This window comes from Sodalis sp. dw_96 (genome assembly GCF_018449575.1).
Classification (GTDB): domain Bacteria; phylum Pseudomonadota; class Gammaproteobacteria; order Enterobacterales; family Enterobacteriaceae; genus Acerihabitans.
Map to the genome: position 1 here is coordinate 576,716 of NZ_JAAVUT010000001.1, position 57,671 is coordinate 634,386.

Below are 57,671 nucleotides of genomic sequence, written 5' to 3' on the forward strand. Positions count from 1 at the left end.
CGGCCGCCATCCGGGATCGCTCAAGATCCTGCCGGCCGCCTTTGTGGTGGTGGGGGATACGGTGGCCGATGCCCGAGCGAAACGCGCTCACCTGGACAGCCTGGTGCACTATGACAGCGGCATAGGTTCGCTGAACGGCATGTTGGACTTTGACGTCTCCGGTTTTGATCCGGACGGGCCGCTACCGGCAATTCCCCCCACCAATAGCGGCAAAAGCCAGCAGCAGCGTATGCTCGATCTCGCCCGTTCCGAGCATCTGACCATCCGTCAACTGGCGCAAAAAGCCGGCAGCTACGCCGGGCTGGCGTTTGTCGGCACGCCACAGACCATAGCCGATGAAATGGAGCAGTGGCTGACTGAGCAGGGGTCAGATGGGTTTAACGTGATGTTTCCCTGGCTGCCGGGCGGGCTGGAGGAGATGGTGGAGCAGGTGGTGCCGGAATTGCAGCGGCGCGGCATCTTCCGCCGGGATTATACCGGCACCACCCTACGGGATCATCTCGGCTTGGCGCGTCCGGCGAATGCGTTTTTCCGTCAGGAATGAAAATATTATCGTTCGTTAATAAAAAGAAGTTGACTATCAATACGACCGGTCATATTGTTAGTACATCATTATCTTTTGCGGAGAAAATCGCGATGAATCAGGAAGTCATAATTCGAGACTTACAGGACTGGCTGGAAAATAATCTGGACAAGTCCTTATCGTTAGATGAGGTCGCCGCAAGATCGGGTTACTCAAAATGGCATCTGCAGCGCATGTTCCGTAGCGTCACCGGCAATGCGTTGGGCTCTTATATTCGTACCCGCCGGCTGTCCCGTGCGGCGACGGAGCTTTGCCGGCATGATCAGAGTATCCTTGATATCGCGCTGCAAAGCGGCTTTGATTCCCAGCAATCCTTTAGCCGGGCGTTCAAGCGTCAGTTCAGCCAAACCCCGGGCGCCTACCGGTCGCAAATGGCTTACAACGGCTATCCCTATGGGGAATATGCCGACAGAAGGTATGCGGACAAGAAGGCCAAGAACAAGATTGGAAGTCAGGAACCTCAGCCGGCGTGGTAGCGCCAGGCATGTAAATAGCATAGAGACAATAGGCTGATTTATAATATGGAAGGGGTGACGTGTGCGTCGCCCCTTTTTGATCTTTTTTTGAATATAATTCCCTTTATAAGACGTGCCTCAGTATTTTTCAGATTTATGAACTGACCCGGTATCGTCTTTTTCCAAAAAAAAAAGTCTGTTGATCCGGCGTCCAGCGGACTAACAGACCATCCCATCCAGGATCCGGGCCAGTTGGGCCTGCTGTTCGGCGGTTAATTCGCCGTCGGCGGAAAATCCCTCGTTTTGGATAATCATCTCCCTTAACCCCACCAGCCAGTCGTAAATATAAAAAGCGGCGGTATTGGCCGGGGTGGGGGCCAGTTTGGTCAGGCGGCGGGAGGCATCCCAGCTGACCGCCTGTTTTTCCGGACCGGCGAAGATTTTATGGCCGCGATTAACGCGGCTTTCGGGGCGCAGCGTCGGGTCAATGTGTAAAAATCCCAGCCAGGCGACAAAATCTCCCAGCACGGTGAGAGCCTTGGTCACCTGGCGGTCGGCCCGGCTTTCCGGCGGCAGGTCCGGTGATTCGGCCTCTTTTAACCGAGCGGATAACAGGCCCGGAATATCCAGCCGGACGCTGGCGATGATGAATTCCTCCGCCAGCAGCATCAGGATGGTTTTATCCACCCCCAGCAGGGTAAGCAACCGTTGGTTTTCCGCCAGCGCGCGCAGGTGATTGACCCAATAACGATAGACACTCAAGGCATATTCCGTTGCATAACCGCCAGTGGCGTCCGTATCGCCCGGCTGGGGGTTGTCGGCAAAAAGACCCGTCGCGTCGTCCGCCGCCGGCCTATCGTTGAACAAATCGATATCAAAACCAATACCGTAAGGCGCGTCGCCGTCAGACGAGGCGATAATGTCCGCGGAGGTGAATGCGCCGCCACCGACTGATACAGTGACGCTGTCACGTAATCGGGATTGTTGCAGATAGAGACGCTGCAGCTCCGACCGGGGGGGCAGCAGCTGCTCCAGCAGTTCGCCGTGCACGCCGGCGCGGGTTTGCAACGTTTTCAGCAGCATGACCGCCACCTGCTCTTTGACCGCCGGATTTTCGGCCCCCTCGGGGCGATACCAGCCGGCCAGCAGAGTATGCCGCAACTCGCGCTGTAGCGCAGCAAGGTCTTCGGCGATCCGGTCTTGCCTGTTATGGCTGTTTAACTCCGCCGCCAGATGGGCCGCCATCCGTTTTATGCCGCGCTCATCCATCGCCAGCACCGTGCCCCAGCTGTCTCCGGGGTTGCCGACATAACGCTGCACCGCTTCGTCAAAATTATGTCCTTGGGTCACGCGCTGATCGAAGGCGTTTAATGCCCAGATAAGCCCCGGCTTATGGCGGCCGCGCAGTCGGGCATTTTCTCCCTGGGTCTGTTTAACCCAATACTCCAAGGTCTGGCCGACGATTTTTGCCTCTTGCCGGGCACCCGCCGCGGTACACACCAGCAACAGGTGATTTTGCCGGCGATCGGCATAACGCCCCAGCAAAAAAAGGCTTTTGGCGCGCCCGATGGCATCGGCAAAGGGCGCAAGCGGGGAACCGGGCGCCGGCAGGAGGTCCTGCGGCGCGCCGGCCTCCAGGCTGCCGCCATAGCCGGGGAAATCCACGATGTCCGTTCCAAGAAAATCCGTTCCAATCAACTCCACCCCATGACTGCCCATGATAGGGTTGACCACGACAGGAGACGTCGCGTCAATAGTGGAAGACTGAAGCGGGATCAGCACCTCGGCGGTTAAAAAGCTCAGCTCCGCCAGGGATAATTCCACCGGCTTGGCCGCGCCGGTTTCGCTAACCGGGCGCACCGTGATAGGGGGATCATTCGGTGTGCCCAGACCGGCGAAGGCCATGGCATCAAGGATCGCGTCCGCCGGCAGGCGGGTATCGTCCACCAGCACCGAACGGGGCGCCAATACTTTTTCGGCGCCGGACAGGGAGGACAGGGCATAAGCGAAGCGACGATAAGCCTCGGTCAGTTCGGGAATGTCGTCCCATAACAGCGAAAACAACCGGGCGCGATCGTCAATGGACAGGTAAGAACACAATTCCGCCGCCGCCGGCCAGAAGCGGGGGGTTAATGTCTGCAGGTAATGTCTATCATGTCGGGCCAGAAAATCCCACAGTCCGATGACTCCGTCGCCGTTAATGCCCGCCACAGGTTCGGCCTGGCGCTGCATGGAGAGAACACGCAAACGGTCGGTTATCTCACCCTCCTCCGGCATGGGCCGGGAGACGCCGGGGCCTGCGCCAGGCAAGAAGGCCAGTGCAATGATTTTGAGGAGCTCAGACTCATTCAACAGCGAAAGCTGTACCGGAAAAGCCGGATCCTGCGTTACCGGGCGGCGGCTAAAGCGGATAGCCGAGCCGGCGGACTGGCTGTCCGGGTTAATATTAATGGAGAAATCCAGAATTTCCCCTACCAGTGACGTTTCCAGCCGGCCGTTGTCGCCGGCGGCCAGGGCCGAAATCAACGCGGTTTTCCCCGCCTGGGATCGGCCGAAAAAGCCGATGGCGGGCATCTCGGCATAGCCGTGCCGCCATCCTTGGGCCTGATTGTGGGCGCGGCGCAGTTGAATCAACAGACGATCAGCCTCCATATCCAGCCTGGGCGCGTTCCCGCGGGTTCGTTTCAGCCAATCGCACAGCTCGTCGATGCCTTGCAGTGTGGACGCGATGGCGTCAGGCAGTGCTTGGGAAGATAAGGGTTTCATAGCGTGAATACGCTCCCGCTGTCGATCCAATAAGAGGTGGTGCCTGAGCCATTGCCGGCCAGGGTATTGAGCGTAAGCCGCAGATGATGGGCGGGAACGCGACTGCCGTCTTCCAGCACCGCTTCATCGATGGCGAAACGCTCCGGCCCGGACGGCGTCCCGCCTCCGGTGACCTTAAGCTTGACATGCAGCGCGCCGCCGCCGGCCACCCGCCGCGCCAGGTCATGGTCGGCGATGGATAAGGTATACAGCGGCGATGCCGGCCAGCGGTCGTTATCGAGCTGGCGAAAGCCCAGGCATAGAGTGCCCCGCAGGGTAAATCCGGCTTTAGGATCCAGGGTAAAGTCCGGCGCATCAAGATCGATATCACGGTAATGCACATTCTCCTCCGCCAGGGTGCTGTTGCCCTCCAGCGTGCCCAGGTAGCGCAGCGTGGAGTAGGGCTGGAAATCTCCGGCGTTAAAATAAAACCCCGGCAGGCGCAGATTGAGCGCCAGCAGACAGAGCATTGCACCCACCGCGGCGGTGGATTTGGGATTGTCTATATGACCGTGGGTATTGAATGGATACCAGTCGCTGGTGTGATAGCCGTCCAGCGGCAAAATGCGGTTGACCGGCAGCGGCTGCAGGTGCCTGAACAGGGCCTGGATGCCTGGAAAGCGGGACGGGCGTCCGGTGAGCAGCAGGATGTCGCAGGAATAAAGGGAAACCACTTCCGTCAATGAACGCAAATGCCGGTTGATGGACAGGCGGTTTGATAAAAAGTCGCCGTGCAGCTTTTGCAGACTCACCACCAGCGGGACTCGTAAAACGTCGAACGGGGGGGTCCCGTCGCGGGGCTCGCCGTTGACTTCCTTATTGATGTAGTCCAGTACGCCGGCGGTGGGCGGCTGTGTCAACCGTTCGCCGAAGGTTGTCTCGATCTCGGCGCTGCCGTCCAGCGGGTCGAAACCCTCATAGGTTTCCAGAATCGACCGACCAACCGGCATGAAAATCTGTAATGTCGCCTGCTGGCGCAGCGTGGCGTGACCGTCGTTTCGCCCCTGGTCGCCGAACAGCCGGGTCATCAGGGCCTCCGGGCCGGCAACCCCGGCCTGCTTCAACGCGGTTTGCAGAGCGGGCAGGACATAAAGCTGAATTACTTCCAGCAAGATGTCGTCGCCGGCCACTTTAAAACCTTCCCGAAACAACAGCTGCGGACTGATTTTTGCATTGCCGCGGCCTTCGTCCAGCAGACGATAATCGGTGATGGCTAAATCGGTGGTGCCGCCGCCGATGTCTATTGACGCGATACGCAGGTTTTTATCCGCCGGGTCGCCGCCGGACGCCGCTTTATCCGGCCGCGCCATGCTGTCGAAAAACGCCGCGGTACGGCCGGCGAAGTTTACCCGTGCCTCGTTATAGAGATAGACCATTTGTCCGCAGGTGGCCTCGTCCCACTCCATCTGGACATCCGGCACCGGTATCAGGCTTTGTTGCCGCTGACCGGCGGTGGTGAAATCCTCGTCCGCCGGATGCCAGCCCATGGCTTTCCAAACCAGGCCGATAGCCTCATTCATCCGCCGATGGAAAATTTCCCGCTCCGGCTTCGGCAGCGCCGAGGGCAAGGTCAGGATAATGGTGCGCAGTCGGCGCGGCGCGGCTGAATGCAGCATTTTCAGCCGCTGGGCCGCGCTGTTGATTTGCATCAGCGCCTGCGCCAGCAGTTCGGTAAGCATAAAAGTCATTAATGAACTGCGGCTGTAATGAGGGGTAAAAACCGGCAGACGATCATCCGGCGGCAGGCCGTATAACGGCTGACCCTCGTCATTAAGCAGCACCGTCAACGGCATGGCGGTGGCGGGGGGCTCAAGATGCGCGTTAAGCGGTCCGCCGCCAAACCGCCATCCGGGAGCATAACCCTCTTCGTCCCATAAATAGCGGCGCGGGCTGGATATGCCGCTGGCGCCGTCGGTGCCCCGGCGCATTGTCGCCATACGGGCGGCTTCACTGCCTACCCGGGTGATGGAAGGCCAAACGAAGGCGTCGTCACGCCCGCTCTCGACGGAAAAGTTTTGTTTGCCGAAGGCGGCCTGGGCGAATTCCACCCGGCTTTCAAATAATTCATTATAGAGATAGTGCGGCCGGCTTAAATCGCGAATATGCAGTTCGTAGGCGTGTTTTAAACCGTCCACTTCCTCGGGGTGATCCTCCACCAGTATGCCGCAGGTGTGAGAATTGCCCACGTCCAGGATCAGATCCACGCTGATGGCCGGTTCCTGCTGCGTTTCAGCTCTGATTTTTATTTCCGGAACGCTTAATTGATTGCCCAACATATGCAATATATTCAGATAATGCGCCTGGTACTCGAAGGTCCGCAGGGCCAGGCCGATTTCGCCGCTGCTGCGCTGCTCTTGACCGCCGGCCCGCTGGCTGAAAACTTCCCGTAGCCAGCCGTCGACCCAGGTCTGATCGAGAAATTCACCCAATTCATTATTGCGGTAGGCAAGGGCGAAACCGAGTCCGGTCTTGCAGTCGTTTTCATTGGGGGCCAATCCCTCGCTGCCATGGTCCTCGGGATACACTTTGGTATCAAAGGCCATGCTGACCCGATGGGTATTGCCGTGCTGATCCGGAGTATCCAGCGTGAGGATTTGCACTCGCGCCCAGTTATCCGGGCCACCCATAAAGGTGCGCGGCGGGTTGAAACGTAAAAAAGGCAGCGGCAGCCAGATCTTATCCAGCAGCGTTAACGACTGCTGCAAAGAAAAGCTGAATTCGGGTTTGACCACCTCCGGCGTCGTGCCCGCCGCTCCGGGCAGCAGATATTTGCCGGTCTCTTCGTCATAGGTCAGACGCAGCAGCGGGCCGTTAACGCTTTGCCGCACGAACTTGGCGGGCCTGCCGTCCGCCATGGCCGGTTTCAGGGCAAAATCCAGAAATTGAATACCGCTGTCCTGAATTAGCGCGATCTTCCGTTTATAGTCGATGATGGAAGCCAACATATTATTTTTCATTTTCACGCTTTATCTGGGTGGGGAAGATCTGGTCGTTGTCATAACGACTCTGGCAATCCGCTATTCCGGTCAAGGTTTGTTTGCAGACAATTTGCGGCATGCGATAGGTGGACCCGTCGCTGCACCGTGCCTTGTCCTGGCTTCTGATCACCAAATTACCCGATTTCATCAGGCCGGCGTGCACATCGGCCCGGCAGCTGATACCGCCGCCATAATGTATCTTCGCCACGCCGCCGCCGTTTTTAACCAGATAGTCAAAACTCACCGCCTTGCCGCCGGTCACGGGATTTTTGCTGTCGACATTCACCCGCCAGCGGCCGTTGAAGAAGGCCGTGGAACCCGCTTTCACCGCCAAGGCGGGCAGCCGTAGGGCGTTTTTCATCTGTAAGGGGGTTAAGGGAAAGCTGTTTGATGACGTTGTAACTTGAGCCTTCGAAACCAAGGCGGGATGTATTCCACCGTCGGCGGCGCCAGTTGCATCATTTGCCGTTGCGCGGCGGTTGTCCGGATTTGAGGGGCTATTCCCCGCGCCGGCGACGGTTTTGTCATCGGCTGAAGCACTCGCTCCCTTAGCGGTAGCGTAGGCCGGGGAGGCATTCCCCTTAACATCTCCGGCGGCCGAGGCAGTAACCGCCCCTGATAAAATATCGGTATTGCCTGCGGAAGGTCCGCCCGCCACGGCACCGCTGCCGTCGGCAGCCGGGGCCGGATTAATCGCCGTGGTGGGTCGATTCTTGCCGGGCAGCGCCGGCGCATCGGCGGAGGCCGGCCGATCGTTGACCTGACCGGCGGGCGGCGCGGTCATGGGGGAAGAAGGCGCCAAGACATGAGGCTCTGTTACCGGTGCCGATACCGGGGGCCATACCGGACTGTTGGATAGATAGCCGTATACCTTAAAGACCAGGATCGCCGCCAGCGCCAGGGCGGGCAGGATCCACCGCAGGCGACGCCGGCCCTTGGCTTTTGACAACGCGGCGGCGGTTTCCGGTTTCACCCGTTGGACTGGGTTGGGATTGGCAGATTCCGTATTAGACGGAAGAGCGGAGTCGGCGTTGGAAATGGCGGATTCGGTTTTAGACGAAAGAGAGGAATCGGCGTTGGAAATGGCAGATTCTGTTTTAGACGAAAAAGCGGAGTCGGTGTTGGAAATGGCGGATTCCGCTTTCGACAAACCGGCGGATTCGGCAATGTCGGGAAGTGGAATTAGCCTTTGGGACGCTTGCGGGGCAATGGCCGGGGCAGTATCCATAGGTTCGTGGCGGGCCGGGATGATCACCGGCTCGGAGTCCGGCGCTACCTGACGCAGGCAGTCAAGGGGATCGGCGCGTGATTTTTCATCGAGTTTAACGAAACCCCAGAACGTCAGTACCGGTTTATTGCCAACCAGGTAAACATGGTTCTGATCGGGAAACTGGAGAGCTTTGGCCAGCAGCATACCGAAAAGCTTCTGAGCGGCTTTTTCCGCTCTTTGCGCCCGGCGGCTGATGTCGGCCACCGTGGCCTGGCACAATTCCAGCTGGTGAAGGGCCGATGCCCGTTGTCTGTCGCTGGCGGCGGCCCAAGACGTGACCTTGCCTTCAATGGGAGAATACCAGTCGAGCCTTTCTCCTTGCTCATGGGGTTGGGGGATGGCCAGGCAATCAAGCAGCTGCCGCTGTCCGCGCAGGCGCAAGGTTTCCCGCAACTGGAGCGCCGAAGCGTAAACCGGTTGCCCATCTTCCCCCAGCGCGAGGATACCGTCCAAACTGCCACTGCGTAAGAATGCACTGCGTAAGAATGATTTTGACACGCAAAAGAGACCCATTGTGAGTAATTTCTAAAGCAGAAAAAAATGCGCTATCTGCAACAATGGGTACTTTAGTGCGATTAAGGGTCAATCAAACGCCGGAATAAGCGGTAAAACTCGCAAATATTTGAGCAATCATCTTTGGGACAAGGCTGGGTAATCGGTATAACCGATACCGCCCGCGGCGTAAATCGTCTCTTTGTTCAGGGGATTAAGAGGCGCGTTTTGCTTAAACCGCTGCACCAGATCGGGATTGGCCATGTAGAGATTACCGAATGCCGCCGCGTCGGCCTGCCCCTGGTCGATCAACGCTTCGGCGGTGTCTTGGGTTAAGCCTTGGTTGGCAATCCAGGCGCCGGAAAAGGTTTTTCTTACCTGCGGTCCGATACGATCCGGAAAATCCAGCGATTCGCGGGCAAAGATAAAGGCCAGCTTGCGTTTATTCAGTTCTTCCACCACATAGCCGAACATGGCGCGGGGATTGGAATCATGCATGGAATAAGAGCTGGACATCAAATTAAGATGCACGCCGAACCGGTCCGCTGGCCAGACGGCTAGCAGGGCATCCACGGTTTCCAACAGAAAACGCGCCCGGTTGGCGATGGAGCCGCCGTATTGATCGGTGCGTTTGTTGGAACCGTCATGCAAGAACTGATCGAACAAATAGCCGTTTGCCGAGTGGATTTCTATACCGTCAAAACCGGCACGCTTGGCGTTCTCGGCCCCACGGCGAAAATCCTCCACGATACCGGGTATCTCTTCCGTTGCCAGGGCGCGAGGCACCTCATAGGGTTTCAACGGCCGCAGCATGTTGACATGGCCTGCCGGCGCGATGGCGCTAGGTGCCACCGGCAGCTCTCCGTTTAAATACACCGGATCGGAGATGCGTCCCACATGCCATAGCTGAATCACTATTTTCCCCCCGGCTTGATGCACTCCATCGGTGACATCTCGCCAGGCGGCAACCTGCGCTTCCGACCAGATTCCCGGCGTATTGGGATAACCCACCCCCTGCGGCGATACCGAGGTGGCCTCGGTGATGATGAGGCCGGCGCCGGCACGCTGTATATAATACTCTTTGGTCAACGGGCCGGGGCTGCGGCCATCCACCGCCCGCATGCGGGTAAGGGGCGCCATGACAATGCGATTGCTCAGTTCGAGGGCGCCGATTTTTACCGGCTCATACAAGGTTGGCATATATTCTCTCCAGGGAAAAGGGTTGCGCCGGGGATGGTGACAACCGGCCGCTGATGATAAAACCATTATATTTCTGATGTCGGATCCATTTAAGCCTCTTTTGTCGCGGCCGGTGTTACTGCATGTGCGTTACGATGCAATACAACAGTCCGAGCAAATGAACAAAGAGACAGAGGTGGAATGAGGAGGGTTATTGCGATTCCAGCGAACGCATGACCCGCTCGAGATGTATCTGGGAGCAGCGTCTGGCTTCGTCGGCGTTGCCGGCAATAATGGCATCGGCCATGTGCTGGTGGTCTTCGTTGAAGATACGCAGTTTGGTATGATCGGCGTAGCGATCGTCCAGGTGCAGATAAGGCAGGTTGATGCGGCGATTCCAAACCGTGGTACCGACCTCGTTGAGAATCGGGTTACCGGCCATGCTGCCGATCAATAAATGAAATTCACGGTCCAGGCGGTAAAATTCACTGATATTGTTATTGCTGATGTTTAACTCCATATTCACAACCAGGGCGCGTAATTTTATATGCAAGGCAGCGTTGCCGACCTTGGCCGCCAAATAGGCCAATTCGCTTTCAACAATGCTGCGGGCCTGGATAACATCATATTGATTATATGCATAGGATGGACCGGACAGGCTTTCCGCGCCAGGAGTTTCACAGACAAACACCCCGTTGCCGGAACGGATCTCTATCCAACCCGATAATTCCAACACGATCAGCGCCTCCCGGAGGGATGCGCGGCTAACACCCAGCTGTTTCGACAGGTCCCGCTCGGCGGGTAAGGCTTGTCCAGGGTGATAGACGCCTTTATTGACCATGGAAATCACCACGTTGGCGATTTTTTGGTAAAGCCTTTCCGACTTTATCGTGGGTAGATCCATATTTCTTCATCCCTTAACAGATATAGATATAAAAATTGCCGGCGGGTAGAGCCAATACCGACGAGAGACTTTACCATATTGCATATATGGGTATGGGGTAATTTTTTTGCATTGGCCAACCACGATCCGCAAACATTCACCTGTTTGGCCAGAGAGTCCGGGTCACCGAGCATGGACGTCGCGCATCCCGCCGTTCAAGGCTGAGTAACCCGGCTATCCCGGATGGTTTCAAACCGCCGCACCCCGTTACCGGCTAACACCCATGACGAGGCAAAAACAGCCTATCTTGAAGATTGGCGAATCGGATAAGCGGACAAAAAGCGTCTTCACCATGCCGGCGAAACGTTATTTGACGGAATGCCGTGACTGATTTTTATTTATCAGATCTTATTTTATTGGACTACTGCGTTTATTTTAAGGTAACGGCCGGGATTTTCCGACAGATCCTTTATTGCCAACGGGATTTCTTCTAACAAAATTGTTTTACTGATTATGGTATCTGCCGCAATAATACCTTTCTCGATAAGATCCAATGCCTCAGGAAACTCCCCGGCGCTGGTTCTTGACCCTCTGATATCAATCTCCTTTAAGGTAATGATATTGGTGGGTAAAGATGTTTCGGCTTTAGGCCAGCCGGTGAGGGCTATTCTGCCGGCAAAAGAGACATAAGCCAGCGCTTCTTTAATGGCGATATTGGCACCGGACGCCTCAATCACCACCTCCGCCATTCTCCCCAAGGTGATTTGATCGATAATTTCTTTCCCATTCTGTGACGATGGATTGATGGTATGTTTAATACCTATTGAAGCCGCATAGTCCAGACGCTGCTGCACGATATCAATGAGAATCGGGATTGCCTTGTAATGTAATGCGGCCTGCGCCGCCAATAAACCAATGGCGCCGGCGCCCATAATGACGACATGTTCCCCGGCGCTGAGCCTGGTCCGATGCAGTGCATGCAGGGCGATGGTCAAGGGTTCCGCCAGCGGAATGGCGGCCAGCGGGATGCCCGTGGGAACTTTGTGTAATAATTTTGCCGGGTGGGCGAAAATCTCTCGCATCCCGCCGTTGATATGCACCCCGATCACTTGCAAATGCTCGCAGCAATTGGTGCGGCCAATACTGCATGGGTAGCAATTGCCGCAGTAGATATAGGGATCGACAATGACCCGGTCACCCGGACGTATGGTATCGGGCAACCCTTCGCCGCCCTCAATAATGGTACCCACCACTTCATGACCGATAATTCGCGGATAAGAAACCAGCGGATTAACACCGCGATAGGCGCCGATATCTGAACCACAAATTCCCAGTGACTCGACTTTGATTAACGCCTCATTGGTTTTTTTTTCGGGATAATCAACTTCTTTAACACGAATGTTCCCGGCTGATTCCAGATAAATACTTTTGACCTTTAACATGATGTTATATTCCTTGATCCACTTTAAACGACTTTACCGAGGTTTTATCCTTTATACAGAAAATAACCAACACCGCTCCTACAAGGGCAACAGCGCCCGCCAGGAAAAAGGCCATTGAGAAATCCCCTGTTGCTTGAACAATAAATCCTGTTACCAACGGTCCGATAATGCCGGAGGTATTGGCAATACCGTGCATTGCGCCGCCAACGCTGCCGACTTTATCTTTATGTACCACGTCCTGGATAATTGCCCAGTAAATCGCACCGGTGAGATATAATAAAAACAGCGAGCACGACATTAATATTATGGCGCTTTGCACCGTGGTGACATTGCCGGAAATCGCGACACATATCGCCGTGCCCGCCAAACAGCTACCCAACACCAGTTTTCTGGAGAACAGGGCGCGACCGGTGAGACGGTAGATATAATCGGAAAATGCGCCGCCGATCACCATACCCACCGCGCCAACCAGCCATGGAATAACGGTGGCAATGCTCAATTGTTTAATATCGAGGTGCATGGCCTGGTTAAGATAACTGGGAAACCAGGTCAGGAAGAAATACAGCACATAGTTATAGCTGAAGAACGCCACGGCGGTTGCCAGCACGATAGGCTGTTTCATGTAATAGCCTAACCCGGGACTGTTTTTGTCGACGCGGGCTGCGCCCTTAATGAGAATGTCATTCTTGTTCTCAAGTTCCTTTTGCTCTTCTTTATCGACAAAACGATTATTTTTGGCGGTATCCGTGGCGATTGCATACCATACCAAGGTCCAAACCAGGCCAATACAACAGATAATAATAAAGGCCCAGCGCCAGCCCACCGCAATGGCTAAAAAACCGACGACAGGCCCGGCGATAGCACCACCCAACGGAGAGCCGGCGCTGAAAAATCCCACTGCCACTGCCGTTTCATTGCGAGATATCCAGTTATTCACCATTTTATTACCGGCGGAACTGATGGGGCCTTCCGCCATGCCGAATAATACGCGTATGATCAATATGGAAGTTAATCCCACCGCCAGGGCGGTCATCCCGCAGAATAACGACCATAGCGTTACGGCAAAAACAAACACCAGTTTGGGTCCGGATTTATCGCTTGCCATCCCGCCGACAAAATTGAATATGACATAACCGACAAAAAAAGCGCTGAACACCATGCCTAATTCAGCGGCATTAAATCCCAGCTCCTTTTCGATTAACGGCGCGGTAATCGACAGTGCCGCACGATCCATATAATTGAGCATATAGACAATGAATAACATAAAAACAGTCACCCATCCCATCGAACGTCTTTTCATAGTAGTCCCGTCTTATTTATTGATTTTATGGTTAATATCTGGCAATCGCCATGCGGGCACATTGCTTGCCGCAGCAGTATCGCTGTGGTCAACGTCTGGCCTACTGGCAGGGTGGCCTACTGGCCTAACCAATGAAAATATAGCGCCGCCGTAAAAACCAGGTCAACGGGATTAAAATTAATTAAGGTAAAATGGGATAGGACATAAATTAGTCATGCAATGGATGAATGATTGCAAAAAAATGCGTGAAGTAGATCGCTTTGAAGGCATATTTTTTATCGCCAACATCTTTATAGGCCGTTTAAGCGGCCTATTCCATCACATTCAGAATCCGGCCATCGGCCAGTTTGGCTCGCAGGCTGTGGGCAGTCATATCACCAAAAGACCGGTCGCCAAAATTGGCTATTAGCACCGATCCGTCGCTAAACGTTGTTTGCTGTACCCAGCCGGTCTGGTCCAGCCAGGAGAAGCCGGTCAGCGCTTTATCCCACAGCGCTTGATGCAGGGGACGGAAGGCCGCATCCGCCTTTTTGATTTCAGGCAACCGCGCCCGCAGGGTGCCGCGGCTGAGATTGAACAACGGCGGGGTGTTGTATAGCTGGCTGAGCAGTGTACGGGTGGTTTTGACATCGATGAATTTGAGGTTGTCATAGGTCCAGTGGTGGCTGCTTATCACCGCATCGTGAAATACCGCTTGGTACAACGGCAAACGATAGCGCGGGTCGAACCGGACGGTGAGATAGGGCTGCTTCACCTTGGCCGGGTTAAAGAAAAGGGCCGGCTGGGCGTAGGGCCACCAGATGCCGAGGTAAAACGGCGATGCTTTATTCTGGTGCATATCCTTATCGCCCCAGCCGAAACCCCAGGTTTCCGTGCCATGGGCAAACATGATGTGACGCGCGGTCACCGCATTACCGTCTTCAGAACCCAACGGCAATCTTAAGGTTGTGCTGAACCAGGCCATCCGAGAATTGAACGCTTGCGCCATCTCCGCCGCGCCTGTCGGGTGCGCCGGATGATAATCGTCAGACACCATGCAGGAACCGTCAACATCCAGGAACAGGCTGTTCGGCGTCGCCAGTTTAATCAACTCCGCCATGCGCTGCTGAGAATAGGGCAGGATGCATTGGGGATTGAGATAATTTCCCTTACCGCCGAATCCAGGTTTTTTGCTGCCGTCGGCCCGTATAATGGCGCACTGTTCACGCAAGGCGGCGGGTACTTGGGCGGTGAGCCAGCTATCGTTAACGCCGCGAGGAACAGCGGTATCATAGGAGTCGTAGCTGGCGATCAGGTAACCTGATTTTTTGGCGCTGTCCACCGCCTGCGGGTGCAGAAATCCGGCGGTCCAGCTATCTGTGCCCAGCCATAGCCTGGTCAAGCCGGCCTGATGCAATGATTGGATAAGCGGTGTGGCCAACCCCTGACCCCAGCTTTCGGCGGGTGAGAGATACGCCCCCAGCCGTTGTTGTGCAAGCCGACGTACTCTGGCGGCCTGCTGTTGCTGCGCCGCCAGGGAAATATCCTGATCCGGCGAACGGTGCTGCGCCGCTTCCGCCGCCAGGGCCTGGTTGAGGGCTTCAATCAGGGATGGTTGCCGCCATTCCTCGGGGGAGCTATCTTTCAGCTGTTTTAGCGTGCTTTGAGCGTCAGCATCCAGCTTTTCCCACAGCCCGGCGCCGGCGGATGATTGCAGATAACCGGCCAGTCCCGGCCAGTTTTTTACATCTGCCTGGTCCAGTAACAGACCGCCCCACAGATAGAGGTGCGTCGCGCCGATCAGTTTTTCTCCTTCCGGCGCAATCATGATTTTGTCGCTTAGCGAACTGAATTGTCCGCTTTGCCGAAGATATTCCCGATAACGTATGGCGCCTGAAAGCGGCGAATCGCCCACATGCAGCAATACCTCGAAGGCCTGCCGCTGGTTAAACCGGTTGAACCGGTGGTTGCTTTGCATATGCAAACGGGCGTCGGCAGAAGTGAAGGCTATTTCATTATGAAAGGGGGTGAGCAGCAGCCAACTGAAAAATTTACCCTGCTGTTCCTGGCTCCATAACGGCAGTTTCAGGTCCCAGTTGGTATCTATCGGCGTCTGTTCGCTGACCAGATACTCCTGCCAAGTGAGGTTATCCAAAGGGATTCGGCTGCCTTCGCCCATCGGCAGAAGCAGCGTGGCGGCTTGTGCCGGCAGGGTGAACCAATCCAATACCTGCGGCCGTTCGCTGCTGAAGCTCAGGCGCAGATCGTTGCCTGACAGTTCCGCGGTAATATGCATGTCGCAGTCCGGCCATTGCCAACTGGCCAATAGCGGGGAATGCCGTAACGCGCTGACTTGCCGGGATGGTTGCGGCATATTCACCAGGGTATCGCCGGCGCTGATTTGCAGCGTGGCCGGATCAATATCAAATAGCGCGGTTCCCTGCTGCAATCTCAAGGCATGGGTGGGGGAAGCCAGGAACAGGCCGGCAATTAAAGCGATTTTTACCAGGGATTTTTTCATCAGATTAAGGATTCATGGATAAAGCAGGCGAGAAGCATTCGGCCATAATACGGTATGAATTATAAATGGGACCTAAAAACGCCTGGAATAATCGGCAATGCAGATAAACAAACCAGATAAACCAATTCATATAGGTTAGTTTAGTTACAACATACATATAAATTTAAACAATACCGATACTTTAACAACAGTACATAAACCACATATTCAAACAGGGACCTCAGGGCGTTATCTGATCTGATTGGATTGATGTATACGCGTAAGCGATACGCGGAAAAATAAAACCCCCGTCCCGGTTGGTGCCCGAGTGGGGGTAATACTGGCACTACTCTGGAGCGGAAAAAAGGCCGGCCGCTATTTCAGATTGGGAAAGCACAGGCGGCGTACCGCCAGTTCCACGCCCCTGATCTCCGCCAGGCCCTTTAACCGACCGATGGCGGAATAGCCGGGATTGGTTTTCTTATGCAAATCATCCAGCATTTGATGTCCGTGGTCCGGCCGCATGGGAATAGGGCGCTGGTCGCCCAAATCCTGACGGCGCTGCTCCTCCCGCAAAATCGCGGTTACTACGCTGACCATATCCACGTCGCCCTGCAAATGCGCCGCTTCATGGAAGCTTTTAGGGTTTTTTTCACGAACGGTGGCGCGCAAATGGGTAAACCAGATGCGATCGCTGAAAGTCTCCGCCATTTTAACCAGGTCGTTATCCGCCCGCACGCCATAGGAACCGGTGCAAAAGGTGAAACCGTTGGTGGGAGCGGGAACGGCATCCTTCAGCCACTGCATATCCTCAATGGTGGAGACGATGCGCGGCAAACCCAGGATTGGACGCGGCGGATCGTCCGGATGCACCGCCAGGCGAATGCCCGACGCTTCCGCCACCGGCACGATTTCCCGCAGGAAATAAGCCATATGCTCGCGCAGGGCCGCTTTATCGATATGGGCATATTCCGCCAGGCGCGCCCGGAACTGGTCGAGGGTGTAACCCTCTTCGGCGCCCGGCAGGCCGGCGATAATATTGTTGGTCAGCTGGGTAATTTCCTGCTGGCTCATATGCTCGAAATAGGCTTTTGCCTGCCGTTTTTCATCGTCGGTATAATCCGCCTCAACGTTGGGCCGCTGCAGGATATGCAGATCGAATGCCGCAAAAGCGATATGATCGAAACGCAGCGCCTTGGAACCTTCCGGCAGCTCGTAGCCCAGGTCGGTACGCGTCCAGTCCAGCACCGGCATAAAGTTATAACAGACGGTATCGATTCCGCACTGTCCGAGATTACGCAAGGTTTGCCGGTAGTTGGCGATGTGCTGACGGTAGTTGCCGGTTTGGGTTTTGATTTCTTCGTGCACCGGCACGCTTTCCACCACCGACCACACCAGATTTTTGGCCGCCAGTTCCGCTTTGCGTTTTTCTATTTCCTCAACCGACCAGACTTCGCCGTTGGGAATATGGTGCAGGGCGGTTACCACACCGGTTGCCCCGGCCTGGCGGATATCGTCCAGAGAAACCGGATCCCCCGGGCCGTACCAACGCCATGTTTGTTCCATAGTTCAATCCTCGTCAAAATGTCATTTCGCCGCAAATATCGGCAAGTCATCAAGTTGTTTCAGGTAAAACAGCCGGTAAATCGGTAATAACAGCGTGATTTGTCAATTTTTACTCTGATATTTGCCACTGTTTGGCAAGTTTGGTTTTCGATTCGCCGGCCAACCATTTATTTACCGCATCAAGCAACTGCCGGTTATCTTTATCCATCATATAAACTTTATAACTCGCTGTCCCGGGCAATATGTTCTGAGTAGCAACGCAAAGGATCCCCGGCTCTTTACTCTGGTAATAGTCGCCTTCAATCAAATCGGTAAACATGATATCCGCGCTCCGGTCCCGGATCCCTTGAAGGTTGGCGACATTATCTTGAGTACGGACAATTTGGGCATACTTAATGTGCTTATCAACGTAAGATTGGTTTGTACCGCCTGGATTCACGATGACCCGTACCTTCGTACGATCAATAGCCACAAGGGATTTGAATTCCTCAACTTTGTCACACTGTGTCAGGGCGATTTTACCATTTTTAACCACCGGAGCGGAAAGCGCAAACCGGGCGTTTCTTTCAGGTGTTTCCGTCACGCCTCCCATTGCGATATCGAACTTGTCTGCCGCCAGATCGGCAGACAGCGTTGGCCAACTGCTCAGCACAAAGCGAACATTGAGCCGCAGCGCATTGCTTAATGAACGTGCCATATCAATATCAAAGCCAGTCAATTTTCCTTGCTTATCGTGGAATGCCAGCGGCGCATAATCACCAGGAATGCCTATGCGCAATTCTCCGCTTTGTTTGATTTCCTGCCAACTTTTCGCCACCGCGGGCTGAATGCCTAAAAGCGACGACAAAACTACAAATCCAACGTATATTTTATTCATTATTCATCACTTAAATCATCTGGGGAATGACAAAAACACGCAGGGGCTTCGCCGGCGCACCCACACCTCAAATAATCCGCCGAGGCAGGCCCTATGCGAGTTGATAAGTTTATCCGCATTTTCTATGTACTGCGTTATCCGCGCAATCCCCGTTGGCCCGATACAGCCACTTTTTACCATGCCGTGCCGGTTTGCTGAGTATTATCGCCAACAGCGTACAGCGATTGCCCGGGTCGATGAAATGTAGTCTGATTTTTTAGGGGAAAGGCGCCATGGAAAAAAAATATTCACCGCTGCAGATGGGTTTCCACTGGGTTATTTTCATACTGATCGCCATTGCCTATGCCGCCATGGAGCTCAGAGGCTACGCCCCGTATGACAGTGCCTTGCGAAGGGGGATAACGTTACTGCATTACACCGCCGGCGTGAGCGTGCTGATCCTGACGCTACTGCGCATTATGATACGCATTGCCGGCAAGACGCCGGCTATAGCACCTCCGCCGCCGCGCTGGCAGATGATCCTGGCACACTTGGTTCACGGCGTGCTGTACCTGATGTTTATCTGCCTGCCGCTATTGGGCCTGCTGACACTCTATTTCGGCGGCAGAGAATGGGCTTTCTTAGGATATACCATGCCCGTGCGGGATATCCCGGACGCCGATATGCAGTCTCGATTGCGTGATATTCATGAGCTGATTGCCAACACCGGCTATTTTATTATCGGCCTGCACACCGCTGCGGCGCTGTTTCATCATTATATTCTGCGGGATAACACCCTGATAAGAATGCTGCCCGGCAAGCGACACTAATAGAACCCCACCTTCGGCGAAACTATTTCTTAACCTGACAGATTTCGAGTTGCCTTGGTTATTGTTCATCGACGTTATTTCGGTGATACAATAAATCACTTGGATTGAACATAGAGTAACGAAATGAAAGTGTTAACTTTTGGTGAAATGATGCTCCGATTGAAACCGCTCGGCAACAATCGCATCATTCAGTCGGATGTTTTGGAAGCAACTTATGGCGGTGCGGAAGCCAATGTCGCCGTATCTTTAGCCCTCTTGGGCAATGACGCTGCTTATTTGACCAAGTTGCCGGGTAATCTGCTGGGTGAAACCGCGCTGTCCGCTTTACGTAAATACGGCGTGAACACCACAAAAATTCTACGCGGCGGCAACCGTCTGGGTATTTATTTCTTTGAAAAAGGCGCCAGCGTACGCTCCAGCAATGTGGTATACGATCGGGCCGGAAGCTCCTTCGCGGAAGCTAAACGTGATGAGTTCCAGTGGGAAGAGCTGCTTAAGGGTGTTGATTATTTCTATTTTTCGGGCATTACCCCGGCAATTTCAACGGAATTAGAGCAGGTTGTTACCGACGCCTGCGTCTATTGCAAGGCGCATAATATTCCCGTTGTGTGCGATATGAATTATCGCGGCAAAATGTGGCCACCTGAAAAAGCCCAGGTCGTCATGTCCAAGCTGATGAACTATGTGACCATCTGTATCGCCAATGATGAAGATTTCGAAGCGACGCTGGGCATAAAAGCCTTCGACGGTGATAATTCCCGCGGCATCGAGCAAAAAGATTCATTTAAAGCCGGCATGCTTGCCGTCACCAAAAAGTATCCGGGCTGTAAAATGGTGGCGAGCGTCCTGAGAAACATCCACTCCGTTGAAGAAAGCCAATGGATGGGACTGTTGCTGAAAGACGGCGAGTTTTACGAAACCACCCGCTACAAGATGCACGTCATGGAAGGGGTTGCCGCCGGTGACGCCTTTGGCGCTGGTTTGATGCACGGTTTACTGCATGGTTTTGGCGCTCAGGAAGACATTGATTTTGCCATTGCCGCCAGCGTATTAAAATTGACCGTCAGCGGCGATTTAAATCTGGTGCAGGAATCTGAAATACGTTCAGTGATGAAAAAAGGCGGCGGCGCCAGCATGAGCCGCTGAGTTATTTCAAGGGTTGAACGCTTAAACGCGCCATTCACATCGCTTAATGTCATCAAAAGAAGGGGATACAGCTCAGTATCCCCAGATAAAAGTCGGTCGGTCTGCCCGGGAGTATTGTGTCCTCATTGAATGCCCCAACTATAAACTGATATAGCCATTCTGCTTGTTCCCGCCAAAATTTTCCAAAAATGCTTTTTTATCACCGGCTTCGTTAATCCAGTCAATAATGCAGCTTTACTATTGGGTATAAAAAAAGTGGGTATAAAAAAAGACGAATCCTACAAACAAACTGATAATTGGAAGGTAGAATAAAACCTTGTAGCATAGAAGTAAGTTTAAACACGCATCCCCTCCCTACATTCAAAAAAGGAGGGGATGGCGTATCTTCTCCGGCAACCGGCTCGTCATCTCGTTTGTCACTTCAGACTGTACTGCTTTTTTTCAATGCCATCTGTCTATAGAAAAGAAGTTGTTTCCCCTGTATTTTTATTCATACGTTAAGAAACGCGACGTGATTGTTCCGCGGCAGCGCAGGGTTCGGCTGGCCGAGATGTACGGTAAAGGGCATTATGAATGTCGTTATTGTGAAAGGAACCGGGGATGTCGGTAAAAGATACGCTGTTGGCTTTGTTAGTGGTGGTCATCTGGGGCGTTAACTTTGTGGTGATCAAAGTCGGCCTCCACGGCATGCCGCCTTTTTTATTGGGTGGTTTACGGTTCCTGCTGGTTGTGATTCCGGCCATTTTTTTTATTCCGGCCCCCAAAATACCGCTTAAATGGCTGGCGCTTTATGCGTTAACCATCAGCTTCCTGCAGTTTGCCTTTCTGTTTGGCGCCATCAATATCGGCATGCCCACCGGCATTGCCTCATTAATTCTTCAGTCCCAGGTTTTCTTCACCATCATTCTGGGCACGTTTTTCCTGTCGGAAAAAATCAAGGCCATGCAGATTCTGGGTACGCTTATCGCAGCGGCAGGCATCGGGGTACTGGTTGATGGAGGCATGACCAATACGCTGTCGGCCATTCCGCCGCTCGGATTGTTGTTGACGCTAACCGCCGGCCTGTTCTGGGCGTTTGGCAATGTCACCAATAAAATCATCATGACTACCTCGCCCAAGACGCCGATTCTTTCGCTGGTTGTCTGGAGCGCATTGATTCCGGTGATTCCCTTTTTATTGTGTTCCTGGATCTACGAGGGGCGGACAGCTATCGTCGCCAGTATTGTCGATATCAAGGCTCCCACAGTCTTTTCACTGATTTATCTGGCTTTTATTTCCACCATTATCGGCTACGGCTTGTGGGGGGCGCTGCTATCCCGCCATGAAACCTGGCGAGTGACGCCGTTTGCGCTGCTTGTGCCGGTTGTGGGACTCACCAGCGCCGCCCTGATATTGGGTGAAAGGCTCAATGGCCTGCAACTCATCGGCGTCGCCGTCATTATGCTGGGCCTGTTGATTAATGTTTTCGGTTCTCGGGTTTTGAACCGAAAGACGGCGCATCAGACGTGACCCGATGATACTTCAGGGTATAGTGTTTTTAATGCCTTAATAAAGTTAACCAAATAAGGGTAGTCATGTGATATTCTAACTATTTCATCGCTATGCAAATGAGAAAGGTTTTCTTTTTTAAGCATGTCGATGAAACGCATTATAATCATAGCACAGAGTAGCCTGTCATTACCCTTTTGCTTTTTGAGAGTTTTTTCGGCTCCGTCCATAATACCTCTTAGGTAGGGGGTGGCTGTTTCTTGATTTTCGAAAAAGGCTTTGATAACTATTATTTTTTTAAAAGCATTTTCCTTAAAAGCCGAGGAGAATAAAGTAGTATACATAACATAAAGATTATTTTTTTCACTAGAATTTTTTTGAAGCAATTGATTATTTATTTCTGAAAATAAATTTTTAAACACATTATTCTGTGACAGAAAATAATATCGTAGTGATATTGATATCCTCATATCAATATCTAAATTTATATTCGTTTGATATTCATTACATACAGCCAGCTTGCTATTCATGTCATTGATGAAATATAAAGCACTCTCATTGTTATTCACTATGATTTCGTTATATAAATGTCGATATTTTAATGCTAAACAATTTATATCATAATTATTTTTTACCAAAACTTCCCTAAGGTTAGAGTAATCTTTTCGTGGTAAATTTGAAAAAATCAATTCCAATGTAGCAGGTGACCCTTCAGACAGAAACCTGAAAAAATTACTCGCAGATAATAATTCATAGCCTAATGATTTATTTTTTTTATTTTCCGGCGGTTTACTGGAAATTTCAAAAACTCTGAAGAAAGGGAAGGGGGTAAAGGGAATCATAATTTTAACCTTCTCATAAACAGAAAAAATATAATAGCCTGTATACCTGATAACTTACTATAAAAGATCTCAGTCAGCCTAAAACATTACTTATTTTGAAAAGTACTTTTAATGGAAATAATTTGATACTATTGTGGTTTGTTTCCCTACATACAGACGCGGCAGGCGGGATTCAAACCCATCGCAAGTCACTATCCGGCTGACGGCAGATTTCTCCTAGATACCCGCTTGACGCATTCATCTCAATATGGATTTCTGTTATATTGATGCCCAAATCACAAAACGAATTATAGGACGATACCGCACGATGATTAACCGATTCGCCCTGGCCGCCATAGCGGCCGCTTTTGCGCTGAATGGATGCGCAAATCAATCAACGAACAAATCCGCGTCTGATTTTTCTACCGGCGCGACCCTTGTCACTGTTACGGATGTCCCTATACCGGCTTCCGATGGCTCGACCGTATACGTTACCGTTGACGGCAATGACGCAGCTGCCCTGATCGCGGGAGAAAGCGTAGAGTTGCGCATACCCGCAGGGAAGCATCAGATCGGGGGCTATGCCCGGTCCCTGGTTGGCCATGTCACCATCCCCCCGGTGCAGATTACCACCACGCCCGACAGCGAGAAACACGTCGTTTATACGATAGTGAACGGCAAACCGGTATTTGCCGAACGGGATGATGCCTCGAAATCACAGAAGAAGGTAGCCACAACAGCTGCGGCAACACCGGTAGCCACAACGACACCGGCAACTACGACAACATCAGCAGCCACGACAACGCCGGCAACTACGACAACATCAGCAGCCACGACAACGCCGGCAGTCACAACAACGCCGGCAACTGCGACAACGACACCGGCAACCACAACGACACCGGCAGCCACAACGACACCGGCAACCACAACGACACCGGCAGCCACAACGACACCGGCAACCACAACGACACCGGCAGCCACAACGACACCGGCAACCACAACGACACCGGCAGCCACAACGACACCGGCAGCCACAACGACACCGGCAACCACAACGACACCGGCAACTACAACGACACCGGCAACCACAACGACACCGGCAACCACAACGACGCCGGCAGCCACGACAACGCCGGCAACTACGACAACACAGCAATAAGAGATTGCCGTCAGTGGTGTTTTCAATCAGTTATTATTTTTTACGGCGCAGCCCCTGCATGCGCCGCAGTCAACTTGATAGCTGAACATAACCGGGTCAGGTCAGCTAACGTCTTCCCAGAGTCAGTTACCGGGCCCGTTGCCGTTCACGGCGTACAATGCGATCCTGTTGATATTTATACCATGATAAAGTCACTACTTTTATTGTAGTAACTTTAAGACAACACTTCCTTAAAACAACCAAGGAGGTATCACATGCGCGTATTTCTTACTGGCGCGACCGGCTTCATTGGATCCCGCATTGTGCCCGAACTGCTTACGGCAGGGCATCAAGTCCTCGGCCTGACGAGATCGGATGCCGGTGCTCAATCATTAAAGGCAGCCGGTGTGCAAGCGCATCGCGGCACTCTGGAAGATCTCGATAGCATTCGCAATGGAGCAGCCAAGGCAGACGCCGTTATCCATACCGCGTTCGATCATGACTTTTCTCACTTCGTGGCGAATTGCGAGAAGGACAGGCGTGTCATCGACGCCTTGGGCAGCGTTCTCAAGGGCTCAAACCGACCCCTCATTATCACCTCCGGAACCGGTATGGGTGATTCCGGACACGGCCAGCCCGCGACGGAGAATGTCTTCAACGCGAACAATCCCAACCCGCGCGTGGCGTCCGAACTGGCGGGCAATTTACTACTGGAGGCCGGCGTCGACGTGCGCGTGGTGCGGCTTCCGCAGGTCCACGATACATTCAGGCAGGGGCTTATCTCGCCGTTCATCGCGATCTCGAGGGAGAAGGGCGTTGCCGCCTATGTGGGCGATGGTGCAAACCGCTGGCCGGCGGCCTATGTGCTCGATGTGGCGAAGCTCTATGGACTTGTCCTTGACAAGGGCAGTAAAGGGGCTCGATATCATGCCGTTGCGGAGGAGGGGATTTCTGCCCGTGAAATAGCCGAAGTGGTAGGCGCAGGTCTCGGTGTGCCGGTGGTTTCCCTGTCTGCCGAGCAGGCGCCACAGCATTTCGGCTGGCTCGCCATGTTCGCCGGCATGGACCTTAGTGCTTCAGGCGCATGGACCCGTCGGCAGCTCGGCTGGGAACCCACCGGGCCCGGACTGATCGACGATTTGAAACGGATGGATTATTCACGTTAAATAAATTGGAGCCTGCTGAGATGCCCGAAATGACCACGAACCTCGATGAAGCCTTGAAGTTCTTTTGTGACAATCTTGTTACACCCAAGTGGGACGCCCTGATGGATCTCCTGGCCGAGGATGCGGTGATGGAGTTTCCTTACCATCTTCCTGGCTTTCCCGAAAAGCTCAGAGGGAAACGGGAGATCGTGCCTTACTTTGACCTACTCAAGGACCGCATAACCATAAATGAAGTGCGCCTCGTGACCACGCACAAAACGGACGATCCCAACGTGGTCATCCTGGAAGCTGTGGGTAAAGGTCATGCCGTACAGACGGGGCACAACTATGAGCCGAAATACATCACGGTTTTAACTTTTCGCAACGGTCTGATAGTTCACTGGAAGGACTACTTGAATCCTTTCACAGTTCTGATTGCCCTTGGCGGCACGATCGCTTTGCCGATGGCGGAAGCTTAGCCGAGAGTCCTTAACTCGGTATTCATGCCCAACATTGCATCGGTAGTGGGCAAAAAAATTTAGCGCGGCTTATTAAATTCTGTAGCACTACGATGCTGCCAAAGACACAGAACTCGCGTAGCGTCATCAACCGAAGATGGTTTAAAATATCGATAAAGAGTGGAGGGGTGATCAGTATCTTTAAATCAGGATTACCACAGGCTGCTGAGTTAACGATCCTGTGGTAAGTTCCAACAGTCTGCTTGGATTCAGGAATGGCAAATCGTATTTAACATAATATACATTATACGCACCGACGTTATAGAGGCAAAGCTGTAATGTCCGCACTGGGCTAAGTGTTGAATGCTCTGGTGAGACTTCAATCGCGCTCTGAGGAAATTTTTGAGTGAGCGAAATGTGGATTTAGCGAAACACTGAGAAGGCAACGTAACATTGCGTTTAGAAGCAGCGGCAGCTCACTTCCCAAACCGCACCCAAGAATCTCGTGGGCTTGGCGATGTTCGAATGCAAGTGTGGTGGGCCGCTGCGCGCCATTTTCCATGCGAGCCATAAAAGGTAAAGTGTGCCGACGAGCTTCATGGTACGAAGCGCATTACGTTTTTATCTTATATCCGCAGCGTTCCGTCAATCAGCGTGCACACCTGGCCGCCGATCCAGGGGTCGTCATTCTCAAAGGTTACCTTAACCCGTCCGTCACGCTGTAATGCGGTGCCTTGGCGTACGCGATATTCTTTTGCGGTATGGCCACCGTCCGGAAATTCGTTGCTTTTCAGAATTTGGGCCAGGCAAGCATTGGCGCTGCCGGTAACCGGATCTTCAACTAAAGTATGGTGCTCAACCATAAAAGCCCTTACCTCATAATCCGCCGGACCGTTCGGCTCATGCAGTCCATATACCGCTACGCCATTCACGTTGCATAATGTCTGTAACAATTCAATTGCCGCGAAATCCGCGACAATATCCAGGCAGGATTGCGCATCCGCCATGCGCACCATCAGCCAAACGACCCCCATGTCGGCGATCGTCGGCGCGTCGCCGGGGTGGATCGTACCGCCTGGCAACGCTAATGCAAGCAGCCCTTGGTGTTCATCGGATATCGGCTTGAGTGTTACTGACGGTGCGGCAAACGACAGTCCGTCATTGGCGTGCAATTTAACCCGCACCAGGCCGATACCGCACTCCTGCACTAAATAACCCGGCTGCTTGGGTTTTAATCCCGCTTCCAGCAAAGCATGGGCCGTCCCTAAGGTCGGATGCCCGGCAAACGGTAATTCTTTGTCGGTAGTGAAAATCCGTACCCGGTAGTCTGCGGCGGCATGCCCGGGCTTCAGCACGAAAGTCGTTTCGGAAAGATTTGTCCAGCGAGCGATGGCAGCCATCTCGGCATCGCTCAAACCTTCCCCATCCAGGATCACCGCCAGCGGATTACCCTTTAACGGTTTGGCGGTAAATACGTCTACTTGTTTAAATTTCCGCGGTTTTTGCATCCGCAATCCTCATTTTTTCATCATTTATTGAGTTTAAATTATGTTTATGCTTTTTTTTACTGAGCCTAAGCTCGCTTTCCTTTACAATGATTGTCCTTGCCATCATCAGGTAAATATTTATGCCCATCCCAAAGCTGACGCAGCAAGACATGACGGAAATTGAGCAACGCCAACTGAAGACTTTACTTGATAAGGCCCGTATAGCGCAGGGTCGTCCGCTGACCAACTCTGAAACTAATCATATTAAAGATGATTATATCGACAAATTAATGGCGGAACGGGAAATGATCGCCAAGAAAACCAGGGCCGAACATAAAAAGAAAAAACTCAAGCCAGATATTTCAGCGACGTATGAATGGACCTCAAATATGCACACCCGCGGTCGCCGTTGAATTCTCCAGCGCGATAGGCCCGGCGAAGCAGACCAACGCCGGAGGGCGCTGGTCTAAAGCTTGGTTTTAACCTCAACATCTCATCGTCTTTGTGATTATGTTGTAGGGCGAGACGAATCGAATCAACCGTTCTGTAAGACTGGGGGGTCAAGGCACGGTTTTCCGGTTGCTACTTTTACATTCATGCCAATACGTCTTTTAAGCCACGGTGATTAAGCATCGGCTCCAGGCTGGGACGTTTGCCACGCCAGTTTACATAGAGCTTTTCCAAATCCTGGCTATTGCCCCGGGATAAAATTTTATCGCGAAAATCCCGGCCATTATCCGCCGTCAGCCCTCCCCGTTCCTTAAAGGCTTCGAACGCATCGTCCGCCAGCATTTCTGTCCATAAATAGGCGTAATAACCTGCGGCATACCCTCCACCCCAGATATGCTGGAAATAACTGGAGCGATAACGCGGCGGCACATAGGGCAAATTTACCTTATACTCGGCCAGCGCGGCGGCTTCGAAGGCGGCAACATCCATTCCCGGCGTCGTTCCTTCCAGAGTATGCCAATGCATATCCAGCAGCGCGGCCGCCAATAATTCGGTCATGTCATAACCTTTATTGAATCGCGACGCTTTTTCGATTTTTTCCACCAGTGCCGGCGGCATGGTTTCTCCGGTTTGATAATGCCTGGCGTAATGGGCAAATATTTGCGGCTCATCGGCCCAGTGTTCATTAAATTGGGAGGGAAATTCCACAAAATCCCTTGGCGTGGCGGTGCCCGACAGGCTGGGAAATTCCTGGTTGGCGAACAGGCCGTGCAGGGTGTGGCCGAATTCATGAAACAGGGTGACGACATCATCCCAGGACAGTAAAGCCGGCTCGCCGTCCGCCGGTTTGCTGAAATTGGCCACGTTGTAGATGACCGGCCGGGTGCCGAGCCGGGTGGACTGATCGACAAAGTTGCCCATCCATGCACCGCCGCCTTTATTATCTCGCTGGTAATAATCCGTATAAAACAGTGCCAGTGGAGATCCGTCCCCATCGAAGATCTCATACACCCCGACATCGGGATGGTAGACCGGTATATCGGTGCGTGGTGTAAAGCTGATGCCGTATAACAACCGGGCGGCGTAAAATACCCCCTGCTCAAGCACCTGATGGAGCGGGAAATAAGGTTTTATGTCGGCGTCATTGAGATCGTATTTATTTTTACGCACCTGATCGGCATAAAATTGCCAATCCCAGGCCGCCAGGCTAAAACCGCCCCGCTGCTCATCGATCAATGACTGGATATCCGCCGCTTCCCGTCGGGCCCTCCCGGTGGCGGCCGGGACAATATTGCGCATAAAATCCAATGCGGCCGCCGGCGTTTTAGCCATTTGATCCTGCAGCGCCCAGCTGGCATAGTTGGCGAAACCCAGCAGTTTGGCCTGTGCGGCGCGCACCTCGGCCAAACGGACAATAATGTGGCGCGTGTCATGCTCATCGCCCTTTTCCGCACGGCTAACAGATGCCTTAAACAACGCCTCTCGGGTTCCTCGTCGGTTCAATGATTGCAATAACGGCTGCTGGGTAGTGTTTTGTAATACAAGAAGCCATTGATTCTGCAGATGATGCTCTTCGGCGGCGCGACGCGCGGCGGCAAGTTCAGCGGTGGTCAGCCCATTCAGCCCCGCCGGATCCGTTACCGCCAGCCCGCCTTTGCCGGAGGCATCCAGCAGCAGATGAGTAAAGCGGGTGCTTAATGTCGCCGCTTCCTGATTGAGCAGCGACAGCTGCTGTTTGTCCGCCGCTGACAATTGCGCGCCGGACAGCAGGAAATTTTGGTAGGTCAGGTCGATTAGCCGGATGGCTTCGGGGGAAAGAGACAGTTCCGTCCGTACATCATATATCTCCTGCAGACGGCTGAATAATGCGCTGTTAAGTTTGATGGCATCATTCATTGCCGCCAGTTTAGGCGATTGATGTTCGTCTATTTCTCTCAATAAATCGCTGGTATTGGCTGAAGTCATTGCGCCAAAGATACTCAGCACCCGCTTTAACAATAATCCGGACTGCTCCAGCGCGGCATAGGTATTTTCAAAGGTGGGCGGTGCGTCCTGATTGGCGATGTGATCCACTTCCGCCAGATAGGATCGGATCCCCTCCTCTATTGCCGGGTTGTAATTGTCTTCCGTAATCAAATTGAACGGCGGCGCCTGATATGGCAGTGCGCTGGTCTGAAAAAACGGATTGGTGTAACGGGGTTGTTGCGCCATGCTCGGCTCCTGCGCCTAGAGGGTTACGGCGTTGTATCGCCACGTTGGTAATGGCGCTTAACGCGGTATTAAGCTAAGTTTACCCCAAGCATAACAAGCATGGATAGGCCGGCTCTTGAAACAATGAGCCGGCCCGTTGCTGCCGGCCCGAAATTTATCCCTTAGGCGTTTGCCAGGGATGCCATATCGATAACAAACCGGTAGCGGACATCGCTTTTAACCACCCGTTCATAGGCGTGGTTAATTTGCTGTACGCCAATCATCTCGATATCGGAGACAATGTCATGCTGGCCGCAGAAATCCAGCATTTCCTGGGTTTCTTTGATAGAACCTATTCCCGAACCCGCCAGGCTGCGTCGCCCGTGAATCAATGCACCGGCCGCCAGCGGGACCTTATTTTCCGGAATGCCCACCAGTACCATCGAACCGTCGATTTTCAGCAGGGAAAGATAGGCGCCCCAGTCAATCTCCGCCGCCACCGTGCAGACAATAAGGTCGAAAGTATTTTTCAGTTTATCAAAGGTGGCCGGGTCTTGGGTGGCGTAATAATGATCGGCCCCCAAACGAAGACCATCCTCTTTTTTCGATAAACTCTGACTGAGTACGGTGATGTCCGCCCCCATGGCGTGGCCCAGTTTGACCCCCATATGGCCCAGGCCGCCGAGTCCGACAATCGCCACTTTTTTGCCCGGTCCGGCCTGCCAGTGCCGCAGCGGAGAGTAGAGGGTTATACCGGCGCAGAGCAACGGCGCCGCGGCATCCAGCGGCAAGTTGTCGGGTATGGATAGGACATATCCCTCCTTGACCACGATATGATCGGAATAGCCGCCCATGGTGGGGGTTTTGCCGTCTCCCTCCACGCTGTTATAGGTCAAGACCAGCCCTTCTTGGTATTGTTCCAAATCGACGTCCCGTTGGGCGGAATGGGTGCATGAGTCGACAAAACAGCCGACGCCGACGCGATCGCCGACGCTAAATTTTGTTACGGCGTCACCTTTAGCCACCACTTCACCGACGATTTCATGCCCTGGCACCATGGGGAATATCGCACCGCCCCACTCATCCCTGACCTGGTGTATATCGGAATGACAAATGCCGCAATAAGCGATTTTTATCACCACGTCATCTTTGTTGGGGGCGCGACGCTCAAAATAATAGGGTGTCAGAGGGGCTTTGGCAGCCAGCGCGGCATAACCTTTTGCTTTAGACATACTGCAAACTCCCGATCGGTTGGTTGAAATGTTGACGGCACTGATCCGTCAAACTGTCTCTACAGGTATTCCACTTTGCCTGATAACGGCCGCGCAGGGTTAGACCGATATTCTTTCATCATTGCCTGATCCTGCAAAATCCCGATGGGGGCGGATAAAAAGCAAATATTATTATCTTTTAAACTCAGGGTTAATGGCAGATAAACAATAAATTTGTTTCAGCTGTTTTTTAATTCGTCTTGGCTAAAATACGTCGGTATCACGACCATTTAGATATATAAACCAATAGTTTTAAAATACATAATTTGTGCCGCTTCATTTATTACCTTCAATTCTAAACAGGCCAATATGAAAAATATAAATAAAGCCCTGATGGGCATGCTTACCCTTATGGGTAGCATGACGCCCCTGTATGCCGATGAAACGGAAACCGCGGTACCGACTCCAAGAAAGTCATCCTTGAAAGCGGCCTGTGGATGGAAAACGTCATCCGACTACATCTCAGACCAGCGCTTTCAGGGCGAGCATGCTATAAAAGCGGATTATAAGGCACATGGCGGTGATGGGCTGGTAATTAAACCCTTGTCAGGCCATGCCACGCTTGAAAAAGTCATCGCGGCGGGTGGCGCCGGCAATAAAGGCGGCCATGGCGTAGCCGCTTATGATGGTTTGAAAAAACTGAATATGGACGGCAGTACAATAACCGGCGGCGCGATAAAAAAAGATAAGATTTTATTGCCAAAAATTTTCTCGGATGGACCTGCTTTTGTCGGTGGTGCCGGGATGTTTTGCCGGTCCTCTCCCCATCAGAACATTGATATTACTATCAATAACAGCACGGTAACCGGCGGCGCCGCGTCATCGGAAGCCGGTATTCTCCTTGAGGCAGCAGGCAATGGCCTTAACGTTGTGGGAACGTCGGATATTATGCTCAAAAACGCCCATGTCATCAGCGGTAACAATGGCCGAGGGGCGGATGGCATTAACGCCGGCGGCGGCTCTATCACCGTGGTTAAAAGCCTGGTTAAAAGCCATGGTGCCGCGGGTATCGGGGTGATGGGCCCCACTGTTATCAGCGTGGATACTACCAGCAAGATTGATGGGGGTAAAAATAACGGCATCGGTATTAAAACTCGCCATGAGAGCAGCGTGGAATTAAGCGGAACGGTAAAGGGAGGCCGTTATGGGGTTTTATTTAATGGCGATAATAATACCTTGACATTACAGAATGGCGTTAATCTTCAGGGTAAAATCGCTGCGGCCGGAATAAACAATCTGCTGATTTTAAAGAGCAACAATCAAGATGAAAACAGTTTTGATCTTGATCTTATCGGTTTGGCTAATCATCGGCAGGGTTTTACTGAACTCCATAAATTCGGTGAAGGCAATTGGACGCTGAATAATAGTAATGCCGCAGCGGGCGGTATGGAAAGCGTTGTTGTTAAACAAGGCAGTTTAACCTTGGCCAAAACGGCGATATTATCCGCCGACGAAATAGTCAACGCACCGGCTGCTTTTTTGGGTGGAAGCGGGACCATCAAAGGAAAAGTGAAAAATGCCGGGACGCTTTATATGGGAAAAATGCAAAACATCGCCCCCTTCCAGACCCTGACCATTGATGGCGATTATCATGGTGAACCCGGCTCCCTTATCCAGTTCAATACCCGGCTGGAGAGTGATGATTCCTTGACCGATAAGCTGGTGGTGAGGGGTAAAATTTCCGGTCATAGCCAGCTTCGGATAGCTAATCTCGCCGGCAGCGGCGCCAGGACGGATAAAGGCATTCTGATCATCGAGGCGCGGAATGGTGAATCCCCGGCGGATACCTTCAGCCTGAGTCATCGGGTCGTGGCGGGAGCCTATGATTATTTTCTCAAACAGGAGGGCAATCGTTGGCTGCTCAGCACCGATCTGCCTGGCCAATCCGACTCATTGCCTGCTGCCCCGATAACGTCCCTATCCGACCAGGCGGAAAAATCTCTGCCCCCGCCAAAACCCCCACGCGTCATTTTCAACAGGGGGCCGGACCAAGGCCAACGGGTCGAAAAATCCGCGCCTCCACCAAAACCCCCGCGCACCTTTACTTACAAAGGGCCGGACGAAAATAACAAGGCCGACGCCAGACGTGATCTGGGGGAACCGGGGCCTTTGTCCGCGACTGCGGATGAAGTTGCCAAATCCCAATTTCCGGCCGCTGTTCGTTCTTTGGCGGAAACACATTCAGCTGAAACGAATCACGTTTTTGTCACTGAAATAACAAACCAGGCAAAGGGCTCAACAGCGGCGGACACTTCAGCTGAAACGAAGCGCCACCATGTTACCGCTGTAACAAGCGATGTGGCTTCTTCCATGAATATTGTGCCGGGGGCTGAAACGGACGGATTGCCGGTTGCGGCGAGGTATAGTGGAATTGTGTCGGGGGTTGAAACGGACCTATTACTGGTTACGGCAATGGAGAGTGATATTGTTCCAAAGGTTAAAACGGACGTGTTAGCTATCACGACGATGGAGAGTGATATGGACTCGCCGGTAACGACGGATGCGGGGGCTGAAGCCGTTCCATCTGCCGGTTTGATACGGTTAGCCGAAGGAATGGCTTCCGATGGGCATGAATCTTCAGCCATGGTCGAGGTTGCCGACGCGGGCGGTGATGGCGGTTCGGCTGCCTGTACCCCCCTTGACGAAGACCCGCCTACCTATTTTCCCTCCGTTGATGAGGATCACACCACCCCTGATAGTGGCCTTCATCCCTCTCTCGCCCCTATGTCGATAATGGCCGGGCGGGCGCCCCTGCGGCCTGAACCCGGTATATACGCAGCCAATCTGGCCGCGGCCAATACGCTTTTTGTCACCGGCATGCACGACCGTATAGGTGAACCCACCTACCCCGGCGCCTTGGCTTTTTCTGAGGAATCGGTTTATCCCGCCATGTGGTTAAGGGTGGTCGGCGGACGCAATAAGGCATCCATGGCGCAAGGGCAGATAACGACACGAACTGATAGTCAGCTGGTCCAGCTTGGCGGAGAAATTCTGCATATCGGCGGCAACGGATCCGACGGTGCGCATATCGGGCTGATGGTCGGTAGCGGACAAAGCCGCAGCCGGAGCCGCGCCGCCCTTACCGGCTATCAGGCCGGCGGCGATATTGAAGGTTACGCCGTGGGTCTTTACGGTACATGGCATCAGGACCATCATCGTCAAAAAGGGCCATATCTGGACCTCTCCCTGAATTATGGCTGGTTTGATAACCGGGTCAAAGGCGAATCGCTGCCGGAAGAGCGCTACCGCTCCAAGGGCCTGATAGGCGGCGCTGAAGCCGGTTATCACAGGAAAATCCATGAAGGCACACAGGTTAATGCCTATCTGCAGCCTCGGTTGCAAATGACCTGGATGGGTGTGCGGGCCGCGCATACCGAAATAAACGGCGATAAGTTCGCTCTGCTTGGCAGCGGTAATATACAGTCCCGTTTAGGCAACCGGTTTTATCTGGAGAAGCGGATCCAGGGACCCAATGGCCTGCAGCACGCGTTTAAACCCTATATTGAGACCAATTGGATCCATAATTCCCGGGCCTTTGGCGTCGCGATAAACGGCAACCGACTGTTGCAGCAGGGGGGAAGAAACCTCGCCGAGGTAAAAATCGGCCATGAAGGACAAGCGAACCGCCGGGTTGCCGTCTGGGGTAGCCTGGGGTACCAAGCCGGCGCCGGCGGTTTCAGCAACACTGTCGGCACGCTGGGCGTCAAAGCGCATTTCTAGGAGTGGAGTGAACATCTCCCGGCGCGGCCTGTCCCCCGGCAACTCGAGGACCCTGGCGCGACATTAAAAATACGTATGACCACCCTACCCGTGACGTTGGTCACGGGAATAGGCGCGCTCGCCCTGGATCCAGGTCTGGTAAATACTCCTATCGTCCCCCAGTATCATCAGGGCGAATAATCGTTCGGCAAAATCGACGCTCTTTTTCTGCCGCAACTGTTGCAGCGGCGTCGCCACAGGATCGAGCACCACAAAATCCGCTTCTTTACCGGGCATGAAATTGCCCAGTACCCCATCCAGGGAAAGGGCCTTCGCCGCCCCCAGGGTGGCGTGATAAAAGGCTTCGTACACCGACAGGCAATACCCCTGCAACTGCCCGACTTTATAGGCTTCCGCCAGGGTTTGTAACACATTAAAGGTGGTGCCGGCGCCCACATCCGTGCCGATGCCCACCGGGATATGCCGATCCCAGCTTTTTTGCAGGTTGAATAATCCACTGCCGAGAAACAAATTCGAGGTGGGGCAAAACGCGATGGATGAATGGGTGTGTTCCAGAGTCTGCCATTCTTCATCGTCCAGATGCAGGCAGTGCGCGAAAACGCTTTTTCGGCCGGTGAGGCCATAATGATGGTAAACATCCAGGTATCCGGCATGTTCGGGGAACAAGGATTTCACCCAGGCGATTTCATTGATGTTTTCACTGAGATGGGTTTGCAAATACACATCGGGGTATTCCCGGCGTAACCCGCTGACCACTGACAGCAGAGCCGTGGATGAGGTCGGGGCGAACCGGGGGGTTAACGCATAACTCAAGCGCCCTTTATGATGCCAGCGTTTAATGAGGGCGCGGGTTTCCATTTCGCTTTGTTCCGGCGTTTCCAGTAATTCCGGCGGCGCATTTCTATCCATCATGACTTTGCCGGCAATGATGCGCATATTACGTTCCATTGCGGCGGCAAACAAAGCATCGACGGATGAGGCATGTACCGTTCCGAAGATCATGGCGGTGGTAGTGCCGTTGCATAGCAACTGATCGAGGAAAAAGGCCGCCATAGCGGCCGCGTGATCCGGGCAATCGTATTGTCCTTCGGCGGGAAAGGTGTAGTTATTCAGCCACTCCAGCAGTTGATCGCCGTAAGATCCGATGATTTCCGTCTGTGGATAATGTATATGGCTGTCGATAAAACCCGGCACGATGATTTTACCGGGGAAATGGCACATCTCCATCTCCGGCGTCAAATCCGGCGCGGCAATGGACCAGGGACGTAACGACAGAATTTTGCCCCGCTCTATCAGCAGCAGCCCATCATCAATAAAGCGGGCGGATTGCGCCAGCTCGGCGGGATGGGAAACCAATTGGGTAAGATCAAAAAAGCTGCCTCGGATGGCTTTGATATCATGCATGGCATCGGCCTTTATTATTCATTTTCGGACGGATTATCTAAGACAGGGCAAATTCCGTGCCATTACCCCTGAGTTTAAAAAACTACAATAAATCATACATATCAATATATTATCGTGCTTTGAGCGGAAAGCGACTCAGTAAACTACATCGGCAACCTCTGATACTGCTTGTATTACTACCTGGGCAAACGGTTGCTTTTTGTTGTAATCCTTTCCTCGCGTTCAATTCAATTTCATTGTACTTTGTATGACGATTTATTTTTCTAAAGCGTTGCATAATGAAGCAATAAAGGGCTTGGTTGTGTTAAAAAAACGCACGATGATAAAACCTCCGCACTGAAATGACGCATTGCGATTTTAATCAATCCTTAAAGTACCCATGCTAGGAGAATTCATATGGAATATCGTCAACTTGGCCGTTCAGGCCTGAAAGTATCGGTATTGAGTCTCGGCACCATGACCTTTGGCGGCAAAGGCAAATTCGCCAAAGTCGGTGACACCGGTGTTGCCGAGGCCCGCCGCCAGCTCGCCCTGTGTGTCGAGGCGGGCATTAATTTATTCGACACCGCCGACGTTTACTCTCAGGGGGTATCGGAAGAGATCCTGGGGGAGGTTCTCAAGGAAAAACGCACCAGTGTCCTGGTGGCCTCCAAGGCCCGTTTTCCCATGGGCACCGGACCGAACGATCGCGGTTCATCCCGCCACCATCTGATTCGCGCCTGTGAAGCCAGTCTCAAGAGGCTTAAAACCGATTATATCGATTTGTATCAATTGCATGAGTGGGATGGTTTAACCCCGCTGGAAGAGACTTTGTATGCCCTGGAACATCTGGTAGACAGCGGCAAGGTACGTTATGTGGGAGTCTCGAACTTCTCCGGCTGGCATTTGATGAAAACCCTGGGCGTGTCGGAACGGCTGAACCTGATCCGGCCGGTCAGTCAGCAAATCCATTATTCCTTGCAGTCTCGTGAAGCCGAATATGAACTCCTGCCCATTACTCAGGATCAAGGATTAGGCGTACTGATTTGGAGTCCGCTTGCCGGCGGCCTGCTATCGGGCAAATACCGTCGCGATCGCAAGCCGGAGGGCAGCACCCGCCATTTGGAAGAGTGGAATGAACCGCCGATTTATAATCAGGATGCGCTGTATGACATCGTCGACGTATTGGTGGACATCGCCGACGCCCGAGGTGTCTCGGCGGCACAGGTGGCCCTGGCTTGGCTTATCAGCCGTCCTTCGGTGACCTCGGTCATTATCGGCGCGCGCACTGAAGATCAGTTGAAAGATAATCTGCTGGCGGCGGATTTAGTGCTTAACAGCGATGAAATCAGCCGTCTCTCCGATGTCAGCCGCCCGCCGTTGATCTATCCTTATTGGCATCAGGCGCAAACCGCTTCCGACAGATTATCGGCGGCGGATCTGTCTTTGATTGCGCCTTATTTACGCAAGCCTTAGGGCTTGGGCGTTAAGCACCGCAAACCGATATAAAAGGTATTGATTTACCGCAAGTTACGAGGAACCGCTAGATGATTATTTTCGTTACCGGCGCTACCGCTGGGTTTGGTGAAACCATCACCCGCCGGTTTATCCAGCAGGGCCATAAGGTTATCGCCACCGGCCGCCGTCAGGAGCGCCTTGATGAATTGAAAGCCGAGCTGGGGGAATCGCTGTTTACTCTTAAACTCGATGTGCGCGATCGAGAAGGCGTTCAGAAGGCGGTGGATTCCCTGCCCGCCCAGTGGCGTGAAGTGGATGTTCTGGTGAATAACGCCGGCCTGGCGTTGGGCATGGAGCCGGCGCATAAAGCCAGCCTTGATGATTGGGAAAGTATGATCGATACCAATAACAAAGGATTGGTGTATATGACCCGCGCTCTGTTGCCCGGCATGGTGGAGCGTCGCCGGGGACATATTGTAAACCTGGGTTCCACCGCCGGGCGCTGGCCTTATGCCGGCGGTAACGTTTACGGCGCCACCAAAGCGTTTGTCCGCCAGTTCAGTTTAAACCTGCGCACCGATTTAGTGGGCACCAAAGTGCGGGTGACGGATATCGAACCGGGCCTGGTGGGCGGTACGGAATTCTCGGCGGTACGGTTTAAAGGGGATAACGACAAAGTCGCCAATACCTATAAAAATGCCGACCCGCTGACGCCGGAAGACATTGCCGAAGCGGTATACTGGGTCACGACGCTGCCGGCCCATGTCAATATCAACGTTCTTGAAATGATGCCGGTCAATCAGTCCTTTGCCGGACTAAGCGTACATCGGGATTAATTCCGCGGCGGGCTGTCGATAATGTGCCGGCGGCCCGCCGAATTCTTACCGCCCGCATTTAAGCGCTTTTAGCCCAGCCGGATACAACTATCAGTACGCCGGCAAAGGTCACCGCCGCCCCCAGCCAATCCTGCGGGGTCAATCTCACCCCATCGATAAATCTGAGCCATAAAAACGCCGTCAGGATATAGATCCCGCCGTAAGAGGCGTATATGCGTCCGCTGGCGGCGGGATGCAGCATCAGCAAACCGACAAACGCCGCGAGACTGATTGCGGCCGGAATCAACAATAAAATACTGCCGCCCTTTTGCACCCAGAGATGGGGAAGATAACAGCCGAGAATTTCTGCGATAGCGGTGGCGAAAAACAACAGGGTGGTTTTCAGCATTGACAGTTTTTCTCCACTAAAAGTAACTAAATGTGTACAGCTGGGATGGTCAAAATCCCTAAGCCAATGTTATTATGACGATAAATACATAAGCCATGGGCATTTGCAATTGTAATTGCATCAAACCTTTATGTGCCTACCCGTGCCTACCTATAGCTGAAAGGGAAGATAGTATGAAAACCATGCCACATCAACGACTGAACCGCGGGATGCTCCCGGTCGTTTTGCTGGTCTTTTCCACCGCCGCCGGCGCGGCGGACCGTACTCAGCACATCATTATCGACTCCGGCGATAACGCCATGAGCCGTGAACAGGCAAGAGAAAGCCGGGAACAGTGGGATGGGACGCGCAGGTTGCGCAACAAGATCAATAACCGCGCTGAAAAGGACTTTGATAAATATGACAGAACTGTCGATCTGCAGGACCGGTGCGTCAACAGCGATAATATTAACGCCTATTGGGAACCCAACAATGGCCGCTGCCTCGATCGCCGCACCGGCCGCCCGGCAATGATGCCTTAACCTGGATGAATACCCAATTTTGTCGAGGCTGCTATCCTTAAATCGGTACTTTTTAAAAAGTAAGTTTATCAGGTAAGTTTCTACGGTAATGATTTTAAGATAAGGACGGTAAGATGAAGACGTTAAGCATGTTAGGGACGCTGCTGGCCCTGGTATTACCGGTGGTTGCACAGGCATCCTGTGAAAGCGTAAAAGCGGATATCACCCAGAAGATTGTCGCCAACGGCGTGCATGAAACCAGCTTCCATCTGGATATTGTTCCCAATGATCAGGCCGATCGGGCCGGCGGCCAGGTTGTCGGCCATTGTGATGATGATACGCAGAAAATAGTTTATCTGCGCACCGGCGCCGATACCAACAGCGCGCCGAGTCCCTAGCACAAACGATATGGCATCAGGGCGAGTTCCCTCGCCCTGATTAGTCAACACACGGATAATCAGAATTCCCTGCCAACTGATCATACGTATTGAATCTCTTGCTAAAACCCTGCGTTGACAACATAAAACGCATTAGGCTCTTCATCATTCGTTAAACGAGCAAACCAAGATAAAATTAAGCAATCACTTTATTTTTTTGATCTATTACGCTGCCTAATTCAATATAACCGGCGAGATCGCGCTGCTCTGGTCGGGGCAAATAAGGCAATTCCCCCAACTGTGGTGCGGGTATTTTGTTCCGCAGCACGTCCATAATTTCCGCGTAATGGGCCAGTCCGGGATTGATTCGGTTAGCTACCCAGCCTAATAATGGTAATCCGTCGCTGATAATTGCCTGCGCGGTTAATAACGCATGATTAATGCAGCCAAGTTTAATACCGACGACCAATATTACCGGCAACTGTTCCTGGATCACCCAATCTGAATACGGGCGGTAGTCGCTCATTATTGTCCGCCATCCGCCGCTGCCTTCCACCACCACAATGTCGGCGACTTCACTTAGGTGAACCAGCCCCTGGGACATCAGGCCATAATTGATTTCACCACCGGTATAGGCGCTGATTTCTTCTTCACGCAGAGTAATAGGATTTATCTCAGCATAAGGAAGGACAATTGAGGAAGACGCCCCGAGGATTACCGCGTCCTTGTTGCGTAAACCTTCAGACGTTTCCTCGCTGCCCCGGGCGATGGGCTTGTACCCTACCGCGGTAAGCTTGTGTGCCGCCAGGTTTTGCAACAGGGCGCGCGAGACAATGGTCTTGCCGACAGCGGTATCAGTACCGGCAACAAAAATACGCTTCAACATGACAACTCCAGCCTGTCGTTAATCCATTGGACATGTTTAAAATGATCGGATAACAGAAATGTACGTGATATTGTGCCGGCGCGGCTTGCGTTAGCTCAATATTTTATCGGAAGAGTCTCTTGCGTAACGAAGTCGAGCCGGAAAGCGTGGATAGCCACGTCACCATTTGCTGTACGCAAAGGAATGTTTCAAGCATGCGCGCGGGGAGGCATTGTCGCCGGCGCATGGTTTCATTTGTTGGCTGCTTAAAAAAAATACTTATGCTGCTTTAGTGTTATAGATATAACACAATCAATATGAAATCCACCGCTGATTAGCAGAAGGTTTCAAGACTGAAATATGAATTTTCTCGTACTAACATTTATATTGTTGATTTTCAGCCTGATGTATTGAAATATCATTTTTATTGTATAGTTTAGCCCGCTGCTGGGCTCGAGCGTAATTAATGGAGTTAAATAAAGAGTTAAAACGACAAATTTAATGCCTATCTCTTTCCATTTTTTCCGTTATCAATAAAATCATCCCTGCAACAGCTTTAACAACAGCGAGCCGTCGTACAGCGCATCTTTTACCAGCGCGGCGCCGGGCATGGTGCCCTGGTTCAGGAAGCGCGTTGCCTGTACCGTAATATTCTTACTGTAATCCGGCAGCGATTGTTGCCGAATATTTGAAAGGATTACCGGGAACAGAATATCCGAAGCCGAATTGAGCGGCGAACCCACCAGAATTTTTTCCGGATTGAACAGGTTAACCATGATGGCCAGTATCCGCCCTACGCTATTGCCGATGCCGACGATAATGTCCCGGGCCAGCGTATCCCCGGCGTTGGCCGCGGCGCAAAGGGATTCCACGCTGACGCCGGTATCGTTCAAGGCGGAATCCACGTTAAGCGCCAAACGTTGGCGGGTCAGGTCCAGGATGCTCTCAATGCCCGCCACGGTTTCGAGACAGCCCCGATTGCCGCAGTAGCAGCGCTTGCCGTAAGGCTCCACCTGAGTGTGGCCGATTTCCACCAGGCTTCGGCTGCCGCCGTGCAGCAGGGTTCCGCCGGTAATTACGCCGGCGCCGACGTTGTGATCGATGACGATCTGAATGACGTCGTTGCAACCGCGCGCCGCGCCGTAAAGTGCTTCGGCCATGGTCCAGGCACAGATATCATGCTGCAGGTAGACCGGCACGCCGATATGCTCGCTCAGGGCCGGCCCCAAGGAGAGATTATCCACATTATACCAGGGCATACGATGCACCATGCCCGCCGAGGCGTCGATAATGCCCGGCAGGGTCACGGCGATGGCCGTTAGACGTTCCAGCAGGCGCTGATGGCGGATAAAAAACTGGTCGATGGTTTGAATCAGGCGGACCAATAGCGGTTCAGGAGCCTGTGCCGCCAACGGGACGGTATCTTCGACGATAAGGTGGCTGCTGAGTTCGCGCAGGGCCAGGGTTATGGTGCCGTGGCCGATACGCACGGAAAGAAAATGCCAGGCTTGCGTTTCTACCACCAGGCCGATGGCAGGCCGGCCGCGTAGGCCGTTTTCCTGATATTCGGTCTCAGCCACCAGGTGGGCTTCCACCAGTTCACGGACAATCTTGGTGATACTGGCAGGAGCGAGCCGGGCTTCTTTCGATAAGGCGATACGCGAAATAGGTCCAAAGGAATCAATCAGACGATAGACGACTCCCGCATTGGTCTGTTTGATTTGATCGATATGTCCCGGTTGACCATGGCCAATCACTCACCCTGCTCCTGATATTTTCACGCTATAAAATAATTGATTTCGGCTATGGTGAGACTTTTAAATTTAACCGTCAAATATTTGATTAGTTATGTGATTTAACGCACATTATCAGCTTGGATCGGCATCTTTTGCCGTACCAGCCATGGCGGAAAAGGACATATGTGACGCCTGCGCCAGCATGAGGTCTTTCCTTGGAATCAACTCTACCATTATTGTTGTAACATTAATTTGATCAACATCTTGGCAGCGGCTGAAAGTGTGCGTTGCCGGTGGGTGACCAGCCAGACCTCTGTCTTCGCTTCCGGCTCCTCCAGAGTAAGATATCGCACGCTGTCCACCCGGATACGGGAAAAGGACGCAGGCAGAATAGAAACCCCCAATCCGGCCGAAACCAGGCCGATGATGGTCATGGCCTCTCCCACTGCCTGCGTAATATAGGGCGTAATGGAGAACTTTTTTAGCAACAAAAGGGTATCGTCATACAGCCCGGTCCCCACTTTGCGATCAAAAAATACAAAGGGTTCATTCGCCAATTGACGCAGAGAAATCATTTGATTCGGTCCATTGGCCAGCGGGTGATCCTGATGCACCACCGCCATCAGCGGTTCACGGAGCAACAGTTGGTAATCCAATCCATCCGGCAGCGAGGTGTTGCGCATTAATCCGATATCGAACTTACCGCTCAGCAGGGGTTCGATTTGCTGTTTGGAATTGCTTTCCACCATCTGGATATGGATATCGGGATGCTGCTGCCTAAAGGCCAGCAGGCTGGCGGAGATGCTTCTGATAAAGGGAGTGGATGAGGTGAAACTGATGGTGATTTCCCCCAGTTCCCCGCGATGGATCCGGGCGGCGCGATCCGCCGCCTGGTTGACTTGCTCGATGATCAGCCGCGCCTGTTGCAAAAAAGCCGTTCCCGCCGGAGTAAGGCGCACGTTGCGATTATTGCGTTCTAAGAGCTTTGCCCCCACCTGTTGTTCCAGAATCTGGATTTGCTGGCTCAAAGGGGGTTGGGAAATATGGAGTTTTTCAGCGGCGCGGCCAAAATGCAACGTCTGTGCGACGGCGATGAAATAGCGTAAATGACGCAGTTCAATATGGCGCAACTCAGTATTCATACTTTTAAGATATCAATTGAGATTATTAATATATTAGACAACAAACATAAATATTCCTAAAATTATCTTCTACGGCAATCGCATGTGTGGTTGGCGTATGCCCATTGCCGACAAATCCACGTAATGCGCATTTAATGCTGTTTTAATTAAGGATTTATTGTGAACACCCCATCGCGTAACCAGGCGCCCGAGCCTGCGACGCCGGATCAAACCACTGCCGCCATTCATCATATTCAGGTTAAACAAGCGTTTATTGAACGTGGCACGCCCCAGTTTATGCGGCTGACATTGGCGCTTTTTTCCGCCGGGTTGGCGACGTTCGCCCTGCTCTACTGCGTTCAGCCCATTTTGCCGGTCTTGTCACAGGATTTCGGCGTATCGCCGGCCACCAGCAGTTTGTCACTCTCGGTGTCCACCGGCTTGATGGCGCTGGGACTTTTGCTGACCGGCCCGTTGTCCGATGCCGTCGGCCGCAAATCGGTGATGGTGGTGGCGCTAATGCTTGCGGCAATATTTACCCTGGTGAGCGCGTTTATGACCAGTTGGCAGGGAATTCTGATTGTCCGCGCGTTAGTGGGGTTATCATTAAGCGGTGTGGCGGCGGTGGCGATGACCTACCTGAGTGAAGAGATCCACCCCAGCGTGGTGGCCTTTTCCATGGGGCTGTATATCAGCGGCAACTCCATAGGCGGCATGAGCGGCCGCTTATTAAGCGGGGTATTGACCGACTTTTTTTCCTGGCGCATCGCCATCGGGGTTATAGGCCTGTTATCACTGGCCAGTGCCGTGATGTTTTGGCGGATTCTCCCCACATCACGTCATTTTCGCGCGTCTTCCCTAAGGCCCCATACCCTGGCCATTAATTTTCGGCTGCAGTTTCGTGACGCGGGTTTGCCGATGCTGTTCGCCGAAGGTTTTTTGTTGATGGGCGCCTTTGTTACGCTGTTCAATTATATAGGTTATCGACTGCTGGCGGCGCCCTGGTTCCTTAGCCAGGCGGTAGTGGGACTGCTGTCGGTGGTGTATCTCACCGGCACTTACAGCTCACCCAAGGCCGGCGCCCTGACCGCCCGCTACGGCCGCGGTCCGGTGTTGATGGTGTCGATTCTGATTATGCTGGCGGGCCTGCTGGTAACGTGGTTTGATTCCCTGATTATCATCCTTATCGGCATGATGCTGTTCACCGCCGGCTTTTTCGCCGCCCACTCCACCGCCAGCGGCTGGATTGGCCGTCGCGCGCGTCGCGCCAAAGGGCAGGCATCCTCCCTCTATCTGTTCTGCTATTATGTCGGCTCTAGCACCGCCGGTACGGTGGGAGGATTTTTCTGGCACAGTTTCGCCTGGACCGGCGTGGTGCTCTTCCTGTCTTGTCTGTTGCTGATAGCTCTGTTTGTCGCCCGCCGTTTGCGTAACTTGCCTGTGTTGCACGCGACTTCTTTGTAAAAGTCACCAAGGTCTCGCTGCCAGAAGAAGATAATTCTGGTGGTTGAAGCCGATTGGGGGCATGGTATATATGTATGTTGTAACTAAGGCAATCCCTCTTATGCGCCCATTGGACCTGATAGCCCGACTAAATGAGAATTTCACCCAGTTGCAAGAACGCCTGACGGATTTACAATCCCTGCTCACTGACGCACACTGGCTGACCGGGCGGGTATTTGAATTACCGGAAGTGGAGAAAGGCCGGGAGCATGACCCCGTCACGGACATTCCGGTTATTCAGCATCTGGGGCCGCTGGCCCTCAGCCGGGGATTAAACCATTTCCAACGGATGTTTATCTACCATCAAAATCAAAACAGCAGCGCCAAGGCGGCCATACGCCTGCCCGGCGCCCTGTGTTTTGACGTCGATGAACCGATGCTGGCGGACGTGCTGGCGCTGACGGCACAAATTAACGGCCTGAAGGCCGAGCTGACCCATATGATTACCGTGGAATCGGCATTGCCTCCCGAACAGCGTTTCGAGTTTGTCCATACGCACCTGCGCGGGTTGAAAACCCTGAGCGCCTATCGGGCATTGCAGGTTATCGTCGATCCCTGGAGCGTGCGCTTTGGTTGGGCCAATAAGCAGATCATAAAAAACCTGACCCGGGAGGAAGTGTTGGTTATGCTGAAAAAAAGCCTGGAGGCCGGCCGTGCGGTTCCGCCTTACAGTAAAGAACAGTGGAGCGAAAAAATCAGGCAGGAGATGGATGTTATCGGTAAACTGCCGCCGGATATTCCATTGAAAATAAAGCGCCCGGTGAAGGTGCAGCCCATCGCCCGGGTGTGGTATCAGGAACAGCAGCGGCAAATTCAGTACGCCTGCCCTTCCCCGCTTATAGTCTTGTGCCGACGGCGTTCAGGGGCGCCGGTGCCGCAGTTGGGTGAGTTAACCGACTATCATCGCGACGGCATACGGCATAAATACAAACCGGCCTCACGGCCGGCGCATATCATTATCGAGCGATTGCATTTGTACGTCGTTGAAGACTGATCCCTAAAGCTTCAGACGCATCGTGATATGACCCGAAGCTTTGATGAATTGTCCTGTTTTGTCGGGGCCGGCTAGTTTTTAAGACTGCCCACCATATCTTCCGGCCGGACCCATTGATCGAACTCTTCTTCGGTCAGATACCCCAGCTTCAATGCGGAAGCCTTTAAGGTCAATCCCTCTTTGTGGGCTTTTTTGGCAATTTCCGCCGATTTGTCATAACCGATATGGGTATTGAGGGCGGTCACCAGCATCAGGGATTCATTCAACAACTGATCGATGCGAGGCCGGTTAGGCTCGATGCCCACGGCGCAGTGGCGGGTAAAGCTGTCAATGCCGTCCGCCAGCAGCCGTACCGATTGCAGGAAATTATGAATGATCATCGGCCGATAGACATTTAATTCAAAATTACCCGAGGCGCCGCCGATATTCACCGCCGTGTCGTTGCCGATAACCTGGCAACACAGCATGGTCATGGCTTCGCACTGGGTAGGATTGACCTTGCCCGGCATAATGGAACTGCCCGGCTCGTTCTCGGGGATGCTGATTTCGCCGATACCGCAACGGGGGCCGGAAGCCAGCCAGCGCACATCGTTGGCGATTTTCATCATCGATGCCGCCAGTCCTTTCAGCGAGCCGTGGCCGTGAACCAACGCGTCGCAGGTGCCCAGCGCCTCGAACTTATTGGGGGCGGTGACAAAAGGATGTCCGGTGAGCTCAGCCAAGGCTTTCGCCACCCGCACCGCGTACTCCGGATGAGTGTTCAGGCCGGTGCCCACCGCGGTACCCCCCAGGGCCAGCTCGCATAAATGGGGTATGCTCTGCTCGATATGAGTGAGGCTGTGATCCAGCATCGATACCCAGCCGGAGATTTCCTGCCCCAGGGTCAAGGGAGTGGCATCCTGTAAATGGGTGCGGCCAATCTTGACGATATCGTTAAAAGCAGCGGATTTTTGCCCTAAAACCTCTCTTAACGCATTGATCTTGGGGAGCAGGTGTTCGCGTAGGGCGATTACCGCCGCCACATGCATGGCGGTGGGAAAGACGTCGTTCGAACTCTGGCTTTTATTGACGTCGTCATTGGGATGGACCAGGCGTCCCTCGCCGCCGCGCCGACCGCCCAAAAGCTCACTGGCGCGATTGGCCAGAACTTCATTCATGTTCATGTTGCTTTGAGTGCCGGAACCGGTTTGCCAGATAGCCAGCGGAAATTCGTCCGGGTGCTTATGGGCCAACACTTCGTCCGCCGCGCGGATAATGGCGTCGGCGCGATCGGCGGGCAACAGGCCCAAATCTTTGTTGACCTGCGCGGCCGCGCGTTTGGTTTGGGCCAGCGCGGCAATCAGGGCCGGCGGCATCTTTTCACTGGATATACGGAAGTGCTCGAGGGAGCGCTGGGTTTGCGCCCCCCACAAACGTTCGGCCGGTACTTCGATCGGTCCCATGGAATCTTTTTCGACGCGGGTAGCTGTCATTGATGCCTCCTGGTATTCTTCCTATTGATCAATATCCTGCCCGGCAACGGTTCCAAGCCTACGCCGGACATTGATAGTATAGTGCCGCAGAAAAGCTTACCATTATGCGACCGGCTCGCGATAATACATTTAGGATCCAGTAAGGGCAGTTAACAATGAAAAAAATGTTCAACTCTGTTCAGCATTACGCCTGGGGCAGTAAGGATGCCTTATCCAGACTGTACGGTATAGCCAATCCGGACAAGGCGCCGATGGCGGAGCTTTGGATGGGCGCGCACCCGAAAAGCAGTTCCAGAATAAGCGATGAACAGGGACATGATATCAGCCTGAGGGATTACATTGCCCGGCAACCGGCGGCGTCTCTGGGAAAGGCGGTGGCCGATCGTTTCGGTGAACTGCCGTTTTTGTTCAAGGTACTGTGCGCCCAAGAGCCGTTGTCCATTCAGGTTCATCCGAGCAAATCCGCCGCCGAACGGGGTTTCGAGCTGGAAAACCGACGGGGTATCCCACTTGATGCCGCCAATCGCAATTACAAGGATCCCAACCATAAGCCCGAATTGGTTTTTGCCCTGACGCCCTTTCAGGCCATGAACGGTTTTCGCGAGCTGTCATCAATGGTTTCCCTGTTGCAGCCGGTGGCCGGCGCACATCCTTCCATCGCCGCGTTTTTGCAGCACCCTGACGCTTCACATCTGGCGGGGCTGTTCGGCGACTTGCTGAGTATGGCCGGAGAGGAAAAATCACTGGCCCTGGATATCCTGAAAAATGCCCTGGCCCATCAGCACGGCGAGCCGTGGGACACCATTCGGATAATTGCCGATGATTATCCGGATGACAGCGGTTTGTTCTCCCCTTTGCTGCTCAACGTGATTACCCTGCAACCCGGCCAGGCCATGTTCCTCTATGCCGAAACGCCCCACGCCTATCTACACGGCGTGGCGCTGGAAGTCATGGCCAATTCGGATAATGTGCTGCGGGCCGGCCTGACGCCGAAATACATTGATGTGCCTGAATTATTGGCAAATGTGAAGTTTATCGCCAAACCCCGGGAGGAATTGCTGACCCAGCCGAACGGCGGCGGCGCCGCCCTGCGCTTCCCCATTCCGGTGGAGGATTTCGCTTTTTCACTGCATAACCTGTCCCCGCGCCCCCAGGCGCTGGCGCAGGACAGCGCGGCCATTCTGTTTTGTGTCGAAGGCCAGGCGGTGCTGGAAAAAGACGGTCATTCCCTGCGGCTTAACGCCGGTGAATCGGCCTTTATCAGCGCGTCGGAATCGCCGGTTAACGCCAGCGGCACCGGCAGATTGGCCCGGGTTTTTAACGAACTTTGACGGCTATTCCGCCAGGAACGCCAACGCACCCGCAGCTTGAAGTATGACGGGTATAATGCTGCTATTATTAATTGCAGGGTTCGTTTATTGGCGCGTTATAACAACTTGGAATGGGAAATAATAATAAGGATGAATCGACAATGAGAAAATCACTTATCGCGGTCGGCGTTATTGTCATATTGGGCGCGGCATGGACAGGCGCGGCCTGGTATACCGGCAAACAGTTTGAACAGCGGCTGCCCGCTCTGCTGGATGAAGCCAACGCCCGCATCAAAACCGCATTCCCCGAAGCCGGGGTGAAACTGGCGGTTCAAGATTACCACCGGGCGCTGTTCTCCAGCCGGCTGAATGTGGTTTTACTGTCGGACGGCAGCACCGGCGACAATAAGCCGTTAAAACCTGGTGATCAACTGGTCCTTAATGAAATTGTCGACCACGGTCCTTTTCCGTTCGCTCAGCTGAAAAAAGGCGTGTTTATCCCCAGCATGGCGTCGGTCCAGAGCCGGCTGGCCGAGACCCCGTTCGTCAAGCCGCTTATAGAAGCCAGCCAGGGTAAATCACCGGTATCCGCCGTTACCCGCGTCGGCTATAACGGCGATACGGTGTCGGTCATCGATTTCGCCCCCCTCGATTATAAAGATGCCGATTCGCTGATTCGCTCCAGCGGCGGCAGTTTGAACGCCGCCATCGATCACGATCTGAACAAGGTCACTCTCGCCGGCGCCCTTTCCAGCCTGGTGGTGGCGGGAGAAAGTCAATTCCAGCAGCGTGAGCAGGTGACGCTGCATGATGTGAGCATCGACAGCGATACCCACAAGGGTAAACAGGGTTACAGCATCGGCGACAATACCCTCAAGGTAAAATCGCTGATTTACAACCTTGACGGCAAAGACATGCTCAATACCGACAATCTGTCCCAGGTGACCACCGCCAACGAAGATGGCGATAGGCTCAATGTGCAGGTCGCCTACAGCCTGGATATGCTGCATGTGCAGGGACAGGAGTTCGGTTCCGGCAAATTGATCATCAAGCTGTCCAATCTTGACGCCAAGGCCATCGCCCAATTCAGCGACCAGTATCATAATCAGGTGCAGCAAATCATGCAGCAGACCGGCGCCGCCGATCCGGCTGCGCAGCAGGAGCAGATTACCCAAGCGTTGATCAATAATCTGCCGGTGGCGCTTAAGGGCAACCCCTATTTATCCATTTCGCCCCTGAGCTGGAAAAACAGCAAAGGAGAAAGCGCCTTCAACCTGACGCTGAACGTCAACGATCCGTCCCAGCTGCAGCCGGGCACGCCGGCGACGACGCCGGAACTGCAATTGGCGCGTTTCGTCAATAAACTTGATGCCAAGCTGACCATTCCGCTGGATATGGCCACCGAATTGACCACTCAGTTCGCTAAAATCCAGGGCTACAACGCCGACGAAGCGCAAAAGCTGGCTAAACAGCAGGTACAGGGATTGGCCGCCATGGGCCAGATGTTCAAATTGACCACCGTGGATGATAATGTTCTCAGCAGCAGCTTTCATTATTCCGACAATCAGGTGAATTTGAACGGACAGAAGATGTCCCTGCAGAACTTTTTGGGGCTATTCGGCCTGTTCGGCGCTCCGGACAGCTCGACGCAGCCGGTACAGCCCCAGGCCGTGCCGCAGCCTTAACGGCAAAGACAACAAGCCCCCGATCGCCTTATCGGGGGCCCAGCAACCTCATTTGACCCTCGCGGCGCCGATGACAGGGCGGATATGCCCATCATCCCCGCCTCGTTCGGAGACCCGCGCCCATGATTGACAAATCCTTGCCGTTAACCGATATCCATCGCCATCTGGACGGCAATATCCGCCCGCAAACCATATTGGAACTGGGACGCCAATTTGGATTGCCCCTGCCGGCGGACAACCTTGAGGAACTGCGTGAGTTTGTTCAGGTTACCCGCACCGAGCCGGATCTGGTGAGCTTTTTGCAAAAGCTGGATTGGGGCGTGGCGGTATTAGGTTCCCTGGATGCCTGCCGGCGCATCGCCTATGAAAACGTGGCCGATGCCGCGGCGCTGGGGTTGGATTATGCCGAACTGCGTTTTTCGCCCTACTATATGGCCATGAAACATCAGCTGCCGCTGCCGGGGGTGGTTGAAGCGGTGATAGACGGCGTGCGCGCCGGCTGTGACGACTTCGGCGTGGTGGTGCGTTTAATCGGCATATTAAGCAGAACCTTCGGCGAAGATGCCTGCACGCAGGAGCTGGATGCCATCCTGTCCGGCGGCGACGGCATTGTCGCCCTGGATTTGGCCGGTGACGAACTGGGTTTTCCAGGCAGCCTGTTTTTAAATCATTTCACCCGCGCCCGTGATGCGGGACTGCATATTACCGTTCATGCCGGCGAAGCCGCCGGGCCGGAGAGTATCTGGCAGGCCATTAATGAGCTGGGAGCCCAGCGCATCGGACACGGAGTGAAAGCCATTGAGGATCCCCGTCTGATGGATTTCCTGGCGCTGCACCGTATCGGCATTGAAAGCTGTCTTACGTCCAATGTACAAACCAGCACCGTGCTATCCCTTGAGCAGCATCCGCTGAAACGTTTTTTAGACCACGGCATACTGGCTACTATCAATTCAGACGATCCGGCGGTTCAGGGCATCGATCTGGACTATGAGTATCGGGTGGCCGCGCCCCGGGCAGGTTTGAACACACAGCAAATCCGCACGGCCCAGCAAAACGGACTGGAGATCGCTTTTATAAGCACGGATGAAAAGCGAAAGATTTCAGCCAAATATCTAAGGCTATTGATCAATAAAGAAACGGACTGAATTAACCGCCACGGCTTCGGTCCTTTTGTTAATTTTAGGTCACGTCAATTGTCGATTTCTCAAAAGTCTTATTATTCGACCGGCGTGGTGCTTAGCGCGCTTTTCTCCCGCTGTGCCGCCTGCTTGCGGGCATACCGCGCCGCCAGCACCGCGCACACCATCAGCTGCACCTGGTGGAAGATCATCAGCGGCAGCACCATGGTGCCCACCGCCGCCGCCGGGAATAAAACGTTGGCCATGGGAATACCGTTGGCCAGGCTCTTTTTGGAGCCGCAGAAGACTATGGTTATCTCATCGGGGGTGCTGAAGCCGAGCAAACGGGCGGTCCAGGTATTGATCACCAGAACAATGGCCAGCATGATCAGTGAATACACCAGAATCGACACCAGCGACCAGCCGGTGATTTGATGCCATATCCCCCCGACCACCGCTTCGCTGAAGGCGGTATAGACCACCAGCAATATTGATGACCGGTCAGTGATATTAATCAGCTTTTTATGCCGGTTCACCCAGCCGCCAATCAGCGGCCGCGCCAGATGTCCCACCACAAAAGGCACCATCAACTGCAGGATGATTGAACCGATGGCATGCAGGGTATTGTTCGATCCGCCCCCCTCCTGGGTTTTCATCAGCAGGCCCACCAGCACCGGTGATAAAAATACCCCCAGGATACTCGAGGCGGAGGCGCTGCAGATAGCCGCCGCCACGTTGCCGCCGGCCACCGAGGTAAAAGCGATGGCGGACTGTACGGTAGCGGGCAGCGCGCACAGATAAAGAAAGCCCAGGTAAACCGGCGTGGACAATAACGAAGGCTCAAAGACCTTCATGGCAAGACCGAGCAGCGGGAACAGGGCAAAAGTGCTGAGGAAAACCACCAAATGCAAACGCCAATGGCTCATGCCGCCGATGATGGCGTCCCGGGACAGCTTGGCGCCGTGCATAAAAAAAAGTAAAGCGATGGCGGCGGTGGTGAGGTATTCAAACAGGGTTTTAAAAACGCCGCGGCAGGGAAAGAGAGAAGCCAGGATAACCACCGAAACCAACACCAACAGAAACTTATCAATACGTAAACGTTGCAACCACGACATGACAACTACCCTTACCATCATCCGAAACCAGGGCGATCGGCGGATCGCCCGAAACCCTTACCATGTCATTAACCGTGCTTTACCGCTAATGTTTTTTTCTGTTCCGACGAGGAAATGCCCAGTTCAATCAACTCCATTACGCGGATGGCTGCGGACGGAGTCACCGGATTATCGCCTTTTCCCAGAATAGCATCCCGAATAGCGGCGTAGTAAGCAGGATAATTACCCGGCTGGGTACGGACAATATGTTCGGTCATGATGCCGTCTTTCGGCAGGGTCAGCACGCCGTCAAGGGTATCGATACCCCAGTCGGGCCGCGGCGGAAATTCGCCGTTTTTCAATCGCGCTTCCTGGGTATCGAGACCAAACTTCACATAGCTGCCTTTGGTACCCTGAATGGTGTAACGGGGAGTTTGCGCCGCCGCCGACATGGAACCGTGCAGCACTACCCGCCGTTGCGGATAGGTCAGCGTGGCGTGAAAATAATCGTCGGTGCGCGCCCCGGGGCGCAGCAACGCCAAATCAACGTTTATCGCCACCGGCATGCCGAACAGCACCAGTATCTGGTCAATGAGATGCGGGCCCAAATCGTACCAGATACCGCTGCCGGCACCGGGCTGTTCCCGCCACCGATCCTTCACTTCAAGGCGGAACCGGTCGTAATGGGACTCGAAATACAGCACGTCGCCGAGGATACCGTCGCGGATAAGCTGCTGCGCGGTGAGAAAATCACTGTCCCAGCGTCGATTATGGAATACCGACAGCAATACCTGGCGATTTTCAGCCAGCTGCTTTAATTCCTGTGCTTGTGACAACGTCACGGTGAAGGGTTTATCCACGATAACGTGCTTGCCCGCCAGCAACGCCTGTTTGGCCAACGGGAAATGGGTTTCATTCGGGGTGGGAATCACCACCAGTTGCACCGCCGGATCGTTAATGACCGCGGCGGGATCCGCCGCCACCTTGACGCCGGGCAAATCCGCCCGCACTTTATCCGCATCGCTGGAAGATACCGCCGCCAGCCGCAGGCCGTCGGTGCCTTGGATTAAAGGAGCATGGAAGGTTTTACTGGCAAAACCGTAGCCAATCAGTCCGATTCCGATATTTTCAGCCATCGTTTTTCCTCTTTTTCGGCTTGCATTCGATGGAGCCGTCCCCCGCTACAGGAAAACGGCTAATTCATCTTTACCGGACCAACCATATCAATAAAATATTATCCTCCGATAGCCTTTTCGCTTTGCAACTGCCAGTTATTGGCGGCCTGGATGCTGCGGCCGGGATAATTAATCTCACTGCTGCGCCGCCTGAAATCGCTCGGGCTGACCCCGACGCGCTTGCGAAATACCCGCGAAAAGTAGAGCTGATCGTCATAGCCCACCACCCGACCGATGGTGGCGATGGATTCCTGCGTGGTCTGCAACAGCAGTTTGGCGCGGATCACCCGCTGGTCTTCCCGCCAGCGCAGGATATTGATCCCCACCTGTTCACGGAATAAATGCGCCAGGCGCGAAGGGGATAAACAGACGTGCCGTGCCACTTCATCGATGCGCAATTCACCGGAAAGGTTACCGGTGATAAACTGACAGGCTTCGATGATGCGCGGGTCCATGATTTTGCTCGGGCTTTGCGGATCTTCCTCCATGGCGCGCAACAACAGGCGTTCCAGCAGGTTCATGCCCAGCTCTTCGGAGAAACGCCGGCCGGAGCGCTGGGTCTGTTCAATATTGGCCAGCAGGCGGTCGAATTCGGTGAGCAAATTGTCGTTGCCCAGGGACAGGCGGCCCACGTCATGGATTTTGCTGTGCCATTCCAGCCAATCGGCCCAATAGGCCCGGGGGCGGAAATAGACCCAACGATGATACCAGCAGTCGCTGTCCGGGGAACGTCCGTAATAATGCGCGGATTTCGGCGGGAACAGCAACAGATCGCCGGGATTGCAGACAAAAGACCTATCGCCCTCGAATATTCTGCCCTGACCCTTGATGGTCAGATTAAGAATAAATCCTTTCATGCCGTCGGGACGATCGATGAAGAAATCCAGCGGGCCTCCGGCAATGATCGGCGTTAAGCCGGCAACCAAATAGGCATTGAACATATAGCCAGGCAATAAGGGATTTGATTGCGTCTCGTGAGTCATTCTATGATACATCTCACCTCCGGACAGCTTGTCGTCTGATAGAGAATATCCTGAAGAGCGCGGAATAGCCTATAACGGTGATGGAACTGTGAGCGGGCCGGCGCTTTAAGCCGCGCCGACCCGCAAACCTTACACCGTACGTTTAGCCTTTTGTTTGTAGCGGTCAAATATCACCGCCGCAAGCAGGATCACGCCGCGCACCACATATTGGGAAAACGGTGAAATATTCAGCAAGTTCATCGCGTTTTCCACCGTGCCGAGAATCAGCACCCCCGCTACCACGTAAGAGATTTTACCGATACCGCCTTTCATCGATACCCCGCCCAGCACGCAGGCGGAGATAACAATCAATTCATACCCCAGTGAAGTCATCGGCTGGCCGCTGGTCATGCGAGAGGCCAGGATAATCCCCGCCACCGCGGAAACCAGACCGGAAAGAATAAAGATAATGATCTTGGTGCGCACCACCGGCACCCCGGCCAGGCGAGCGGCTTCTTCATTGCCGCCGATAGCCAGCGTATTGCGGCCGAAGGTGGTCTTGTTCAATAGAAAGCCGAAAATGATCATGCAGAGCACCATGATCCAAATCGGCGCCGGCAAGCCCAGCCAGTTGGAGTTACCCAATATAAAGAAGCGTTCGTCTTCGATGCCCACCGCCTTGCCGTCGGAAATGATATAGGCCAGGCCGCGGACAATCTGCATGGTGGCCAGGGTTGTTATCAAGGCGTTGATTTTCAGCTTGGCAATGACGAAACCGTTTACAAGACCGCATATAACACCCAGCACCAGCCCCGCCAGCACGCCGATCCACAGGCTGTCAGCGGCGTTGATGACCACTGCCGTGGTGACGCCGGCGCAGGCGATAACCGATGCCACCGACAAATCGAAATCACCGGATGCCAGGCAGAACAGCATGCCGCAGGCGACGATGCCGGACATGGAAACCGCCAGGCCCAGGCCTTTCATATTGATAAAGCTTGAAAAGTTGGGAACGAAAATGGTACAGGCGATAAACAGTACGACAAATACCACCAGCATGCCGTAATTATCCCAGACCCGGGACAAGCTTAAGGATTTTTTCGCCTTTGGCGAAGATGTAGTAACCGTTGACATCTTTGACTCCTTCACAATCAGGCAACCGCATCCGCGGGGCTGGTATGGGTTGTATGTAACATTGCCAGGCTCAAGGCTTTTTGTTCACTGGCTTCCGAGTGGGAGAGTTCGCCGGAAATAGTCCCTTCGCGCATCACCACAATGCGGTCCGCCAAACCTAATACTTCCGGCAAATCGCTTGATGCGAACAATACGGCAATTCCCCGTTTCGCCAATTCGTAGATCACGTGATAGATTTCGTGCTTGGCGCCGACATCGATACCGCGCGTCGGTTCATCCAGCATGATCACCTTCATGTCCTCCGACAGCCAGCGGCCGAGAATGGCCTTTTGCTGATTGCCGCCGGAAAGATTCATGATTAACTGTTCGGCGGAAGGCGTTTTGATGTTCAACGCTCGAATATGCTCCAGGGCATTGGCTTTTTCCCATTGATCGTTAATCAAAAAACCGGCTTTAACGGTATTTCGCCGGGCGCTGATATTGATATTTTCCCGTACGGAATGCACCGGGATCAGGCCGTCGGCCTTGCGGTCTTCCGGACACAGCATCAAACCGGCGCTGATGGCGTCGATGGGGGACCTAATGGAGATGGCTTTGCCGTCCAGCAGCAATTGGCCGCCGGTAATCAGCGTCCCGCCGAAAAGTCCCTTCATCAGCTCGCTGCGCCCGGCGCCCACCAGACCGAACAGACCGACGATTTCACCGGCGCGTACGGATAATGAGATGGGCGTCTTGACCCCCACCGCCTCGATTTTGTCCAGTTCCAGCCTGACGTCGCCGTGAGGACGGGGGGCGTAATCATAAATATCCCCTAAATTGCGTCCCACCATGGCCTGCACCAGGATGTCGTGGTCCACGGCGGTCATGTCGTCAAAGGTGCGCACATATTTACCGTCTTTGAATACCGTGATGGCGTCCCCCAGGGTAAAGATTTCTTCCATGCGGTGGGAAACGTAAAGAATGACCCGGCCCTCGGCGCGCAGTTCGCGGATGACGCGGAATAATTGTTCTATTTCCCGGGCCGATAATGAACTGGTGGGCTCGTCAAAAGCGATAATTTTGGCATTACGGGTTAATGCCTTGGCGATTTCAACCATTTGCCACTGGGCAATGGACAGATATTTAAGCGGCGTTTCCGGCGCGATATCCAGCCCTAAATGCTCCAGCTGCAGCTTGGTTTCATAATTCAGTATGCCTCGGTTAACAAAACCGTGCTTGTTAGGTAGCTGACCCAGATAAATGTTTTCCGCCACCGTCATTTCAGGCACCAGATGCAGTTCCTGATAAATAATCGCCACCCCGGCATTTAGCGCATCGGTAGTGTTATTGAAATGAACCGGCTGTCCTTTGATCAGGATTTCCCCTTGCGTCGGCGTATAGCTGCCGCTGAGAATTTTCAGCAAGGTCGATTTCCCGGCGCCGTTTTCACCCATAAGGGCATGGATTTGACCCGAATAACAATCGAAGCTGATATCGTCCAGCGCTTTTACGCCGGGAAAGGTTTTACCAATACCGCGAAACGATAGATAAGGTGTCTGAATTGTCATGAACACATCCTCGCGTTAACAGATCCGGACAGTGCGCCGGCAATCCCGCTACGGTAACTATCAGGGGTTTTGACTGACACGGACACATCCTCTTGATGAATGACTTCGTCATGGACCGGGACGGCCTCGACCGTCCCGGCAAACACGTGTTTTGAAAAAAAATGTCCGATAAAAAATGTCCGATAAAATTACAGGCCTTTTTTCTTCAATTCTTCTTTGAAATTATCGCGGGTAATCAGTACCACGTCGGTGACTTCGGTGAATTTCGGCGGCTCAACGCCTTTGGTTACCCAGTCATGCATCATCTGGATGCTCTTGTAACCATGGACGTCGGGGCTTGGCAGTAAAGAACCGTAGAAGCCGGTGGATTCGTTTTTGGACAGCTCATTCACCGCATCCACGCCGTTGATACCGACACCGATAACGTCCGGCGCCTTGAATCCCTGCCCTTCGGTGGCGCGCACGCCGCCCAGCACGGTATTGTCGTTCATGCCGACAATCAGCCAGTGTTTCACGCCGGGATGTTGAACCAGCAGGGAGTTGCCGGCGTCAAACGCTCCGGGGATGTCGTTGGATTTAGT

Annotated in this window: 44 protein-coding genes and 1 pseudogene (2 of these 45 running past the window's edge); 18 read left to right on the forward strand and 27 right to left on the reverse strand. The window is 53.5% G+C overall.

Translation table 11 applies throughout. The features are described 5' to 3' along the window. Together HB631_RS02545 and HB631_RS02550 are read left to right on the forward strand one after the other, a co-directional pair. On the forward strand, positions 1-544 hold the end of the coding sequence (locus HB631_RS02545; RefSeq protein WP_213989570.1) for an LLM class flavin-dependent oxidoreductase. The gene continues 788 nt to the left of window position 1, outside the view; the window shows 544 of its 1,332 coding nt (coding positions 789-1,332); the start codon falls outside the window, past its left edge; its stop codon occupies positions 542-544. Between the two features lie 92 nt (positions 545-636). Continuing rightward, positions 637-948, forward strand: a pseudogene (locus HB631_RS02550) (helix-turn-helix domain-containing protein); the annotation flags it as partial. Between the two features lie 309 nt (positions 949-1,257). Here HB631_RS02550 and HB631_RS02555 read toward each other — a convergent pair. The 10 genes from HB631_RS02555 to HB631_RS02600 all read right to left on the reverse strand — a co-directional run bounded on the left by HB631_RS02555 (position 1,258) and on the right by HB631_RS02600 (position 18,309). Next, on the reverse strand, positions 1,258-3,804 hold the full coding sequence (locus tag HB631_RS02555; protein WP_213989572.1) for a virulence factor SrfC family protein: 2,547 nt from the start codon (positions 3,802-3,804) through the stop codon (positions 1,258-1,260). Beyond that, positions 3,801-6,788 carry a virulence factor SrfB gene (locus HB631_RS02560; protein ID WP_213989710.1) on the reverse strand — a complete coding sequence of 996 codons (2,988 nt, stop codon included), beginning with the start codon at positions 6,786-6,788 and terminating at the stop codon, positions 3,801-3,803. The genes HB631_RS02555 and HB631_RS02560 overlap by 4 nt, the downstream gene beginning before the upstream one ends. A gap of 1 nt (position 6,789) precedes the next feature. Continuing rightward, positions 6,790-8,604, reverse strand: coding sequence for an SrfA family protein (locus HB631_RS27265; protein ID WP_345945682.1), 1,815 nt, complete (start codon positions 8,602-8,604; stop codon positions 6,790-6,792). A 117-nt stretch (positions 8,605-8,721) separates the two neighbouring features. Further along, on the reverse strand, positions 8,722-9,783 hold the full coding sequence (locus HB631_RS02570; protein ID WP_213989573.1) for an alkene reductase: 1,062 nt from the start codon (positions 9,781-9,783) through the stop codon (positions 8,722-8,724). A gap of 190 nt (positions 9,784-9,973) precedes the next feature. Continuing rightward, positions 9,974-10,666 (reverse strand): FadR/GntR family transcriptional regulator, encoded by a 693-nt coding sequence (locus HB631_RS02575; protein ID WP_213989574.1) that lies wholly within the window; start codon positions 10,664-10,666, stop codon positions 9,974-9,976. A 392-nt stretch (positions 10,667-11,058) separates the two neighbouring features. Continuing rightward, positions 11,059-12,087, reverse strand: a complete 1,029-nt coding sequence (locus HB631_RS02580; RefSeq protein ID WP_213989575.1) for an alcohol dehydrogenase catalytic domain-containing protein — start codon at positions 12,085-12,087, stop codon at positions 11,059-11,061. Positions 12,088-12,091: 4 nt separating this feature from the next. Continuing rightward, positions 12,092-13,387: an MFS transporter gene (locus HB631_RS02585; RefSeq protein ID WP_213989576.1), complete on the reverse strand. Its 1,296-nt coding sequence runs from the start codon at positions 13,385-13,387 to the stop codon at positions 12,092-12,094. 310 nt (positions 13,388-13,697) lie between these two features. Continuing rightward, positions 13,698-15,887: a glycoside hydrolase gene (locus tag HB631_RS02590; protein WP_213989577.1), complete on the reverse strand. Its 2,190-nt coding sequence runs from the start codon at positions 15,885-15,887 to the stop codon at positions 13,698-13,700. A gap of 354 nt (positions 15,888-16,241) precedes the next feature. Beyond that, entirely contained in the window at positions 16,242-17,432 is a 1,191-nt protein-coding gene (uxuA, locus tag HB631_RS02595) for a mannonate dehydratase (RefSeq protein WP_213989578.1), read from the reverse strand. 109 nt (positions 17,433-17,541) lie between these two features. Beyond that, on the reverse strand, positions 17,542-18,309 hold the full coding sequence (locus tag HB631_RS02600) for a transporter substrate-binding domain-containing protein (RefSeq protein ID WP_213989579.1): 768 nt from the start codon (positions 18,307-18,309) through the stop codon (positions 17,542-17,544). A 272-nt stretch (positions 18,310-18,581) separates the two neighbouring features. Here HB631_RS02600 and cybB point away from each other — a divergent pair, with 272 nt between their 5' ends. From cybB to HB631_RS02615, 3 genes are all read left to right on the forward strand, one after another. Beyond that, the gene (cybB, locus tag HB631_RS02605) at positions 18,582-19,118 is read left to right on the forward strand and encodes a cytochrome b561 (RefSeq protein ID WP_213989580.1); all 537 of its coding nucleotides are present in this window, start codon (positions 18,582-18,584) and stop codon (positions 19,116-19,118) included. A gap of 123 nt (positions 19,119-19,241) precedes the next feature. Then, the gene (locus tag HB631_RS02610) at positions 19,242-20,264 is read left to right on the forward strand and encodes a sugar kinase (RefSeq protein WP_213989581.1); all 1,023 of its coding nucleotides are present in this window, start codon (positions 19,242-19,244) and stop codon (positions 20,262-20,264) included. A 600-nt stretch (positions 20,265-20,864) separates the two neighbouring features. After that, positions 20,865-21,773 carry an EamA family transporter gene (locus tag HB631_RS02615; protein WP_213989582.1) on the forward strand — a complete coding sequence of 303 codons (909 nt, stop codon included), beginning with the start codon at positions 20,865-20,867 and terminating at the stop codon, positions 21,771-21,773. On the opposite strand, the gene HB631_RS02620 is transcribed toward HB631_RS02615, so the two are convergent. Together HB631_RS02620 and HB631_RS02625 are read right to left on the reverse strand one after the other, a co-directional pair. Next, entirely contained in the window at positions 21,764-22,594 is an 831-nt protein-coding gene (locus tag HB631_RS02620) for a hypothetical protein (protein ID WP_213989583.1), read from the reverse strand. The two genes, HB631_RS02615 and HB631_RS02620, sit on opposite strands and share 10 nt — an antisense overlap. A gap of 639 nt (positions 22,595-23,233) precedes the next feature. Next, on the reverse strand, positions 23,234-23,758 hold the full coding sequence (locus HB631_RS02625; RefSeq protein WP_213989584.1) for a hypothetical protein: 525 nt from the start codon (positions 23,756-23,758) through the stop codon (positions 23,234-23,236). Between the two features lie 228 nt (positions 23,759-23,986). Between HB631_RS02625 and HB631_RS02630 the strand changes: the two genes are divergently transcribed. Beyond that, positions 23,987-24,877: an SDR family oxidoreductase gene (locus HB631_RS02630; RefSeq protein WP_213989585.1), complete on the forward strand. Its 891-nt coding sequence runs from the start codon at positions 23,987-23,989 to the stop codon at positions 24,875-24,877. A 29-nt stretch (positions 24,878-24,906) separates the two neighbouring features. Then, on the forward strand, positions 24,907-25,335 hold the full coding sequence (locus tag HB631_RS02635; RefSeq protein ID WP_213989586.1) for a nuclear transport factor 2 family protein: 429 nt from the start codon (positions 24,907-24,909) through the stop codon (positions 25,333-25,335). A 605-nt stretch (positions 25,336-25,940) separates the two neighbouring features. Here the strand turns inward: HB631_RS02635 and HB631_RS02640 are convergent. Then, complete coding sequence (locus tag HB631_RS02640) at positions 25,941-26,822, reverse strand: PhzF family phenazine biosynthesis protein (protein ID WP_213989587.1); 882 nt, start codon at positions 26,820-26,822, stop codon at positions 25,941-25,943. Positions 26,823-26,941: 119 nt separating this feature from the next. Between HB631_RS02640 and HB631_RS02645 the strand changes: the two genes are divergently transcribed. Then, positions 26,942-27,214: a DUF3811 domain-containing protein gene (locus HB631_RS02645; RefSeq protein ID WP_213989588.1), complete on the forward strand. Its 273-nt coding sequence runs from the start codon at positions 26,942-26,944 to the stop codon at positions 27,212-27,214. A 181-nt stretch (positions 27,215-27,395) separates the two neighbouring features. Here HB631_RS02645 and dcp read toward each other — a convergent pair whose 3' ends face one another. Both dcp and HB631_RS02655 read right to left on the reverse strand, forming a co-directional pair. Continuing rightward, positions 27,396-29,462 carry a peptidyl-dipeptidase Dcp gene (dcp, locus tag HB631_RS02650; protein WP_213989589.1) on the reverse strand — a complete coding sequence of 689 codons (2,067 nt, stop codon included), beginning with the start codon at positions 29,460-29,462 and terminating at the stop codon, positions 27,396-27,398. A gap of 161 nt (positions 29,463-29,623) precedes the next feature. After that, positions 29,624-30,673, reverse strand: coding sequence for an NAD(P)-dependent alcohol dehydrogenase (locus tag HB631_RS02655; RefSeq protein WP_213989590.1), 1,050 nt, complete (start codon positions 30,671-30,673; stop codon positions 29,624-29,626). A gap of 348 nt (positions 30,674-31,021) precedes the next feature. Here HB631_RS02655 and HB631_RS02660 point away from each other — a divergent pair, with 348 nt between their 5' ends. Further along, positions 31,022-34,432, forward strand: coding sequence for an autotransporter outer membrane beta-barrel domain-containing protein (locus tag HB631_RS02660; RefSeq protein WP_213989591.1), 3,411 nt, complete (start codon positions 31,022-31,024; stop codon positions 34,430-34,432). An 84-nt stretch (positions 34,433-34,516) separates the two neighbouring features. Here HB631_RS02660 and guaD read toward each other — a convergent pair whose 3' ends face one another. Next, the gene (gene guaD, locus HB631_RS02665) at positions 34,517-35,836 is read right to left on the reverse strand and encodes a guanine deaminase (protein ID WP_213989592.1); all 1,320 of its coding nucleotides are present in this window, start codon (positions 35,834-35,836) and stop codon (positions 34,517-34,519) included. 396 nt (positions 35,837-36,232) lie between these two features. Between guaD and HB631_RS02670 the strand changes: the two genes are divergently transcribed. Then, positions 36,233-37,291: an aldo/keto reductase gene (locus HB631_RS02670; RefSeq protein ID WP_213989593.1), complete on the forward strand. Its 1,059-nt coding sequence runs from the start codon at positions 36,233-36,235 to the stop codon at positions 37,289-37,291. 71 nt (positions 37,292-37,362) lie between these two features. Next, the gene (ydfG, locus tag HB631_RS02675; RefSeq protein ID WP_213989594.1) at positions 37,363-38,109 is read left to right on the forward strand and encodes a bifunctional NADP-dependent 3-hydroxy acid dehydrogenase/3-hydroxypropionate dehydrogenase YdfG; all 747 of its coding nucleotides are present in this window, start codon (positions 37,363-37,365) and stop codon (positions 38,107-38,109) included. 58 nt (positions 38,110-38,167) lie between these two features. Here ydfG and HB631_RS02680 read toward each other — a convergent pair whose 3' ends face one another. Beyond that, on the reverse strand, positions 38,168-38,497 hold the full coding sequence (locus HB631_RS02680; protein ID WP_213989595.1) for a YnfA family protein: 330 nt from the start codon (positions 38,495-38,497) through the stop codon (positions 38,168-38,170). Between the two features lie 173 nt (positions 38,498-38,670). Between HB631_RS02680 and HB631_RS02685 the strand changes: the two genes are divergently transcribed. Continuing rightward, positions 38,671-39,018: a DUF1283 family protein gene (locus HB631_RS02685; protein ID WP_213989596.1), complete on the forward strand. Its 348-nt coding sequence runs from the start codon at positions 38,671-38,673 to the stop codon at positions 39,016-39,018. A 113-nt stretch (positions 39,019-39,131) separates the two neighbouring features. Continuing rightward, the gene (locus tag HB631_RS02690) at positions 39,132-39,395 is read left to right on the forward strand and encodes a DUF1161 domain-containing protein (RefSeq protein ID WP_213989597.1); all 264 of its coding nucleotides are present in this window, start codon (positions 39,132-39,134) and stop codon (positions 39,393-39,395) included. Between the two features lie 175 nt (positions 39,396-39,570). Here HB631_RS02690 and bioD read toward each other — a convergent pair whose 3' ends face one another. From bioD to HB631_RS02705, 3 genes are all read right to left on the reverse strand, one after another. Continuing rightward, positions 39,571-40,260, reverse strand: coding sequence for a dethiobiotin synthase (bioD, locus tag HB631_RS02695; protein ID WP_213989598.1), 690 nt, complete (start codon positions 40,258-40,260; stop codon positions 39,571-39,573). A 518-nt stretch (positions 40,261-40,778) separates the two neighbouring features. After that, complete coding sequence (locus tag HB631_RS02700) at positions 40,779-41,996, reverse strand: ROK family protein (RefSeq protein ID WP_213989599.1); 1,218 nt, start codon at positions 41,994-41,996, stop codon at positions 40,779-40,781. 212 nt (positions 41,997-42,208) lie between these two features. Beyond that, positions 42,209-43,117 (reverse strand): LysR substrate-binding domain-containing protein, encoded by a 909-nt coding sequence (locus HB631_RS02705; RefSeq protein ID WP_213989600.1) that lies wholly within the window; start codon positions 43,115-43,117, stop codon positions 42,209-42,211. A 222-nt stretch (positions 43,118-43,339) separates the two neighbouring features. Here HB631_RS02705 and HB631_RS02710 point away from each other — a divergent pair, with 222 nt between their 5' ends. Further along, positions 43,340-44,560 (forward strand): MFS transporter, encoded by a 1,221-nt coding sequence (locus HB631_RS02710; protein ID WP_345945686.1) that lies wholly within the window; start codon positions 43,340-43,342, stop codon positions 44,558-44,560. Between the two features lie 100 nt (positions 44,561-44,660). Further along, a complete protein-coding gene (gene tus / locus HB631_RS02715) occupies positions 44,661-45,593 on the forward strand; it encodes a DNA replication terminus site-binding protein (RefSeq protein ID WP_213989601.1) in 933 nt (310 codons plus the stop codon). Positions 45,594-45,664: 71 nt separating this feature from the next. Here tus and fumC read toward each other — a convergent pair whose 3' ends face one another. Next, positions 45,665-47,065, reverse strand: a complete 1,401-nt coding sequence (gene fumC / locus HB631_RS02720; RefSeq protein WP_213989602.1) for a class II fumarate hydratase — start codon at positions 47,063-47,065, stop codon at positions 45,665-45,667. Positions 47,066-47,220: 155 nt separating this feature from the next. Between fumC and manA the strand changes: the two genes are divergently transcribed. The 3 genes from manA (at position 47,221) to add (ending at position 51,205) form a co-directional block, all read left to right on the forward strand. Beyond that, a complete protein-coding gene (manA, locus tag HB631_RS02725) occupies positions 47,221-48,396 on the forward strand; it encodes a mannose-6-phosphate isomerase (protein ID WP_213989603.1) in 1,176 nt (391 codons plus the stop codon). A 140-nt stretch (positions 48,397-48,536) separates the two neighbouring features. Beyond that, entirely contained in the window at positions 48,537-50,060 is a 1,524-nt protein-coding gene (locus HB631_RS02730; RefSeq protein ID WP_213989604.1) for a YdgA family protein, read from the forward strand. A 122-nt stretch (positions 50,061-50,182) separates the two neighbouring features. Beyond that, entirely contained in the window at positions 50,183-51,205 is a 1,023-nt protein-coding gene (gene add, locus HB631_RS02735; protein ID WP_213989605.1) for an adenosine deaminase, read from the forward strand. Between the two features lie 71 nt (positions 51,206-51,276). On the opposite strand, the gene HB631_RS02740 is transcribed toward add, so the two are convergent. The 6 genes from HB631_RS02740 to HB631_RS02765 all read right to left on the reverse strand — a co-directional run. Next, a complete protein-coding gene (locus HB631_RS02740) occupies positions 51,277-52,293 on the reverse strand; it encodes a bile acid:sodium symporter family protein (RefSeq protein WP_213989606.1) in 1,017 nt (338 codons plus the stop codon). Positions 52,294-52,361: 68 nt separating this feature from the next. Then, on the reverse strand, positions 52,362-53,408 hold the full coding sequence (locus HB631_RS02745; protein WP_213989607.1) for an oxidoreductase: 1,047 nt from the start codon (positions 53,406-53,408) through the stop codon (positions 52,362-52,364). A 98-nt stretch (positions 53,409-53,506) separates the two neighbouring features. After that, on the reverse strand, positions 53,507-54,442 hold the full coding sequence (gene araC / locus HB631_RS02750; protein ID WP_203521410.1) for an arabinose operon transcriptional regulator AraC: 936 nt from the start codon (positions 54,440-54,442) through the stop codon (positions 53,507-53,509). A 117-nt stretch (positions 54,443-54,559) separates the two neighbouring features. Further along, positions 54,560-55,543, reverse strand: a complete 984-nt coding sequence (gene araH, locus HB631_RS02755) for an L-arabinose ABC transporter permease AraH (protein ID WP_213989608.1) — start codon at positions 55,541-55,543, stop codon at positions 54,560-54,562. A gap of 17 nt (positions 55,544-55,560) precedes the next feature. After that, complete coding sequence (gene araG, locus HB631_RS02760) at positions 55,561-57,090, reverse strand: L-arabinose ABC transporter ATP-binding protein AraG (RefSeq protein WP_213989609.1); 1,530 nt, start codon at positions 57,088-57,090, stop codon at positions 55,561-55,563. Between the two features lie 188 nt (positions 57,091-57,278). Further along, a protein-coding gene (locus HB631_RS02765; RefSeq protein ID WP_213989610.1) for an arabinose ABC transporter substrate-binding protein crosses the window boundary here: on the reverse strand, positions 57,279-57,671 show its final stretch. 588 nt of this gene lie beyond the right edge of the window; 393 of the gene's 981 nt are visible here — the last part of the coding sequence; its start codon lies off the right edge, out of view; its stop codon occupies positions 57,279-57,281.

Excerpts from the sequence above, each read along its gene's own strand:
- HB631_RS02670 (WP_213989593.1), top strand. The coding sequence starts at position 36,233 with ATGGAATATCGTCAACTTGGCCGTTCAGGCCTGAAAGTATCGGTATTG.
- uxuA (WP_213989578.1), bottom strand. The coding sequence starts at position 17,432 with ATGGAACAAACATGGCGTTGGTACGGCCCGGGGGATCCGGTTTCTCTG.
- HB631_RS02740 (WP_213989606.1), bottom strand. The coding sequence starts at position 52,293 with ATGTCGTGGTTGCAACGTTTACGTATTGATAAGTTTCTGTTGGTGTTG.
- HB631_RS02655 (WP_213989590.1), bottom strand. The coding sequence starts at position 30,673 with ATGTCTAAAGCAAAAGGTTATGCCGCGCTGGCTGCCAAAGCCCCTCTG.
- HB631_RS02615 (WP_213989582.1), top strand. The coding sequence starts at position 20,865 with ATGTCGGTAAAAGATACGCTGTTGGCTTTGTTAGTGGTGGTCATCTGG.
- HB631_RS02705 (WP_213989600.1), bottom strand. The coding sequence starts at position 43,117 with ATGAATACTGAGTTGCGCCATATTGAACTGCGTCATTTACGCTATTTC.
- HB631_RS02590 (WP_213989577.1), bottom strand. The coding sequence starts at position 15,887 with ATGAAAAAATCCCTGGTAAAAATCGCTTTAATTGCCGGCCTGTTCCTG.
- HB631_RS02580 (WP_213989575.1), bottom strand. The coding sequence starts at position 12,087 with ATGTTAAAGGTCAAAAGTATTTATCTGGAATCAGCCGGGAACATTCGT.
- HB631_RS02575 (WP_213989574.1), bottom strand. The coding sequence starts at position 10,666 with ATGGATCTACCCACGATAAAGTCGGAAAGGCTTTACCAAAAAATCGCC.
- manA (WP_213989603.1), top strand. The coding sequence starts at position 47,221 with ATGAAAAAAATGTTCAACTCTGTTCAGCATTACGCCTGGGGCAGTAAG.
- add (WP_213989605.1), top strand. The coding sequence starts at position 50,183 with ATGATTGACAAATCCTTGCCGTTAACCGATATCCATCGCCATCTGGAC.
- HB631_RS02640 (WP_213989587.1), bottom strand. The coding sequence starts at position 26,822 with ATGCAAAAACCGCGGAAATTTAAACAAGTAGACGTATTTACCGCCAAA.
- HB631_RS02635 (WP_213989586.1), top strand. The coding sequence starts at position 24,907 with ATGACCACGAACCTCGATGAAGCCTTGAAGTTCTTTTGTGACAATCTT.
- bioD (WP_213989598.1), bottom strand. The coding sequence starts at position 40,260 with ATGTTGAAGCGTATTTTTGTTGCCGGTACTGATACCGCTGTCGGCAAG.
- araC (WP_203521410.1), bottom strand. The coding sequence starts at position 54,442 with ATGTATCATAGAATGACTCACGAGACGCAATCAAATCCCTTATTGCCT.
- guaD (WP_213989592.1), bottom strand. The coding sequence starts at position 35,836 with ATGCATGATATCAAAGCCATCCGAGGCAGCTTTTTTGATCTTACCCAA.
- HB631_RS02570 (WP_213989573.1), bottom strand. The coding sequence starts at position 9,783 with ATGCCAACCTTGTATGAGCCGGTAAAAATCGGCGCCCTCGAACTGAGC.
- HB631_RS02645 (WP_213989588.1), top strand. The coding sequence starts at position 26,942 with ATGCCCATCCCAAAGCTGACGCAGCAAGACATGACGGAAATTGAGCAA.
- tus (WP_213989601.1), top strand. The coding sequence starts at position 44,661 with ATGCGCCCATTGGACCTGATAGCCCGACTAAATGAGAATTTCACCCAG.
- HB631_RS02660 (WP_213989591.1), top strand. The coding sequence starts at position 31,022 with ATGAAAAATATAAATAAAGCCCTGATGGGCATGCTTACCCTTATGGGT.
- HB631_RS27265 (WP_345945682.1), bottom strand. The coding sequence starts at position 8,604 with ATGGGTCTCTTTTGCGTGTCAAAATCATTCTTACGCAGTGCATTCTTA.
- HB631_RS02585 (WP_213989576.1), bottom strand. The coding sequence starts at position 13,387 with ATGAAAAGACGTTCGATGGGATGGGTGACTGTTTTTATGTTATTCATT.
- araG (WP_213989609.1), bottom strand. The coding sequence starts at position 57,090 with ATGACAATTCAGACACCTTATCTATCGTTTCGCGGTATTGGTAAAACC.
- HB631_RS02690 (WP_213989597.1), top strand. The coding sequence starts at position 39,132 with ATGAAGACGTTAAGCATGTTAGGGACGCTGCTGGCCCTGGTATTACCG.
- fumC (WP_213989602.1), bottom strand. The coding sequence starts at position 47,065 with ATGACAGCTACCCGCGTCGAAAAAGATTCCATGGGACCGATCGAAGTA.
- HB631_RS02610 (WP_213989581.1), top strand. The coding sequence starts at position 19,242 with ATGAAAGTGTTAACTTTTGGTGAAATGATGCTCCGATTGAAACCGCTC.
- HB631_RS02555 (WP_213989572.1), bottom strand. The coding sequence starts at position 3,804 with ATGAAACCCTTATCTTCCCAAGCACTGCCTGACGCCATCGCGTCCACA.
- HB631_RS02600 (WP_213989579.1), bottom strand. The coding sequence starts at position 18,309 with ATGAATAAAATATACGTTGGATTTGTAGTTTTGTCGTCGCTTTTAGGC.
- cybB (WP_213989580.1), top strand. The coding sequence starts at position 18,582 with ATGGAAAAAAAATATTCACCGCTGCAGATGGGTTTCCACTGGGTTATT.
- dcp (WP_213989589.1), bottom strand. The coding sequence starts at position 29,462 with ATGGCGCAACAACCCCGTTACACCAATCCGTTTTTTCAGACCAGCGCA.
- araH (WP_213989608.1), bottom strand. The coding sequence starts at position 55,543 with ATGTCAACGGTTACTACATCTTCGCCAAAGGCGAAAAAATCCTTAAGC.
- HB631_RS02685 (WP_213989596.1), top strand. The coding sequence starts at position 38,671 with ATGAAAACCATGCCACATCAACGACTGAACCGCGGGATGCTCCCGGTC.
- HB631_RS02630 (WP_213989585.1), top strand. The coding sequence starts at position 23,987 with ATGCGCGTATTTCTTACTGGCGCGACCGGCTTCATTGGATCCCGCATT.
- HB631_RS02620 (WP_213989583.1), bottom strand. The coding sequence starts at position 22,594 with ATGATTCCCTTTACCCCCTTCCCTTTCTTCAGAGTTTTTGAAATTTCC.
- HB631_RS02680 (WP_213989595.1), bottom strand. The coding sequence starts at position 38,497 with ATGCTGAAAACCACCCTGTTGTTTTTCGCCACCGCTATCGCAGAAATT.
- HB631_RS02730 (WP_213989604.1), top strand. The coding sequence starts at position 48,537 with ATGAGAAAATCACTTATCGCGGTCGGCGTTATTGTCATATTGGGCGCG.
- ydfG (WP_213989594.1), top strand. The coding sequence starts at position 37,363 with ATGATTATTTTCGTTACCGGCGCTACCGCTGGGTTTGGTGAAACCATC.
- HB631_RS02560 (WP_213989710.1), bottom strand. The coding sequence starts at position 6,788 with ATGTTGGCTTCCATCATCGACTATAAACGGAAGATCGCGCTAATTCAG.
- HB631_RS02745 (WP_213989607.1), bottom strand. The coding sequence starts at position 53,408 with ATGGCTGAAAATATCGGAATCGGACTGATTGGCTACGGTTTTGCCAGT.